The sequence below is a fragment of the Streptomyces sp. NPDC048590 genome (assembly GCF_043199535.1).
Lineage (GTDB): Bacteria > Actinomycetota > Actinomycetes > Streptomycetales > Streptomycetaceae > Streptomyces.
Genome location: NZ_JBICWC010000010.1, coordinates 283,110 through 339,547 on the forward strand (window position 1 = coordinate 283,110; position 56,438 = coordinate 339,547).

Here is a 56,438-nt window from a genome sequence, read left to right on the forward strand (position 1 = left end):
CCCGGGGAGGGCCTTCCGGAGCCGGGGACCGCACGGCCCCCTCCTCGGCCCCCGGGCTGCCCGCCGTGACCGAGTGGCGGCTGCCCAGCGACCTCGGACGGCGTTACGGCGCCGCCTCCGGCGACCGCAACCCGATCCACCTCCACCCGCTGACGGCGCGGCTGTTCGGCTTCCCCCGGCACATCGCCCACGGCATGTGGACCGTCGCCCGCTGCCTCGCCGAGGCCGGGCACGGGCCCGGCGGTACGAGCGGAATCCGTTCCGTACGCGCCGACTTCAGGGCGCCGGTCCTGCTGCCCTCCACCGTCACCTACGCGGCCGGGGGCACCGCCTTCGAGGTACGCGGGGGCGAGCGCGTCCATCTCACGGGGATCGTGACGTTCCGGAGCTGAGGGACGCCCTCAGTCCCCCCGGGACTGCCAGCCGCGTCCGTGCATGAGGTTCTCCAGGCCCGCCCACGAGAAGTTCATCAGCGTGGACGCGGCCTCCTTCGCCGAGACGCCGGGGGTGACGTTGGCCCAGCCGGCGAGCGCCTCCGCCGCACCCACCAACGCCTGTGCGAGCCCGGCCACATCCCGGTCGGGCAGCGCGGGGTCGTGGTGCGCCTCCCGTGCCGCCGCGCCGATCAGACCCGTCACGAACGCGACGATCTCCTCACGCAGGGCCCCCACCTCGCTGACGAACGGCTCCCCGTGCGAGCTCGCCTGCTGGTGGAGGACCGCCCAGCCGTCCGGATTCTCCGCCGTGTGCGTGAAGAAGGCCCGCAGCCCCGACCACAGCTGCCGGTCGGCCGGAATCCCCGGGTCCACCGCCGCCTGCACCGCTTCCACCAGGGCTTTCGACTCGCGGCGGATGCACGCGGTGAAGAGCTCCTCCTTGGAGTTCAGGTACAGGTAGACCAAGGGCTTGGAGACACCGGCCAGTTCGGCGATCTCGTCCATCGAGGCGGCCCGGTACCCGCGCTGCCCGAAGGTCCGCACGGCGGCGTCCATCATCTGCTGCTCGCGCACCGCGCGCGGCATCCGTTTGCCCTTCACTGCGCTCACGTCCGACATCCCTCCCGCCCCACCGAGCTACTCCCGGGTAAGCGTACGACCCGGTCCTGTCCCCCGCCGTACGCAAGCCCCGGCCCGGTCATGATGGCCGGGAGTCGTCCACCCCGAGGGGGACGCCCCGTACGACCCAGGGCCCCCGTACGGTCACACCCGTGGCTGATGTCTCGGCCGGTGTCCGGCGCCTACCGTCCTCGCATGACGACAAGAATCCGCCGGCGGACAGCCGTCGCCGCACTCACCGTCCTGGCCCTGCTGGGTGCCCCCGCGGTCTCCGCACAGGCCTTAGGACGCCCCGCGCCGGCACAGGCCGCCCCGCTCGAACTGCCCCGCCCGACCGGACCGTACGCCGTCGGTTCCCAGGTCCTCCACCTGACCGACCACGACCGCGCAGACCCCTGGGTTCCCGAGGCGGGCGACCGCGAGCTGATGGTGTCGGTCCACTACCCGGCCCGTTCCGGTGGTGAGGGCTCCCCCACCGCGTACATGGACACGGAGGAGGCCAGGCTGATGCTGGCCCAGCGCGGGCTGGACGGCGTCGTGCCCGCCGCGACCGTCGCCGCCACCACCACCCATGCCCGTACGGGCGCCCGTCCCGCCCCCGGCCGCTTCCCGCTGGTCCTGCTCTCCCCTGGGTTCGGGACGCCGCGCGCCACCCTGACCTCGCTCGCCGAGGACCTGGCGAGCGGCGGCTATGTCGTGGCGAGCGTCGACCACGCCTACGAGACCACCGGGACGGCCTTCCCGGGCGGGCGGATCCTCACCTGCGCGGCCTGCGACGCGGTCGAGGCGGCCCCGGACGACGCCGCGTCGGCGGCCGTGCTCCGGTCCGTCTCCGCCGGACGCGCCGAGGACCTGGGCTTCGTGCTCGACCGGCTGACCGGCCCCCGGCCCGCCTGGAGCCACTCCCGCATGATCGACGGCCGGAGGGTCGCGGCCGTCGGGCACTCCATCGGCGGGAACGCCGCGGCCTCCACGATGCTCGCCGATCCCCGCGTCGACGCCGGCGTGAACATGGACGGCACCTTCTTCGACCCGGTGCCCGCCTCCGGCCTCGGCGGCCGTCCCTTTCTCATGCTGGGCACCGACGCGGGCCACCGCCCCGGCGGTGAGGACGAGTCCTGGGACGAGGCGTGGCAGCACCTCGACGGGTGGAAGCGCTGGCTGACGGTGAAGGACTCCGGGCACTTCACCTTCACCGACACCCCGTGGCTCGCCGAGCAGTTCGGCCTTCCCGTCGACCCCGAGGCACCGCTCGCGGGTGACCGCTCGACGGAGATCACCCGCGACTACGTCGCCGCCTTCCTGGACCTGGCTCTGAAGCACAGGCGGCAGCCGCTGCTGGACGGCCCCACCGGACGGAACCCCGAAGTCGTCTTCCAGCAGCCCTGACACGGCCAGGGCCGCCGGAGGACGGCGCTCAGCGAGTCGGCAGGGCGGGGCGGCGGCACAGCAGCAGCGGTCCCTCCGCCGTGGCCGCGTAGAGCGCACCCGCCCGGCCGGCGAGACCCGTGCAGCCGACGGGTCCCGGGGCCGCCCCGTCCGTGAACGGGGCGGCAGGCCCGTCCGGGCCGACCGGAAGGCGGGTGCGCAGCCGGCCGTCGGCGGTGACCGCCCAGAGCCTGCTGTTCAGCGTGGCGAGCGTGACCGCGCCGCCCGCGTCCCCGACCGTCCGCCAGGGCGCCGAGAGGGCGAGCGCCGAGAGGTGGTGGAGGGTGTCGTCGTGCGGGGTGACGGCGAAGACTCCCGCGTCGCAGAGCGCGATCCCGGTCGTCCCCTCGGGCACGGAGGCGACCTCCACCCACTCGTCGGGACCCGCGACCGGTCCCGGCACCGGGTCCCTGCGCAGCAGCCGGCCGTCGTCGGTTGCCGCGTACAGCTCCAGCGGCAGTCCGCCCGACGACTCGCGTGCGGAGCCCAGCGCCCGCACCCCGGGGGCGGTCCCGATCACCCGCCACGGCAGGTTCTGTCCGGACGGCTCACGGCACAGCAGCCGTCCGCGCGCGTCGGCGCCGAACAGGGTGCCCTCGCAGACCGCGAGGGCGTGGACGTCGTCCGGTGCGCCCGCGACCTCCCACCCGTCGCCCGGATCCGTACCGCCCAGCCGGTCCAGCACGTTGCGGGTGATGCGGTCGGCGACCGGGTCCTCGGCGAGGACCTTGCCCCAGTTGATCGTGCCGGCGTTGAACACGGTTCCCGCGCCGAGCCGGAAGACCCCCATCGTGGCGGCGCCGCCCTGACCGTAGTCACGCCAGTGCCGCAGGTCGGCGGTGGCGAGGACGACGAAGGAGGACGGGGTGCCGTCGGTCCCGGTGGCGCGGGGCACGTCCCCCGTCCACTCCAGGGCGCAGGAGTCCGTCTCGTAGCCGAGGGCGCCCCGTGCGAACTCCTGGCCGTCGGAGAGTCCCGTACCGGCGAAGACCCAGTGGTCGGAGAAGCGGGCGGTGTAGGCGTCCTTGACCATGACGGCCATGCCCTCGCCCCAGGCACCGGCGCCCCGGCGGAAGCTCAGCCCGGTCATGGTGTTCTCGGGCCGGTCGACCGGGGAGCTGGACCACTCGACGGTGACCCGGCGCGGATCGGTCGCCGTCATCGGGTCCGTGATGGCGTCGCGGTGGCAGACCATGGTGCGCCCGTCGTCCTCGAGGCGCATCTGCCACCAGGCGGTGTTGGCGGCGAAGAAGGCGATGTTCCCGCCGCGCCGGGCGAAGGCCTCGACGCTGTCGCGCATCTCCATCGACCAGTACTCGTCGTGGCCGTTGACCACCAGCAGGCGGTAGTGGGCCAGGAGTTCGTCGCCGCCGTGGAGGTCGAGGCCCGAGCAGTAGTCGACGTCGTAACCGGCCTGGGGCAGCCAGCGGAGCAGGCCCTCCTCCCAGCGTTCCGGGGGCGGGCCGCCGCCCGGCGAGGCGAAGGAGACACGGGCCGCCCGGTCGGGCTGCTCGGAGTAGTAGAGGCCGCGGTACGGCTGCCCGGCGTGGGTGTACGCGCGCCAGGTGGAGAAGGGGATGGAGACGAGGACGCGCGAGCCGGTGCCGGGCCGGGCGGCGCGCACGACGAACCAGACCTCGTGCTCGGCCTCACCCGTGGTGGGGCGGTCCTCGCCCGGTACGTCGAAGGAGGCGCTGTAGAGGGAGCTGGGCCACTCCTCCGGCACCTCAAGGGTCCACTCAGGGCCGCTCACCCGGGCCGTGAGGCGCGTCCGCCCGCTCACGGCGTCGGTGACGACGACCCGTGCGGCGCTCTCCCCGAGACCGGTCGTCGCGAAGGACAGGGTGCCGCCCTGCACGCAGGACGTCCGGTCGGCCCAGGCCCGTACGGGCTCTCCCGCTCCGGTCATGCCCGCCCCTCCCACGTCTCGTCCAGCAGGTCCCGCAGCCCGGTCAGCAGCGGGGGCCGCCCCGACGCGCTCGCCACGACCAGCTCCTCCATCGCGTACAGGTGCGCGCGGATCGCGTCGGGCGGCAGATAGGCGGTGTCGGCGGTCAGCGACACCGCGAGCGCGTCGTCCTCCTCGGTGATGTGGAGGCAGTAGCGGCACGCCACCTTGTCCTGGGTGGCGGGGAAGCCGAACCGGGTGCGTCCGCCGAGCCGCTCCAGCTCCGCCGGTGTGGGCGCGGGACCGGCCGGGGCGGGCCGCTCGACCAGGCGCATGTCGTTGAAGCAGCAGTACGGGTGGACCTCGGTGCCGTACTCGGCGCGCAGCCGTACGCCGAGCGCATCCCATTCCACCGGGTCGTAGACCGCGGCCCGGTAGGCGCGCAGGGCCGCCCGGTAGGCGGCGGGCAGCAGGTCGGTGAAGACCGGGCCTGAGCCGTGCCCCGCTTCCGCCATGTCGAGGACGAACAGGCCGTCCTGGGACAGGGTGGAGACCAGGTCGCGGTGGGCCGGTGCGGTGCGGTTGCCGACGATCGGCATGACCGCGGCCGTACGGTGTCCCTCGCCAGCCGCCACCAGCGCGGCGGACGCGGCCAGCAACACGGTCGATCCGCTGACCCGGTGCGCCGCGGCCACCGCGCCGACCGCGCGGGCCATCGCGGCGGAGACGATCCGTCCCGTCCAGAAGCGGGGGGTCCTGGGCTCGGCCCCCGGTACGGCGAACATCGTGGGCGGCGCCGCCCTCCAGCCCGCCTCCCAGTGGGCGAGCGCGGCCGCGCCGCGCCGCCGCCCCGCCTCGCCGTGCTGCTCGCGGGCCAGGTCCAGCGGGGTCGCGGAGGGCGGGCGCCCGGCGGAGCCCCGGCGGGCCAGGAGCCGCAGGTCGCGCACGAGGACCTCGGCCCCGTGCCCGTCGGCGGCCAGGTGGCACAGGACGAGGACGGCGTGGCTGACCTGGTCGCCGACGGCCACCAGTCCGGCACGCAGCGGCCACTCCCCCGTGTAGTCGAAGCGGGTGGCCGACAGCCGCTCGAGGAGCGCCTCGGCCTCGGCGGCCGCGATCTCCGGACCGGAGGCGTGGACGACGGTGAGCGGCAGCACCCCGGAGTCCCTCAGGTCCTGGGACGGTTCACCACCCTCGGGCAGCAGAAGCCGTGTACGCAGCGCTTCATGACGTTCCATCAGCGCGCCGAGAGCCCTGGTGCACGCGGTCACCGACACCGTCCTGCCCCGGTCGGCGAGGGGCAGGACGCGGCCGATGTTGAAGTAGTGGTCGTTCGGCGCGGTACGGCGGATGGCGTGCCAGATCGCCCGTTGCCCCCAGGTGAGCGGCGCCTGCCCGGACCGTCCGCCCCGGAAGACGGCCGCCCCGGGGGCGGCGGGCAGCACGGGGGCGGCGGTGTCAGCCATCGTGACCGCCGTCCGACCCGGCCCCCTGCCCGGCCAGATGCCCGACCAGTCCGTCGAGGTCGTCCAGGAAGCGGAAGGTGCCGTCGAGGTCCAGCATGATCCCGAACTCCTCCTCCAGCGAGTCGATCAGCCGGAGGAAGGCCAGCGAGGAGACGCCGAGCGCGGTCAGCGAACCTTCCGCGCCGAGGATCTCCGCCGGTGTCACCTCCCCGTCGGTCGCGGAGGAGACCAGCTCCGCGACCCTGGACCGCAGCCCGGTCCCGGCAGCGGCGGCGGCCGTCACCGGCCCTGCTCCGCGAGGCGGGTGCGCAGCCCGAGCGGACGGATGTCCGGCCAGACGGCGTCCACATGGGCCATGCACTCCTCCTCCGAGCCGGTGAAGCCCTCCGCGCGCCACCCGGCGGGCGGGTCCGTCCTGGCCGGCCAGAGGGCGTGCTGCTCCTCGTCGTTGACGACCACCTGGTACGCCGTGGCGTCGCTCATCGCTGATCTCCCTCTGCTGCGGCCTGCCGCTGTTCGTGCTGGAGTTCGCTCACCACGGCCGAGACCTCGGCGAGCGTCGGGGTGTCGAAGAAGACGTCGAGCGGTACCTCGACGCCGAGCTGCTTGCGGATCCGGGCGGCGATCGCCGTGATCGTCAGGGAATGTCCGCCGAGGTCGAAGAGGTCCTCGTCCGGGCCGATGTCGTCGAGCCGCAGGACCTCCTGCCAGATGTCGCGTACGACCGCCGCCGCACCCCGCGGTTCGGCGGCCGCGGTGGCCGGGGCGGTGTCCGTCCTGGTCCTCGGGGGTTCCGGGAGCCGCCCCCGGTCGACCTTGCCGTTGGGGGTGAGGGGAAGCGCGGGCAGCGGGACCCAGACACCGGGGACCATCGCGGCCGGCAGCGTGCGGGCCAGCCAGGTGCGGAGCTCCTCGGAGGGCGGGGTGTCGGGCGTGCCGACCACGTACGCCACCAGCCGGTCGCCGCCCTCCCCCGGGCCGTCGTCGTCCCCGCCGTCACGGTCCAGCGCGACGACCGCCTGGGCGACCGCCGGGTGCTCGGTGAGCCGGGCCTCGATCTCGCCCAGCTCGATGCGGTGGCCCCGCAGCTTCACCTGGGTGTCCAGCCGCCCGGCGAACTCCAGCCGTCCGTCGGCGAGCCGGCGGACCAGGTCGCCGGTGCGGTACATCCGCGAGCCGGGCGGGCCCCACGGGTCGGGGACGAAGCGCTGCGCGGTCAGCCCGGGGCGGCCCCGGTAGCCGTGGGCGACACCGGCCCCGCCCAGGTGCAGCTCGCCGGGGATGCCGTCGGGTACGGGCTGTCCGTGCGCGTCGAGGACGTACGCCCGGGTCGCGGCCAGCGGACGGCCGACGGTGACCGGGTCTCCGGTGCGGAGATGGGCCAGGGTGGACCACACCGTGGTCTCGGTGGGCCCGTACACGTTCACCAGCCGGCCCACCGCGGCCGCCAGTTCACCGGCCAGCGGTGCGGGCAGCGCCTCACCTCCCGCCAGGGCAACCAGCCCCGGCCGGTGGAGGCCCGCGGCCAGCATCAGCCGCCAGCTGCTCGGGGTCGCCTGGACGTGCGTGACACCGTGCTCGTCGATCAGCTTCAGCAGGGCCGCCCCGTCGCGCTGCCGCTCCTCGGGGACGAGCACGACCCGTGCGCCCTCGGTCAGCGGCAGCAGCAGTTCCACCGTGGAGATGTCGAAGGACAGCGAGGTCAGCCCCAGCCAGCGGTCCCGCTCCCCGGCCTCCAGGTGGTCGCCCATCGTGGCCAGCAGGTTGGCGAGCGCTCCGTGCGGGATCTCGACGCCCTTGGGCCGGCCCGTGGAACCCGAGGTGTAGATGACGTACGCGGGGTCCCCGGGTGCCGGGGCGGTACCGACGGTCCTGGGGGCGACGGGCTCGGCGGCGGCCGACGGGGAGAGGACGGGCAGCCCGGCGGGGAGCCCCTCCGGGACCGGGCCCTCGACGACCAGGGCCGCGAGCCCCGCGTCCTGCCGGACGAAGGCGAGCCGGTCGGCCGGGTAGCCGGGGTCCAGCGGTACGTACGCCGCGCCGGCCGCCAGCACCCCGAGCACCGCGACCAGTTCGCCGGCCGAGCGGGACACCTGCACCCCCACCAGGTCGCCCCGGCCGAGCCCGGCGGCGGCGAGCCGGTCCGCGAACCCCTCGGCACAGGCGTGCAGTTCGCCGTAGGTCAGCTCGCTGCCGTCCGTCGCCACCACGGCCACGGCGTCGGGCGCCGCAGCGGCCCGCTCCGCGAACATGCCGACCACCGTGGCGTCCGCCGGGCAGGCGGCCGGGAGGCCGTTGCCCGTGCGCAGAGCCGACTCCAGCTCCGGTCCGGTCAGGAGCGGCAGGGCGTGGAGCGGGGTCGCGGGCGCGTCGAGCACGGCGTCGAGCAGGGTGCGGAAGTGACCGACGATCCGGGCGGGAGCATCAGGGGCGAACGCGTCGGCTCGGTACTGGAGCGAGCCGTCGAGGCCGTTTGGTCCGTCGACCAGCTGGAGGTGCGCCAGGTTGCGTACGGCGTGGGTGAAGCCGATCCAGTCGACGTCGACGCCCGGGGCCTCGGCCGTCTCCCATCCGGTGCGGCGGCGGTAGCTGACCGACAGTGGGGCGAGGGCGGTGCGCGGGGTGAGACCGCGCACCGCACGGGCCAGCGGGACCGTGCGGTGCGCGTACAGGGCGCGCAGTCCGGCACGCACCTCGCGGGCGAAGTCCGCGAAGGGCAGCTCCGGGGCGGGGGTGGTGAGCACCGGGAGCTCGTTGACGTACAGGCCGATGCGACCGGGGCTTCCCGGGGCCCGGGTGGAGAGCTCCAGGGCGGTCGCGGGGGTCTGGTTGCCGTAGCGCAGCAACAGGGTGTGCCAGAGCGCCAGCAGCAGTTCGAAGCGGGTGACCCCGAGGGATTCGGCGGTCCCGGTGAGGCGTGCGTGGAGGGCCGCGTCGAGCGTGAAGGGGACGGCAGCCCCGGGCGCGGGGGTGGTCCCGGCCACGGCCGAGGCGGGCAGGCCCGGCAGCACCGGCGCGTCCGGCTCGTACCGGCGCGCCGACCAGAACTCCTCGGCGGCGGCGAGAGCCCCGGCGTCCGGCTCGCCGCGCGTGTCGCTCTCGGGTAGGGCGTCCGGCTCCACGCCGAGCAGGCCGGCGAGCAGGACGTCCTTCGACGCGCCGTCGAAGGCCAGGTGGTGGGCCACGGTGTGCAGGACGGGAGCGGCGTCCCCCTCCGTCACCAGTGCGAACCTGACGAGGGGCCCCTCGGTGAGGTCGAAGGGCCGGGCGCTCTCCTCGGCAAGGAGTGCGTCGAGGGCGCCGGACTCGCATGCCAGCGGCCGGAGTTCGGGAGCGGGGCCCGTCGCCGGGGCGAGTACGGGGCCCTCGGGGTCCACCCGGGACGCCAGCACGGGGTGCCGGGCGACGAGAGCGGCGCAGCGGGCCGCGAGGACCTCCGGACCGGGCGGCGAGGGGAACCGGACGGTGAGCGCGAGATGGTGGGCGGCACCGGGGCGCAGCACCTGTTCGGTGACCCACATCCCGTGCTGGGCCGGGGTGAGCGCGGAGGGGAAGGGGGAGGTGGTCGTCATCGCAGTGCCTCGTCGTCCAGGAGCAGGCGCAGCTCGCGCTTGAGGATCTTGCCGCCCTCGTTGCGGGGCAGCGAGGGGCGGAACAGCAGGCGGGCGGGGAGTTCGTGGGACGCCAGCCGGTCGAGCAGGAAGGTGCGCAGGGCGGGCACGGTCAGCTCGCCGCGCGGCACGACCACGGCGGCGACGACCGACCCGAGCACGGGGTGCGGCACGCCGAACGCCGCGGCGTCGGCCACCGCCGGGTGGGCGTGCAGGGCGTTCTCCACCTGGAGGGTGGAGACCTTGTACGCACCGGACTTGACCACGTCGCGTTCCCGGTCGAGGAGGTGCAGGTACCCCTCCTCGTCCAGCCGTCCGAGGTCCCCCATCCGCACCCAGCGGCCCTGGAAGACCCCCGCCCCGCCCTCGGGGTCCCCGAGGTAGGTGCGCGGGGCGGCCGGGGTGCGCAGCCACACCTCGCCCGGTTCGCCGGGCGGCAGCGGGGTCCCTTCGGGCGTGGTGATCCGCAGCTCGCTGACGGACGCGGGGCGGCCCGGGGAGTCGGGCCGGTCGGGGTCGAAGAGCAGGGTGATCTGGGCCGGCGCGGCCTCGGTGGAGGTGTAGTAGTTGACGACCTGGGCGCCGGGGAAGGCGCGGGTGAGACCGAGGGCGACGGGCTGCGGGAGGGCGGCGGCGGTCGAGCCGACGAGGCGGACGCTGTCGGTGGAGCGACGGCGGGCCGCGTCCGAGCCGAGCAGTTCGATGGCCATCGCGGGCACGAGGAAGACGCTGCCGACGGCGTGCTCCTCGATGAGCCGGGCGAACCGTCCCGGGGTGAACTGCGGTGCGACGACGGCGGTGGCCGCGGAGTCCAGCGCGTTGACGAGCATGGTCTGCCCGGCGTTGGTGCCGACGGGGAAGGCGTGCAGGAAGTGACGGGAGTGCCGGAGCGGCCGGCGCCGTTCGTCGAGGGTGCAGCCGTGCACCAGGTTGGCGTGCGTGGCGGTGACGCCCTTGGGGGTGCCCGTGGTGCCCGAGGTGTAGAGGATCTGGGCGAGGGCCGCCGGATCCGGCTCGGGTCCCGGTCCGGGGTGCGGCGCCGCTCCCGCCTCCGTCTCCTCGGCGGTCGCCTCCCACAGCCCCTCCGGCAGTACGCCCTCGGGCATGCCGCCTTCGGGGCCGTGCAGGACGGCCGAGGCCCCGCTGTCGGCGAGGACATGGGCGGCCACGGCCGGCGCCTGCCGGTCGGAGAGCGGCACGGCGACACAGCCGGCGCGCAGCACCCCGCAGTACGCGACGGCGTACTCGGTCCAGTCGCCGCTGCCGTACCGGAGGACGACCCGTGCCCCCGGGGCGAGCCCCCGGGACCGCAGTCCGGCGGCGAGCGCCTCGGCACGCGCGTGCCAGGCGCCGAAGGTCAGGGTGCGCGGACCGCAGACCATCGCGGTGCGCTCCGGTTCGGCGGCGGCCCGGTGGCCGAGCAGGTCCGGGAGGCCGCGCGGTGCGCGCGGCCGGACCCGTGCGGGGCGGGCGGGGGCGGCGGTCATCCGGCGTCCCCCTCCCCGGCGCGGGTGCGGTCCCGGGCTCCGGCGGACGCGCCCACCAGGGCGGGTTCGCCGGACCTGGCCGCCTCGGCCTTCACCCGGCGCTCGCGCTCCTGGATGCCGACCAGGTCGTCGGGGAGCGCGTCGGGGACGTCGAGGTCGAAGCGGGCCAGCACCGGCAGCCGCAGCCCGATCGCCACCAGGACCAGCATGGCCGCGCCGAACAGCAGGTACATGAAGCCGATACCGCGCCCCGGCCCCGTACCGATGAGGGCGCCCACGGTCGAGGTCAGCGAACCGCCGTCCTCGAACATCGGGCCGAAGAACGAGGAGCCCACCGGGGCGATGATCCCGTGCCCGATCGGCAGGGTCGACCAGGCGACCAGGGTGTTCAGCGCGAAGACCCGGCCGTGGAAGCGCTGCGGCACCTTGATCTGGACGATCGTCGTGTAGACCCCGTTGACCATGGACAGGGCGCAGGACATCCCGAACGCCCCGACGCCGATGATCCACAGGTCGGCCCGGACGCCGACGAGCGCGCTGGCCAGGGCCAGCACGCCGGCCAGCCCCAGCATGCCGCGCATCCGGTTCTCCTTGGGGCCGCCCCAGAAGCCCATCGCGATCCCGCCGACGATCGCTCCCGCACCACCGGCCACGGCGACCCTGGCCACCGCCTCCAGCGAGTCGAAGGACAGCACCAGCGGGGTGACCAGCAGGAACAGCGGGGAAAGGAAGATGTTCAGGGCGGCGAACCAGAGGAGCATCGCCCGGAAGCCCTTGTTCTTCCACGAGTGGGCGAAGCCGTGCTTGATCTCCGCGACCAGGGACTCCCGGCGCGTCCAGGGCAGCGTCTTCGGGAACTTCACGAACGCCAGCACACCGATGGCGATGGTGTAGCTGGCCACGTCCAGGATGAGGATGCCCTTCAGCCCGATCCCCGCCATCAGCGCCACCGCCGCCAGCGGGACGATGAACTGGGCGACCCCGAAGGCCATCTGCACGATGCCGTTGGCGTGGCCGAGGTACTGCTTGGGCACCAGCTGCGGTACGGACGAGGCGTAGGCGAGCCGTTGGAAGGTGAGCGCCACCGACAGCACCCCGAGGAGTACGTAGATGTGCCAGGAGTGGAGGTGCCCGGAGAGCAGCAGGGCGAGCAGCGCTCCCTGCGTCGATCCGGCGACGACGTCGCTGACGAGCATCACCCGGCGCCGGTCCAGCCGGTCGACGACCGCCCCGGCCAGCGGCCCGACGAGGATGCCCGGAAGCATCCCGATCACGGCGTAGAGGGCGTACTTGCCCATCGAGCCGGTCTCCGTGTAGATCCACACCGGCAGCGCGAATTCGGTGAGCGCGGAGCCCGTGATGGAGAGCAACTGCCCGAAGGCGACGGCCAGGAAGCGGCCCATGCTGGGCGCGGGGCCGGCACCGGAAGCCTCTGCCGCCGCGGCCTCCCCGGGGCCGCCGGGCCCGTCAGCCGCTCCCCCGCTCGCCTCGTGGAACCACCACGGCCCGTCGTCGGACCGGGGCGGGAGCTCCTTCTCCGCCGTGCCGTCGAGGACGGCGGTGTGCGTACGGGTGAGGATCTCGGCCAGCTCGTTCGCGCGGTACTTCAGGAAGAAGTGCCCACCCTCGTCCAGGACCGCCAGGGCCGAACTCTCGGCGAGCATCTGCCACTCGCGGTAGCGCTCCTGGTAGAAGTCGGTCGCCGGGTCACGGTTGCCGACCACCGAGATCACCGGTGCCCGCAGCCTCGCGCCGCCCGCCTCGACCTCGGCGAGGACCTTGGTGAAGTACTCCTCGGCCGCCTTGGAGTCGGCGCGCATGTTGCCGATGATGAACTTCATCTGGGCGTCGTCGAGTTCGCCCACCTCGGCGCCCATGGAGCGCAGCCAGTTGACGTAGACCCGGTCGCCCAGCAGCGGTTCGAGGGCCGAGACGCGGCTCAGTGCGCCCAGCATCCGGCTGCGGGGCCGGGCGAAGGGGAACTGCGCCCCGATGTAGACCGCCTCCGGCACCCGGCCGGACGCTTCGAGGAGACGGGCGACGGCGACGGTCAGCGCGCTGCCGACGCCGCAGTGCCCGTAGAGGGCGATGGGGCCCTCGACCCGTTCGCGCACCTCCTCGGCGATCTTCTCGGCGAGCACCTCGAACTCCAGGTGCGCCTCGGTCACACCCACGTCGTGGCCCGGGATCGCGACGGACCACAGGTCGTACCCGTCGGGCAGCTCGTCGGCGACCGGCTGGTAGACGACGGCGCTGCCGCCGCCGTAAGGGACGCAGACGTAGGACAGCGTGCGGGTACCCGCCCCGGTGGGCCGGGTCAGCCGGTGCAGCAGCTTGCTGGGGCCGCGCTCGGAGGCGTCGAGATCGGCCAGGGCGGCGAGTTCGCGCACCGTGCGGCAGGTGAACAGGTCCATGACGCTGACCGGCTGGGCGCCCGCGTCCGGGAGCCGCTTCCGGGCACGGGCGACGACCTGGGTGGCGAGCAGCGAGTGCCCGCCGAGGTCGAAGAAGTCGTCGTCGACGCCGACCTCGGGCAGCGTCAGCACCTCCGCCCAGATCTCCGCGAGGATCCGCTCGGTCTCCGTCTCCGGTGCGGCGAGCGCGCCTCCGGTGCGGCGGGCCTGCGGCGCGGGCAGGGCGCGGCGGTCGAGCTTGCCGTTGGGCGAGAGGGGGAGCGCGTCCAGCACGACGAAGGCGGCGGGCACCATGTAGTCGGGGAGCGTCCGGCGCAGGGCGGTGCGCAGATCGGCGGGGTCCGGCTCCTCTGTGCCCTCCTCCAGGACGAGGTAGGCCACCAGGCGCTTGTCGCCCGGGTTGTCCTCGCGGACGACGACGGCGGTCGCGGCCACGGCGGGCTCGGCGCGCAGCGCCTCCTCGATCTCGCCGGGTTCGATGCGCAGCCCTCGGATCTTGACCTGCTGGTCGATCCGGCCCAGGTGCTCCAGCTGTCCGTCCGCACGCCACCGGGCCAGGTCGCCGGTGCGGTAGAGGCGCGAGCCGGGCGGGCCGAAGGGATCGGGCACGTAGCGGGCGGCGGTCAGGCCGGGTCTGCGGTGGTAGCCCAGGGACACCTGGACACCGCCGATGTGGAGCTCGCCCGGGGTGCCGAGGGGCACCGGCCGCAGGGCGTCGTCCAGGACATACAGCCGGGTGTTGTCCACGGGCGCGCCGATCGGCACGGTGGCGAGATCCCCGGCGCACTCCCAGCTCGTCACGTCGACGGCGGCCTCGGTGGGCCCGTAGAGGTTGGCGAGCGCGCAGTGCGGCAGCCGGGCGGTGAAGGCGCGCGCGGTGTGCGGGGCCAGCTCCTCGCCGCTGCACACCACCCGGCGCAGCGAGGCGCAGCGTTCGACGTCGTCCTCGGCGAGGAACACGTCGAGCATGGAGGGGACGAAGTGGGCGAGGGTGACCCCGCGCGCGGCGATCGTGTCCCGGAGGTGCGCGGCGTCCTTGTGGCCGCCTGGCTTGGCGACGACCAGCCGGGCTCCGGTGAGCAGCGGCAGGAACAGCTCCCAGACCGACACGTCGAAACCGGTGGGCGTCTTCTGGAGCACCGCGTCGGCGGCCCCCACCTCGTACGTACGGGCCATCCAGAGCAGCCGGTTGACGATCGCGCGGTGGGTGTTGGGCACCCCCTTGGGGCGTCCGGTGGAGCCCGAGGTGTAGATCATGTACGCGATGTCACCGGCGTCCGGGCCGGCCGGTTCCGCCCCTTCGCCCTCCCAGCTCTCCAGGTCGTCGAGGAGCAGCACCCCGGCCTCGCACCCCTCGGGCACCGGCAGTCGGCGCTGGGTGAGCAGCACCTCGGCCCCGCTGTCGGCGAGCATGAAGGCGAGGCGTTCGGCCGGGTACTCCGGGTCGAGCGGGGTGTAGGCGGCGCCGGTCCTGAGCACCCCGAGGAGCCCCGCGACCAGTTCCAGGGAGCGTTCGGCGCTGACCGCGACCAGGCTGCCGGGGCCGACCCCGTCACCGGCGAGGCGCCGGGCGACCCTCCCGGAGGCCCGGTCCAGCTCCGCGTAGGTCAGCGTCCCGCCCTCGAAGTCCACGGCCACGGCGTCGGGGGTCCGGGCGGCCTGCGCCGCGATGAGGGAGGGCAGGGTCGCCCCTTCGGGGACCTCGGCGGCCGTGTCGTTCCACTCGACGGTGGTCCGGCGCAGCTCCGCCGGGTCCAGTCCGTCATGGGCGGACACGGGCAGTCCGGGCCGCTCCGCGACGGCGCGCAGCAGCCGGCCGAGGTGGTCCGCGACGCGGGCGATCCCGGACTCGTCGAAGAGGTCGGTGTTGTAGTTGAAGGCGCCGCGCAGCCCTTCGGGCCACTCCATCAGGAAGAGCTCGACGTCGAACCGGGTCCCGGCCGCGTGCAGCCCGAAGGGCTCGGCCTCCAGCGGCAGTTCGACGGCCTGGGAGGCGGAGGCGTAGTTCTGGATCGCCAGGACGGCCTGGAAGACCGGCGAGCGCGAGACGTCGCGCTCGACGTTCAGCTCGGACACCAGCTGGGCGAAGGGGAGTTCCTGGTGGGCGTACGCCTCCAGACAGGTCTCCCGCGTCCGGTCGAGCAGCTCACCGAAGGTCGGATCGCCGTCCAGCCGTGCACGGAACGGCAGGACGTTGACGAACATCCCGACGAGCCCTTCGAGTTCGGGCTCCGGGCGGCCCGCCACGGGCGAGCCCACGGCGAAGTCGCGCTGGCCGGAGAACCGGGACAGTACCAGCTGGAACGCCGCCAGCAGCACCATGTGCACGGTCGCGCCGTGCTGCTTGCCGAGGTCGGTGAGCCGGTCGAGCAGCTCCCGGTCGACGTCGAATCCGTAGCCGGCGCCCTCGAAGGTCTGGCGCTCGGGCCGGGGACGCGCCGTGGGCAGCTCCAGCGGCCGGACGTCGGCCAGCTCGCGGGCCCAGTACGAGACCTCCGCGTCCAGCCGCTCACCCGTCAGCCTCTCGCGCTGCCAGAGCGCGAAGTCGCCGTACTGGACGGGGAGTTCCTTCAGCGGATCGGACTCCCCCGCCGCGTGGGCCGCGTAACCGCGCAGGATCTCGGAGAGCAGCACCTCACTGGACCAGCCGTCGCTGACGCTGTGGTGCACCACCAGCAGGAGTACGTGGTCGTCGTCGGCGAGCCGGACCAGGAGGCCGTTGATCAGGGGGCCGGTGACCAGGTCGAAGGGAAGCGCTCCCAGCTCGTCGACCAGCCGGGCGGCGTGCTCCTCGTCGTCCGCGTCGGCGGTGCGCAGCGGGAAGGGAGCGGGTTCGGCGATCTCCAGGACCGGACGGCCGTCGTCGGTGGCCGGGTACCGGGAGCGCAGCGTCTCGTGGCGGGCCAGCACGGTGTCCAGGGCGCGCTGGAGGGCCGGGCGGTCCAGGGGGCCGCGCAGTCTGCGGGCCACGGGGATGTTGTACGCGGCGGTGCCGGGCGCGAACTGCTCCATGAACCAGAGCCGTTCCTGCGCGAACGAGAGGGGCGGCACCGTGCCCTCGGGCCGGCGGGGCACCGCGCGCACGGCGGCGGAGCGGCCGCGCAGCCGCTGGGCGAGCAGGGCCCGCTTGGCGTCGGAGAGTGCGGCGGGGGATCTCCCCCCGGGTCTCGCCGCCGGACTCCCGCCGCCCTCGGGGGCGGGAGCTTCGCCCTCGGGGGCGTGAGCGTCGCTCTCGTGACGGCCGGTGCCGCCGGGGCGTATCTCGGTGCTGCTCATGCCGTCGTTGTTCCGTTTCTCTCCGCGCCGGTGGTGCCGGACCCGGCCGCGAGAAGCTGCTCGGCGTCCTCTTCGGTCAGGGCTTCGATCTCCGCGAGCAGCAGGTCCTCCACCGCGAGGGCGAACGTCTCGGCGGTGCGATGGGTGAACAGGACCCGCAGGGGGACGGCCAGTCCGGCCGCCGACCTGATCCGGGCCACGACCCGGGTGGCCAGCAGGGAGTGCCCGCCGAGATCGAAGAAGTCGTCCAGTGCGCCGACCCGGTCCAGGCCGAGCACCTCCGCCCAGGCCTCGGCGACCAGCTCCTCCGCGTCGGTGCGCGGGGCCACGTAACCGGGTCCGAGGTCGGGCCGGTGCCCGGGCGCGGGCAAGGCCCGGCGGTCCAGCTTGCCGTTCGGGGTCAGGGGCAGCGCGTCCAGGACGACCAGGGAGTTCGGCACCAGATGCGCCGGCAGCACGGCGGCCAGGGCGGCCCGCAGCTCCGCGGGCGACAGGTCCTCGCCGGCCGTCGGCACGACGTAACCGACGAGGGCGTCGTCGCGCACCACCACGGCGGCGCCGCCGACCCCGTCCAGCGCCAGCAGCGCGGTCTCCACCTCGCCCGGCTCGACGCGGAAGCCCCGCACCTTGATCTGGCCGTCGATCCGCCCGAGGAACTCCAGCTGCCCGTCGGCCCGCCACCGGACCAGGTCGCCCGTGCGGTAGCGGCGGGACCCGGGCGGGCCGTACGGGTCGGGCACGAAGGCCCGCGCCGTCGCACCGGGCCGCCCGGCGTAGCCGTACGTCACCCCGGCGCCGCCCACCAGGAGTTCGCCGGGGACGCCGTACGGCACCGGGCGCCCGTACGCGTCGCACACGGTGAGCGTGGTCCCGCCGATCGGCCCGCCGATGGGCGGGCGGGTGACGGCGTCGGCGCGGCCCAGCTCGGCGGTGGTCGCGATGACCGTGGTCTCGGTGGGCCCGTAGGAGTTGACCACCCGCACCGAGTCGCCGAAGTGTGCCCGCCAGGCGGCCACAGCACCGGGGTTGACCTGGTCGGCTCCCAGGATCAGCAGCCTGAGGGACTTCGGCCAGGTGACGGCGGACAGGTCGTCGGCCAACTGGTGCCAGTACGGCGTGGGCAGGTCGAGCACGGTCAGCCCGTCGCCGTGACCGGCGGCGAGGTGGTCCGGCAGGGTGCTCCCGGCGCCGGCCACGACCAGCCGGGCACCGGCGGTGAGCGCTGGGTAGATCTCCTCGGCGTGGGTGTCGAAGCTCAGCGAGGCGAACTGCAGGACCTCGTCCCGCGCGGTGATCCCGTAACTCCGCCGCATCCAGGTGACCCGGGCGGCCAGCGCCCGGTGCGGAACGACGACCCCCTTGGGGGTACCGGTGGAACCGGAGGTGTGGATGACGTAGGCCGCGTCGTCGGGCCCGGCCTGCCAGCCGGGATCGGGCACCGCGTCGTCCGGCCCCGCCTGCCGGCCGGGACCGGGTACCGCGCCCTCGCCGCCGCCGTACGGGGCGAGCACGGTGACCCGCTCCGGGAGCCAGGCCGCCTCGGGGTCGGACGGGTCCGCCACCACCACGCGTACCGCGGTGTCCTCGACCATGAACTCCAGCCGGGGGCGCGGGTATCCGGGATCCAGCGGCAGATAGGCGGCACCTGCCCGCCAGGCCCCCAGCATCGCCGTGACGGCCGCCGCGCCCCGGGGCAGGCGGACGCCCACGACGTCCCCGCCGCGCACCCCCGCCGCCCGCAGACGTACGGCGAGCGCGCCGGCGGCTTCCCAGAGCGCCCGGTGGGTCAGCTCGCCCGACGGATCACGTACCGCGACCCGGTCGCCGTGCGCCTCGGCGGTGCGGGCCAGCACCACCGGCAGGGCGTCCGTGTCCCCGGGCAGTGACGGCGCCCCGGTCCCCAGGGCCGCCAGCTCGGTCCGCTCGGCCCCGGTGACGAGGGGCAGCGCGGAGAGGGGGGCGTCCGGATCGGCGAGCACCCCGCACAGCAGCGTCTCGAAGTGCCGGGCGAGCCGCTCGGCCCAGGGTGCGTCGAACAGGTCGGTGCGGTAGCCGAGCACCGCGATCAGGTCGTCGCCGTCACGTCGCAGGTCGAGCATCAGCTCGAACTTGCTGGCGGCGTGCCCTCCGTCCTCCTCGGTGCATGGCAGGCCCGCGAAGGTCCGCGTCGCGCTGTCCGGACCGTCCTGGGTGTGGACGGTCAGCAGGGTCTGGAACAGGGGGCTGCCGCCGAGGCGGCGCTCGACGCCCAGTTCCTCGATGAGCCGCTCGAAGGGCACCCGGTCGTGGGCGAAGGCCGCCAGCGACGACCAGCGTACCCGGCGCAGGAGTTCGGTGAAGGAGGGATCACCGCCGAGTTCCGCGCGCAGGACGAGCGTGGTGGAGAAGTAGCCGATCATCCCCTCCAGTTCCGGCTCGCCCCGCCCTGCCGCCGGCACCCCGACGCAGAAGTCGTCCTGCCGCGACCAGCACCCCAGGAGCACCTGATAGGCGGCGAGCAGCACCATGAAGGGGGTGCACCGCTTCTGCCGGGCGAGCGCGTCCACCCGCACCCCCGCACCGGTGAGCCGCCGGGTGTGGAAGGCACCTCCCACGGCGCCCCGCCCCGGGACGGTGGGCCTCAGGTCGAGCACGGGCGCGCCGGCGAGCCGCTCACGCCAGTGGGCGAGCGACTTCTCCGCCTCGGCGCCCGGCGCGGACTCCCGCTCCCGGCGCGCGTACTCGGTGTACGGGAGGAGTGCGTCCAGCACCACCGCGCGGCCCTCGAGGTGGGCCTCGTAGCGGGCGGCCAGCTCCTCGCGCAGCAGGTTCAGCGACCAGCCGTCCGCGATCATGTGGTGCAGGACCAGGCAGAGCAGGTGCTCGTCGTCGGCCGTCCTGAAGAGGCTCACCCGGATCAGCGGCCCCCGCGCGAGGTCGAACCCCGCGTTGGTGCGCTCGGCGAGCATCGCGCCGGCCGCCGCCGGGCGGTCCCTGAGGTCGGCCGTCTCGAACGGCACCGGCGAGGGCGGTTCCACGACGGCCACGGGGGTGCCGTCGGCGTCGGGGAAGCGGGTGCGAAGAGACTCGTGCCGGGCCGCCGTGCCGTCGAACGCCGCGCGCAGGGCGGCCTCGGAGAGGTCGCCCCGCAGCCGCAGCACCAGCGGGATGTTGTACGCGGCGTCGCCCGGGTCGAGCCGGTCGAGGAACCAGAGCCGCTCCTGGCCGTGGCTCAGCGGGAAACCGTCCGCGCCCTCCGCGGTCGTCACCGTCGCGTCGGCCGTACCGATCATGTGCCCTGCTCCCCTGCGTGCCGACCCGGTGACGTCACCGCCGAGAGCAGCGGGAAGCAACATCGGACAAGTGTGCCGATGGACCGTCAACAGACTTGCGGGCAAGGGGAGTTGCCAGCGCTCCGGTCTCCCCCCACGGCTCCGGTCCCGAGCAACGCACACAGTAGGGGCGAGAGGTCGGCCGAGTCAATGGTCTGGACCACGCGTCATTGGCCTGTACCTGTGAGCGAGAACATGACATAGCGGGTGATCCGGGACGCGGCAGCGCGTGACGGCTGGCCGGAACCAGGCGCCCGGGCCGGGATACGACCGCGCCCCCGGTCCACAGGCTGTGGACCGGGGGCGCGCAAGGTGCGTGCGGCGGGTGTTACGCCGTGACCGGTACTCCTGCCTTCGGCTCGGCGTCGCGGCCGGCGTCCTGGCCGTCCGCGTCCTGCCCGAAGTCGTCGACCGGGGAGGCCGTCGCCGAGTTGTACGCGTCGTGGTCGAGGATCTTCTCGCGGGCCGAGACGATGACCGGGATCAGGGCCTGACCTGCGACGTTCGTCGCGGTCCTCATCATGTCCAGGATCGGGTCGATGGCGAGCAGCAGACCCACACCCTCCAGCGGGAGGCCCAGCGTCGACAGGGTCAGCGTCAGCATGACCGTGGCTCCGGTGAGACCGGCGGTGGCCGCCGAACCGATCACCGAGACGAAGGCGATCAGGATGTAGTCACCGATGCCCAGCTGGACGTCGAAGATCTGCGCGATGAAGATCGCCGCCAGCGCGGGGTAGATCGCGGCGCAGCCGTCCATCTTGGTGGTGGCGCCGAACGGGACGGCGAAGGAGGCGTACTCCTTCGGGACGCCGAGGCGCTCGGTGACCCGCTGGGTGACCGGCATGGTGCCGACCGAGGAACGGGAGACGAAGGCCAGCTGGATCGCGGGCCAGGCGCCCTTGAAGAACTGCAGCGGGCTGACCTTGGCGACCGTCGCCAGGAGGAGCGGGTAGACGCCGAACAGCACCAGGGCGCAGCCGATGTAGACGTCGGCGGTGAAGGTCGCGTACTTGCCGATCAGGTCCCAGCCGTAGTCGGCGATCGCGTAGCCGATGAGGCCGACGGTGCCGAGCGGGGCGAGGCGGATGACCCACCACAGCGCCTTCTGGAGGAGCTCCAGGATCGACTCGGAGAGGGTGAGGATCGGCTTGGCCTTCTCACCGAGCTGAAGGGCGGCGATACCGGCGACGGCTGCCATGAAGACGATCTGCAGCACGTTCAGCTCGGTGAACGGCGTGATGACGTCCGTCGGGATGATGCCCGTCAGGAAGTCGAGCCAGGAGCCGGCACTCTCCGGCTTGGCGCCGTCCTTCGGGGTGAGGTCGGTGCCCGAGCCCGGGTTGGTGATCAGACCGATCGCGAGGCCGATGGCCACGGCGATCAGCGAGGTGATCATGAACCAGACCAGGGTCCGGGTGGCGAGCCTGGCGGCGTTGTTCACCTTGCGCAGGTTGGTGATCGACACCAGGATCGCGAAGAAGACGAGAGGTGCGACGGCCAGCTTCAGCAGCTGGACGAAGATGTGGCCGACCTGGTCGAGCGTGGTGTAGAGCCACTCGACGTCGTAGCTGCGGGTTATCCACCCGAGCAGGACACCCAGGACCAGACCGGCGACGATCTGTATCCAGAAGGGGATGCTGGGGAGGCGGAAACCGGAACCGGACGGCTTACCGCCGGTTTCGGTCTCTGCGGGGGACGCGGAATTCGCGGACACGGACACACTCCAGAAGGGACGCACCGGGACGTACGAGGACAGACGTACGGATGTGCGGTCTGACAATGGGGACGGGGGTGCGGCGCCCGCGTCGAGGGCGGCGCCGCTGCATGATGCCGGTTCAGACGTTGCGGCAACAGACCGCGGACATACAGCGGCAGAGATCGACGTGCAGGCGCACCACGAGCGGAACGCCCGGGGCAGTGTGGGTGCGCAGAGCTGTCGTCATGCCGAATACGTTAACACTGCAACTTTGAGAACCTCAAAGGTCCGCTTCTTGATCGTTTTTGACCGGCGCGACGCCTACCGCCCCCGGACACGCCGAAACCCCGGCACGGGAGCGGCTGCTCCGGTCCGGGGTCTCTCAGGTACGCGGGTGCGGGTGTGAGGAACCTTACGGCGCGCTTACCGCGCGACGCTGTCCTCGCGGGTGCGGTTCTCCTCGAGCCTGGCCTTGGTCCGGTCGACCTTCGAGACGATCTGCTGGGACATCTCGTCGCGCTGCTTGCGCAGCAGGACGAAGCTGAGGGGTGCGGAGAGCACCAGGCCGAGCAGGAGGACCCAGACCACGTTGGAGCCGCCGACGCCCGAGGGGAGCACGCCGAAGTGCACGGCCACTCCCGAGACGAAGAAGCAGCCGACGAAAATCAGCAGGCGCATGGCGGTGTACCGGATCGCTGCGCTCGGCCTGGAAACGGACACGGCTTGCCTTCTCTCTACGTCCGACGTTCCCGGGTTCGCGCGGTCTGGATTCCGCCCGAACCGGTCTGGGTCTGTCCGACCAGTGAAGCATGACCCGAATTCGATCAGTTCGCAGGGCTCCCGGCGGCGCCCGCCGGGTCACCGACTGCGGCGCCGTCCCAGGTGACAGCCCGGGGCAGCCCCTCGGCGCTACCGGAAGAGAGGGAGCAGCATGAGGATGTCGTCGCGGTAGTCGTCCTCCGCGACCCGGATGGCGTTCGGGATCCGGCCGACCTCCTTGTACCCGCAGGAGGCGTAGAAGCGGTCGGCACCAGTACCGCCGCGGCAGGTGAGCCGGACGGCCTCGATCCCGTCGATGTCCTGGGCGGCGTCGGCGGTCGCCGCCATCAGCTCCCGGCCGTAGCCCTTGCCCTGGTGACGCGGGTGGACCATGACGGTGTAGACGCCGATCCAGTGCCGCATGAGCCGGTGGGTGTTGTGGGTGAGGAAGGCGGTGGCGGCGACCGCCCCTTCCTCGTCCCGCCCGACCACGAGACGGGTGCGGCCCTCGACCATGCCCGCGAGGTGCTTGACCAGCTCGGGCCTGACGTCGCCCTCGGTCACGGGCGGCACGAACCCGACGGCGCCGCCGGCGTTGACGACATCCACCCAGAGGGTGGTGATGCCGTCGCGCAGCGCACGGTCGAACGCCGGATCCACCTCAAACGTAAGTGCCATATGCAGAGATTAGCCATTACGCTTCGCGGCGCTCAAATCGCGTCCACCCCATGGGAAAGCCCCGGCCGGAGGGCCGGGGCTTTCCCATGGGCGGGCGGCCGGAGCGCACCCGTCGCGGACGTCCTCAGACGCGCATCGGCTGCGGGGTCTCGCGGCGCCCGGCGTCCGGCCCGGGGTACTCACGCAGGATCTCGTAGCGGGTGTTGCGCTCCACGGGCCGGAAGCCGGCGTCGCGGATGAGGTCGAGGAGGTCCTCACGGCCCAGCTTGTTCGGGGTGCCGTAGTCGTCCGCGTCGTGGGTGATCTTGTACTCGACGACCGAGCCGTCCATGTCGTCCGCGCCGTGCTGGAGGGCCAGCTGGGCGGTCTGCACGCCGTGCATCACCCAGAACACCTTGACGTGCGGGACGTTGTCGAAGAGCAGCCGGGAGACGGCGAAGGTCTTCAGCGCCTCGGCACCGGTCGCCATCGACGTACGCGCCTGGAGGGTGTTGCGGACCTTGCCGTCCTTCATGTCCACGAAGTCGTGCTGGTAGCGCAGCGGGATGAAGACCTGGAAGCCGCCGGTCTCGTCCTGCATCTCGCGCAGCCGCAGCACGTGGTCGACGCGGTGACGGGGCTCCTCGATGTGCCCGTACAGCATCGTCGCCGGGGTCTTGAGACCCTTCTCGTGCGCGAGGCGGTGGATGCGCGACCAGTCCTCCCAGTGGGTGTTGTGGTCGACGATGTGCTGGCGGACCTCCCAGTCGAAGATCTCCGCGCCGCCGCCGGTCAGCGACTCCAGACCGGCCTCGATCAGCTCGTCGAGGATCTCGGAGGCCGAGAGCCCGGAGATCGTCTCGAAGTGGTGGATCTCCGTGGCCGTGAAGGCCTTGAGCGCCACCTCGGGCAGCGCCTCCTTGAGCGCGCTGAGGGAGCGCGGGTAGTACCGCCACGGGAGGGTGGGGTGCAGCCCGTTGACGATGTGAAGCTCGGTGAGGTTCTCGCCCTGCATCGCCTTCGCGAGCCGGACGGCCTCCTCGATGCGCATCGTGTACGCGTCCTTCTCGCCCGGCTTCCGCTGGAACGAGCAGTACGCACAGGAGGCGGTGCACACGTTGGTCATGTTGAGGTGGCGGTTGACGTTGAAGTGGACGACGTCGCCGTTCTTCCTCGTACGCACCTCGTGGGCCAGCCCGCCGAGCCACGCCAGGTCGTCGGACTCGTAGAGGGCGATCCCGTCCTCGCGGGTCAGCCGCTCGCCGGCCCGGACCTTCTCCTCCAGCTCGCGCTTGAGTCCCGCGTCCACTTGGGCGCCTCCCATGTCTGTACGTAATGGATCCAGGCCACGGTACTCCCCCGCCGGTCAGGCGGGGGCACCCCCACCACCGCTCGGGGTCAGTGCTCCTCGGGGAGCTCGCCGACGCGGTTCTCCCACTTGGTGGAGAGGACGACCGTCGTACGGGTCCGCGAGACGCCCTTGGTGCCGCTGAGCCTGCGGATGGTCTTCTCCAGCCCGTCGACGTCACCGACCCGCACCTTGAGCATGTACGAGTCGTCACCGGCGATGAACCAGCAGTCCTCGATCTCGGCCAGGTCCTTCAGCCGGTGCGCGACGTCCTGGTGGTCGGCGGCGTCGGAGAGGGAGATGCCGATCAGGGCCGTGACACCGAGCCCGAGCGAGGCGGCGTCGACGGTCGCGCGGTACCCCGTGATGACACCGGCGGTTTCCAGCCGGTTGATGCGGTCGGTGACGCTGGGCCCGGAGAGCCCGACGAGCCGCCCCAGCTCCGCGTAAGAGGCCCTGCCGTTCTCCCTGAGGGCCTGGATGAGCTGCCTGTCCACCGCGTCCATATGACTGAAACCTTCCATTGTTCAGCAGTACCGCGATCTTACGTGTAGAATCCAAGGTGCAACAGGGCCAATCCCTGCAAATCTTCTCCACTGCCCAAGAAAATCTTTCGAATCTTCAGGAGTGAACGACACCGTGTACTCGATCGAGATGGCCTACGCCCGGATGCGGGAGCTGCAGGACCTGGCCAACCGCTCGCGTGCCCACCAGCCCGCCGCCGCCCTCCGCGTCGACCGCGCCCGCGCCCCGCGCCCGGACCGCAAGAAGCGCTGACACCGCGGGTTCAGCCCCGGGAGCCGCCACCGAGCTCCCCTTCCCACCGGCGGTACAGCTCGTGCGGCACGCCTGCCGCGTCGAGCACCCGCCCCGCGACGAAGTCCACGAGATCCTGGATGTGCGTCGCACCCGCGTAGAACGCCGGAGAGGCGGGCAGCACGACTGCGCCCGCCTCGTCGAGCGCGACCATCTGCTTCAGCGTCTGACCGCTGAGCGGCGTCTCCCGCACGGCGACGACCAGCTTCCGCCGCTCCTTCAGCGTCACGCTCGCGGCCCGCTGCAGCAGGTCCTTCGACAGCCCGAGTGCCACCCCGGCCACACACGCGGTCGACGCCGGGACGATCAGCATCCCCTTCGCCGGGTACGACCCCGAGGACGGCCCGGCCGCCAGGTCCCCGGCCGGCCAGTGGCGTACGTCGCCGATGTCGGGCCGGAAGGTGTCCGGCTTGCCGTCCGCGCCCCGGGCCAGCCAGCCGCGCAGGTCCTCCTGCCAGTGGGCGTCCCGGAAGGCGATCCCGGTCTCGTCCAGCAGGGTCAGCCGCGAGGCGCGGCTCACCACCAGGTCGACGCTCTCCCCGGCCGCCAGCAGTCCGCGCAGCACCGAGGCCGCGAAGGGGGTGCCCGAAGCGCCCGACACCCCGACGATCCAAGGCCTGCGCTGCTGCTGACTCATCGAAGTACCGGCTGTCACACCGCCGAGCCTATCCGGCGCCCACCCACAGGAACCGAGCCAGGGGCCTCGCGCGTTACGACGGATGAGGGAACGACCACGGACAGGGGGCGGCCATGACCGGCACACGCACCGGGGCCACCGCACGCGCGGTCACGGCCGGCGGGGTCATGCTCGCCTGGGTCGCCCTGCTCTGGCTCCTCGAAGGCATCGACACGGCGACGGGCAACTCCCTCGACACCCACGGCGTCAGCCCCCGCGAGCCGTCCGAGCTGGCGGACATCGTGCCCGCCGCGTTCCTGCACAGCGGCTGGGAGCACGTTGCCTCCAACACCGTCCCGCTGCTGGTCCTCGGCTTCATCGCCGCCCTGGGCGGGATACGCAGGTTCGCCGCCGTGGTGTTCGTGGTGATCGCGGCGTCCGGCCTGGGCGTCTGGCTCACCGCGCCGCCCCACACGGTGACGCTGGGCGCGTCCGGTGTGGTCTTCGGGCTCCTCGGCTATCTGCTGGTGCGCGGTTTCGTGGACCGCCGCCCCTGGGACGTCGTCATAGGCCTGGGCGTCGCCGTGGTCTACGGCTCCCTGCTCTGGGGTGTGCTGCCCACGGACTCCGGCGTCAGCTGGCAGGGCCACCTCTTCGGCCTGGTCGGCGGGGTGGCGGCGGCCTTCCTCCTCCGCCGCCCGCGCGCCCCGCGCGACTCCGGCTACGTCACGGTGTGAGGCCGCGCACCAGCAGGTCGAGCAGCGCGCACGCGAAGAGCGCGATGCCGATGAAGCCGTTGACGGAGAAGAACGCCCGGTTGAGCCGGGACAGGTCGTGCGGCCGCACGACCCGGTGCTCGTACACGAAGGCGGCGGCGACGATCACCATGCCGATCCAGTAGAAGATCTCCGCGTCCGTCGCGAGCCCGAACCACACCAGCAGGCCCGTGGTGATCACGTGGCAGATCCTGGCGCCCCAGAGGGCGGCCGGGATCCCGAAGCGCGCCGGGAAGGAGAGCACTCCGTGCGCACGGTCCGCCCGTACGTCCTGGCAGGCGAAGATCAGGTCGAAGCCGCCGATCCAGATGCCGACGGCCAGCCCCAGGATCACCGCGTCCCACGACCAGCTCCCGGTCACCGCCAGCCAGGCGCCGATCGGGCCGATCGCCTGCGCCAGACCGAGGATCGCGTGCGGGAAGTTCGTGAACCGCTTGCCGTACGGGTAGACCACCATCGGTACGACGGCGACCGGAGCCAGCATCAGGCAGAGGGGGTTGAGCAGGGCGGCGGCACCGAGGAAGAAGGCCAGGGCCACGAGCGCCCCGGTCCACGCGGACCGCACCGTGACCGCGCCGGTGACGAGCTCCCGGCCCTCCGTCCTCGGATTACGGGCGTCGATCTCCCGGTCGATGATCCGGTTCGCCGCCATGGCGAAGGTCCGCAGCCCGACCATCGCCACGGTCACGAGCAGCAGCGTGCCCCAGTGGATGTTCCCGTCCAGCCGGTACATCGCGGTCAGAGCCGCGATGTAGGCGAAGGGCAGGGCGAAAACCGAGTGCTCGATCATCACCAGCCGCAGGAACGCGCGGGACTTGCTGCGCGGCTGCGGGACAGCCGCGGCCGAGGCCGATGCACTCACAGGCCGTACTCCTTCCACCGGCGGTCGACCTTCGCCGCCGTCTCCGGGTCGGACTCGACCATCTCCGGCCAGCCTCCGTCCCGCGTGTACCCCTCCTCGGGCAGCTTGCGCGTCGCGTCGATGCCCGCCTTCCCACCCCAGAACTGCTGGTAGGAGGCGTGGTCGAGGTGGTCCACCGGCCCCTCGGTGATCATGAGGTCGCGGGCGTAGTCGGTGTTGCCGAGCGCCCGCCACGCGACTTCGTGCAGGTCATGGACGTCGCAGTCGGAGTCCACGACGACGATCAGCTTGGTCAGCGACATCATGTGCGCGCCCCAGATGGCGCTCATGACCTTCTGGGCGTGCTTGGGGTACTTCTTGTCGATCGAGACGATCGCGCAGTTGTGGAAGCCGCCGGCCTCGGGCAGGTGGTAGTCCACGATGTCCGGCACGATGATCTTGAGCAGGGGCAGGAAGAACCGCTCGGTGGCCCGGCCCAGCGGACCGTCCTCGGTCGGCGGGCGGCCGACGACGATGGACTGCAGCAGCGGACGCTTCCGCATCGTCACGCAGTCGATCTTCAGTGCGGGGAACGGCTCCTGCGGGGTGTAGAAGCCGGTGTGGTCGCCGAACGGGCCCTCGGGCAGCATCTCGCCCGGCTCCAGCCACCCCTCGATGACGACCTCGGCCTGGGCAGGGACCTGGAGCGGGACCGTCTTGCAGTCGACCATCTCGATCCGCTTGCCCTGGACGAAGCCGGCGAAGAGGTACTCGTCGATGTCCCCCGGCAGCGGCGCCGTGGAGGCGTAGGTGACGGCGGGCGGGGCGCCGAAGGCGATCGCGACCGGCAGCTTCTCACCGCGCCGGGCGGCGACCTGGTAGTGGTTGCGGCTGTCCTTGTGGATCTGCCAGTGCATACCGATGGTGCGCTTGTCGTGGCGCTGCAGCCGGTAGAGCCCCAGATTGCGGATGCCCGTCTCGGGGTCCTTGGTGTGGGTGAGCCCCAGGTTGAAGAAGGAGCCGCCGTCCTCGGGCCAGGTGAAGAGCGCGGGCAGCGCGTCCAGGTCCACGTCGTCGCCGGTGAGCACGACCTCCTGGACGGGGGCGCTGTCCGCCTTGACCTTCTTCGGGGGCAGGTGCGTCACCGCGCCGAGCTTGCCGAACGCCTCGCGGATCCCGACGAAGCCCTGCGGCAGCTCCGGCTTGAGGAGCCCGCCGATCTTGTCGCTGATCTCCGCGTAGGACTTCAGCCCGAGCGCCTTGAGCAGCCGCCGGTCGGTCCCGTAGACGTTCATGGCCAGGGGCATCGACGACCCCTTGACGTTCTCGAAGAGCAGGGCGGGACCGCCCGCCTTGTTCACCCGGTCGACGATCTCACCGACCTCCAGATACGGGTCGACCTCGGCCTTGATGCGCTTGAGATCGCCCTCGCGCTCCAGAGCCCGGAGCAGGGAGCGAAGATCGTCGTAAGCCATAAGCCCCAGTATCGGCCACCCGCTACCCTGGGCCCGTCACCGGGGGCGGGACCTCGCCTCCCACATCGTCTCGGGGGATCCCACATCATGCTCAGGGCCTTGATCTACCTCCTGCCTCTGGCGCTGACGATCTTCGCGTTCATCGACTGCCTGAACACCCCGGAGGACGAGGCGAAGCACCTCCCGAAGATCGCCTGGGTCTTCATCATCCTGCTCTTCTGGATCGTCGGCCCGATCGTGTGGCTGGCCGCGGGCAAGATGCGCACCCCGCCGACGGGAGGCCGCACCCCCTCCGAGTGGCACCGCGGCCACCGCACCACCTGGACGGCGCCGGACGACAACCCCGAGTTCCTCAAGTCGCTGAAGAAGGAGAACGAGAAGGACGAGTCGCTCCTCAAGGACTGGGAGGCGGATCTCCGCCGCCGCGAGGAGGAGCTCAAGCGCCGGGAGGGCAAGGAGAACGGCGCTACCGGGCCCGAGGAGGACCCGGCCCCGCCGTCCGCGTCCTGACCGCGCGCGAGCCCTCGCGTCCCGGCAGGCGTGGCCCCGGGGCGCGAACGCCCCGGGTCACCGGGAGAGCAGACGCCCCAGCCGGTCGAGCAGGGGCAGCAGAGCGGTGCGCTCCTCCGGGGTGAGCGCCTCCAGCGCACCGCGCACCACCCGCATCTCCGCGCGGATCCGGTGCGCCAGCTCGGTGCCCTCGTCCGTACGGGAGGCCACCTTGGAGCGGCGGTCGCCGGGCGCCGGGGTACGCGTCACGAGACCGCGCGCCTCCATACGGCCGACGAGACCGGTGGCGTTGGACGCGTCGCACACCAGATGCGTGGCCAGCGCGCTCATGGGCATGGGTTCATTGAGGGCGATCAGCGCGCGGGCCTGAGAGGTGCTGAGACCGTGACGCGCCGCGACCGCGGTGAGGTCGTCGTGGTGGCCGCGTACGACGACGGCGAGGGGCTCCAGGAGTTCGTCCGGAGCAGGGACGGCGCGGGGTGCCGGTTCCTTCGTCATGGTCGGTCATCCTTCGATCGGTGCGCGTGGTCCGTCAGGCCGGAGCACTGTCCGCCACGCACCCGCAATCGTTTGACATGCTCAACTTTGACCCGTTACATGGGGTATTGCTTGAGCATATCAAGCTTCATGTTCCATGTGTCTCGCGTCTCGTAGGGAGCACCCCCATGCCTTCCGTACTCTTCGTCCTCACCGGTGCCGACCACTGGACCCTGAACGACGGCACCACCCACCCCACCGGCTTCTGGGCCGAGGAACTCGCCGCACCGCACCGCGTCTTCAGCCAGGCCGGCTTCGACATCTCCGTCGCCACCCCGGGCGGCGTCACACCCACCGTGGACGAGGCGAGCCTCGCCGCCGAGGCCAACGGAGGCCAGGAGCAGGCCGACGCCATCGCGTCCTACCTCGCCTCCATCGACGAGACGCTCAAGATCCCGGCCCGCCTCGAGGACACCGTGGCCACCTCCTACGACGTCGTCTTCTACCCCGGCGGCCACGGCCCCATGGAGGACCTGGCGGTCAGCGAGGTCTCCGGCCGGCTGCTCACCACCGCCCTGGACTCCGGCACCCACGTCGCCGTCCTGTGCCACGCCCCCGCCGCCCTGCTGCCGGCCCGCCGCGAGGACGGCAGCTGGCCCTTCGCCGGCTACCGCATGACCGGCTTCAGCAACGCCGAGGAGACCCAGGCCGGTCTCGCGTCGAAGGCTCCCTGGCTGCTGGAGGACCGCCTCGTCGCCCTCGGCGCCGACTACGCGGCCGCCGACCCGTGGTCCACCCACACCGTGCACGACCGCAACCTGCACACCGGCCAGAACCCCGCCTCCTCCGAGCAGCTGGCCCGCGAGATCGTGGCCGCCCTGTGAGCGCCACCGGCACAGCGGTGGAATCCGCGGCGGACGTCGTCACCCGCCTCCGCGGGGCCTTCCGCACCGGGCACACCAGGGAACTCTCCTGGCGCACCACCCAGCTGACCCGGCTGCGGGCGCTGCTCACCGAGCGGGGCGACGAGCTCGCCGAGGCGCTCCGCGCCGACCTCGGCAAGAGCCGGAAGGAGTCGTACCGGACCGAGATCGACTTCACGGTCCGCGAGATCGACCACACCCTGGAGCGCCTGGCGGGGTGGCTGGAGCCCGAACCGGCCCCCGTACCCGCCGCCCTGGCCGGGGCCACCGCCCACACCGTGCAGGACCCGCTCGGCGTCGTCCTCGTCATCGCGCCGTGGAACTACCCCGTGCAGCTGCTCCTCGCCCCGGTGGCCGGCGCGCTCGCCGCGGGCAACACCGTGGTCGCGAAGCCCAGCGAGCTGGCACCGGCCACATCCGCGGCCTTGGCCCGGCTGGTGCCCGAGTACCTCGACACCGACACGGTGACCGTGGTGGAGGGCGGCGTCCCCGAGACCACCGCACTGCTCGCCGAGCGCTTCGACCACATCTTCTACACGGGCAACGGCACCGTCGGCCGGGTGGTGATGGCCGCGGCGGCGAAGCACCTCACCCCGGTCACGCTCGAACTGGGCGGCAAGTCGCCCGTCTTCGTCGACCGGGACACCGACCTCAAGACGGTGGCCGCCCGCCTCGCCGCCGGGAAGTTCCTGAACGCCGGCCAGACGTGCGTCGCACCCGACTACGTCCTCACGGACCCCGCGACGGCGCCGGCCCTGACCGAGGCCCTCGCGGCGGCGGTCGAGTCCCTCTTCGGCCCGGACCCCGCGACCCACCCCGAGTACGGGCGGATCGTGAACGAACGCCACTTCGACCGGCTGGTGGGCCTCCTCGGCTCCGGTCGCACGGTCACCGGCGGGGGCCACGACCGGGCCACGAAGTACATCGCCCCGACCGTGCTGGCCGAGGTGGCACCGGACTCCCCCGTGATGGGCGAGGAGATCTTCGGCCCCGTCCTGCCGGTCCTCACCGTGGACGGGCTCGACGAGGCGATCGCGTTCATCAACGACCGCGACAAGCCGCTGGCCCTGTACGCCTTCACCCAGGACCCCTCGGTGCGCGCCCGTCTGCTGGCCGAGACCTCGTCGGGCGGGGTCGGTGTCGGCCTGCCGCTGGCCCATCTGACCGTGTCGGACCTGCCGTTCGGCGGAGTCGGCGAGAGCGGCATGGGCAACTACCACGGCCGGTACTCCCTGGAGACCTTCAGCCACCGCAAGGCCGTCCTGGACACCCCGCTCGGCTGACGAGCCCAGCCCGTACACGCCACGAGGGCGCGACCGCACATCCGTGCGGTCGCGCCCTCGTGGCGTGTACGGGCGTCAGACCCCGGCGTAGGAGTGCTTGCCGGTGACGAAGATGTTGACGCCGTAGTAGTTGAAGAGCCAGCACCCGAAGGCGATCAGCGCCAGGTAGGCGGCCTTGCGGCCCTTCCAGCCGGCGGTGGCGCGGGCGTGCAGGTAGCAGGCGTACGCGACCCAGGTGATGAAGGACCAGACCTCCTTGGGGTCCCAGCCCCAGTAGCGGCCCCAGGCGTCGCCCGCCCAGATGGCGCCCGCGATGATCGTGAACGTCCACAGCGGGAAGACGGCCGCGTTGATGCGGTACGAGAAGGTGTCCAGGGTCTTCGCGGCCGGGAGCCGGTCCAGGACGGAGCTCGCGAACTTCCCCGGCGTGCCCCCGGAGGCCAGCTTGTTCTCGTAGCTGTCACGGAAGAGGTAGAGCAGCGTGCCGACGGCTCCGAGGTAGAAGACCGCGCCGCAGATGATGGCGGTGGAGACGTGGATCCACAGCCAGTAGGAGTGCAGGGCCGGGACCAGCTGGTCGCTGTCGGTGTACAGCGTCGTGGTCGCGATGCCCAGGTCCAGCAGGACGGTCGTGACGAGCAGCAGACCGATCCAGCGGACGTTCTTCCTCAGGGCCAGCAGGATCAGGTACGCGCCGACGGCCACCGTGGAGAAGGTGATCGAGAACTCGTACATGTTGCCCCAGGGGGCCCGCTGCACCGACATGGCCCGTGCGACGACCCCGCCCGCCTGGACGGCGAAGGACACGACGGTCAGGGCGACCGCGATCCGTCCCCAGAGGTCGCCCTTGAAGGTGCCGCCCGCGGCCCCGGGACCGTCGGGCACGTCGCGCGTACCGGCGGCGGAGCGGGTGACGATCGTGGGCCGCTCCAGCACGGCGGTGCTGCCGCCCTTCTGCGCGACCACCTTCACCGGGGAACCGGCGGACGCCTGACCGGTCAGCGCGGCGGCCGTACGGCCGACCTTGCTGCGGCTGCCGAAGACCCACTCCGCGATGTGCGCGAAGAAGGCCAGGGTGTAGACGGCCATCGACGAATAGATCAGCACATTGCTGGTGTGTGCCAGATTCTCGTTGGTTGCGGCGGCGAGATTCACTTCTCAGCCCCTTCGGCAGGTGCTTCGGCAGGGTGTCCGGGCTCGGTCTCGGGCGCGGGGTCGGGCGAGGGTTCGGGGGCGGTCGGCGCGACGGTGTGGAGCGCGACCGCGAGGTCGGCCAGTTCCTCCGGCAGCTTCGCGGACTCGCTGCGGCCGAGGCCCGCCATCTCCACGACGGTGACGCCGTCGCTGCCGCGTACGGCCCGCACCCACATGCGGCGGCGCTGGATGAACAGCGATCCGGCGAGGCCGGCGATGGCGGCGATCGCACCGCCGAGGGCCCAGCCGGCGGCCGGCTGGCGGGAGATCTGGAAGCTCGCCCACTCCTCGACGCTGACGAAGGTGATCGAGCCGGCGCCGTCGGGGAGCTTCATGGTCTCGCCGGGGCGCAGCCGCTTCTTCAGCTTGTCGCCGTTGCTGTCCTTGAATTCCTTCATCTTGGACGTGTCGAGCTGGTAGACGTTCTGCGGCAGCCCGGAGTCGACGCCGAGGCTGCCGTAGTAGCCGTTCAGCGCCAGGACCGGGTAGTCGGCGCCGGGGTACTGCGAGAACATCGTGCCCTTGCCGTCACCGGCGAACGTCGGGACGAAGAAGGCCTGGAAGCCCAGCTGCTCCTTCTTCCCGTTCGCGTCCTTGTAGCCGTCCATCACCTTGATCGCGCCGGTCGAGGTGACGTTGTTGTCGATCGGCAGCAGCGGCACCGCGGTCCGGTAGACCTCCTTGCCCCGGCCGTCCTTGACGGAGATGACCGGCGCGTAGCCGTGCGCGTTGAGGTAGACCTTCGTGCCGTCGACGACGAGCGGCTTGTTGACCTCGATGACCTTCTTCTTCGGCGCGCCGTCGGCGCCCTCGGAGTAGGTGACCCGCGCCTCGTACGTCCGGGGCGTGCCGCGCTGCGGTCCGTTGCGCTCGTAGGTGCCGACGAAGTCGTCCAGGTCGAAGCTGAACGGCGCGAGGTCGTCGTTGTCGAAGAGCGAGCCGGACTTGAAGTCGTCGTACTGGGTGATGGTGTTGGCGAAGCCGTCGCCCTCGACGACGAGCTTGCCGCCCTCGGACTTGAAGAGCTGACCGCCGGCGAAGGCCACCAGCATGACGATCAGGGCGATGTGGAACAGCAGGTTCCCCATCTCCCGCAGATAGCCCTTCTCGGCGGCGACCGCCTCACCCACCGTGTGGGAGCGGAAGCGCCGCTTGCGCAGGAGGGAGAGCGCGGCCTCGCGCACCTCCTCCGGCGCCGCGTCGGTGCGCCAGGTGGTGTACGCGGGCAGCCGGGTCAGCGTCCTGGGAGCGCCCGGCGGGCGGCCGCGCAGCTGGCCGATGAACTGGCCGGTGCGCGGGACGATGCAGCCGATCAGCGAGACGAACAGCAGGATGTAGATCGCGGAGAACCACACCGAGCTGTAGACGTCGAAGAACTGGAGCTTCTCGTAGATCGGGGAGACCGTGGTGTGGGCGTCCTTGAAGGTCTGCACCTTCAGTTCGTCGACGCTGTTCTGCGGGATCAGCGAGCCCGGGATGGCGCCCAGCGACAGCAGGAAGAGCAGGATCAGAGCGACCCGCATCGAGGTCAGCTGCCGCCAGAACCAGCGGGCCCAGCCGATGACGCCCATGGCGGGTACGGCGGACGCCACCTCCTCGCGCGGGGCGGTGGAGAGCTGCTCCCCGGCCTCACCGAGGTCGCGCTCGTCCGTGGTGTGCGTGTTGCTCATCGACTCAGATCCCTACAGTGAAGCCGTTGGACCAGACCTGCATCTCCTGGATGAGCGCGTCCCAGGCGCCCGTCAGCAGGAGCAGCCCGGTCACGATCATCATCCCGCCGCCGATCCGCATGACCCACGCGTAGTGGCGCTTGACCCAGCCGAACGCGCCGAGTGCGCGGCGGAAGGCGACCGCCGCCAGGACGAAGGGGACGCCGAGCCCGAGACAGTACGCCACCGACAGGACCGCGCCGCGGCCCGCGGTGGCCTGGTCGAAGGCGAGCGCGTTGACGGAGGCGAGGGTGGGGCCGAGGCACGGGGTCCAGCCGATCCCGAAGAGCGCGCCGAGCAAGGGAGCCCCGGTCAGCCCGGTCACCGGCCGCTTGTGGATGCGGAATTCGCGCTGGGTCATCCAGGGCATGAGCCCCATGAAGAAGATCCCCATGAGGATCATCAGCACGCCGAGGACCTTGGAGAGCACCCCGCTGTAGTCCTGGAGCGTCTGGCCGAAGAAGCCGAAGAGCGCGCCGCCGGAGACGAACACGACGGTGAAGCCGAGGACGAACAGCGAGGCGCCCGCCACCGTCCTGCCCCGCCGGGCGTCGGCGAGGTCGGTGCCGCTGACCCCGGTGACGTAGCTGAGGTAGCCCGGCACCAGTGGCAGGACGCACGGCGAGAAGAAGGACACGAGTCCGCCGAGCAGCGCGATCGGCAGCGCCACGAGCAGGGCGCCACTGGTCACGGTGTCGTTGTACCCGGTCGCGGCTAGCTGGAGCACGGGGTCACTTCTCCGCTACCAGCGGCTTGATCATGTCGCGCAGCCGGTCCGCGTCGAGCGCCGCGAGGGAACGCGCCGCGAGCTTCCCGTTCCGGTCTATGACCACGGTCGACGGGATGGCCTGCGGGTTCAGGGTGCCCTTCGGGAAGCGGAGGAGGAGCTTGCCGGTCGGGTCGTAGAGGCTCGGGTAGGTGACCCCGAAGTCCTCCTCGAAGTTGATGGCGAGGGTCTTCTGGGTGTCGCGGGTGTTCACACCGACGAACTGGACCCCGTCACCCTTCGTCTCCTGGGCGACCTTCTCGAAGTGCTTGGCCTCGGCCCGGCACGGGCCGCACCACGATCCCCAGAAGTTGAGGACGACGATCTTGCCCTTGTAGTCGGACACGTCGAGCTTCTCGCCGTGCAGGGTCGTCCCGTCGAGCTCCGGCGCGTCGGCCCGGTCGCCCTTGGCGACGGTGGAGATCCCGCCGCTCCCGGTCACGAAGTTCGTGTTGCCGCCGCCGCCCGCCTTGGGGCCCTCGCCGCTGCACGCGGACAGGGTCAGCGCGCCGGCCGCCACTGTGGCGGCCAGCAGGGCGAAGCGGCGTCGGGGTGCGCGGCCATAGCTCATGTGAAAAGTTTCGCATGGCAGTTCAGGGGATCTTGGCCACCCCCCTCGGTGCCCGTAAAGCCCCTTGTCAGGTCTGTTTAAAGAAGGCGTTCCAGCCACCCTCGGGGGACTGTCCCACCTGGAGCGTACGCAGCTTGGCGAGCACCGCCGGATCCTGTACGTCGAGCCAGTCGACGAACTGCCGGAAGGAGACGAGGCGCACATCCGGCTTGCCCGCGATGTGTTTGATCACATCCTCGACGGCGTCCATGTAGATACCGCCGTTCCACTCCTCGAAGTGGTTTCCGACGTAGAAGGGCGCTCGATTCGTCTCGTAGGCACGCTCGAATCCGGCGATGTACGCCTGGGTGGCCTGGGTACGCCATCCCGGATAGCGCGACGGCATCCCGTTGGTCGAATTCTTCGACTGGTTGGCGAGGATGTTGTAGTCCATGGAGAGGACTTCGAAGGAGTGGCCGGGGAACGGAATTCCCTGGAGCGGGAGGTCCCATACGCCCTGGCGCTTCTCGGGCCACATCTGGCTGCCGCCGGGCGAACTCGCGTCGTAGCGCCAGCCGAGCTGCCTCGCCGTGGGCAGCAGATTGTCCTGGCCGAGAAGGCAGGGGGTGCGGCCTCCGACGAGTTCCTTCCGGTAGTCGAAGGGCAGCGGTTCCACGTCGTCCCAGCCGCTGTTGGTCCGCCATTCGGTGACGAACGAGACCGCCTGCTCGATCTCGCTCCGCCATTGCTCCGGGGTCCAGTTGCCCACCGATCCCGAACCACCGCAGAAATGCCCGTTGAAATGGGTCCCGATCTCGTGCCCGTCCAGCCACGCCTGACGCACGTACTTCAGCGTCTGCCTGACGTGGTCGTCGTTGAGATAGCCGATGTCCGAGGCGCCGCGCGGGTTGTTGGGCGGGCGGTACAGGGACTTCTTCGCCTCGGGCAGCACATAGAGCCCGGAGAGGAAGAAGGTCATCCCCGCGTCGTGCTCCTCGGCGAGTTCGAGAAAGCGCGGGAAGAGTCCGTTGCCGACCTCACCCGCCCCGTCCCAGGAAAAGATCACGAACTGCGGAGGGGTCTGGCCGGGCTCAAGACGGACCGGCGCCGCCGGCTGATTGGGCTGCTTTCCGGTGTCGGCCGTGGAACCGTCGCCGATCAGTCTGACCTGTTTCTTAGGTGCCTCCCCGCCATTCCCGTGCGGCCCTTTGGCACCGGGGGAACCCTTCGGCGGAGCCGGCCGACCGCTCTCCGGAGAACCGGAAGAGCCGCATCCGGACATCGACAGTGCGGCTGCGGCTCCGATACCTGCCCCGAGCAGGCCCCTACGGTTGATTTCACGCATGGCGTCCCCATCTGCGGTCGTATTACCTCAATGCCATACAAACTGGTGATGGCTTAGATGAGGAATCCAACACGGGGGTTCCACTGATAATCATAAAAATGATTACGTGAACAGACCCTTACATCTGCTGCACATGGCCTACAGAGCGGCGGGTCGCACCTCTCTCCTGCCCGAGGCCTGCTATGCGCGGTCCCGCAATGCCCGGTGGATCGACGCGCGGCGCACCACAGGGCGGAGGAGAACCGTCCGCGTACCGGATGCCTGCGGATGCTCCGGCAAAGCGGCATGGGTCGGCGGCTCCCCCGGACGAAGTCCGAGGGAGTGCCACAGCGTTCGTGAAGGGCCCGCGATGCCCGGCGGATCCGGGCGTGGTGTCCGCCCGCCGGGCCCCGCGGAGCTGCCCTCAGGCTCCGAAGGCCTTGGACTTGCCCTTGACCGGCTTCGCCCCCGCGAGGAGGTGCGCCGGGACGAGGTCCCGGGCCGGCTCGGTGTACCCGACGGACACGATCTCGTCCCCCTGGTACGTGAAGGTCGTCAGCGAGGCCAGGGTGCACTGCCGCTTGCGCGGGTCGTGCCACAGCCTGCGCCGCTCCACGAAGCTCCGCACGATCCAGATCGGGAGCTGGTGGCTCACGCAGACCGCCTCGTGCCCGCGGGCGGCGTCCCGGGCCGCGTCCAGGGCGCCCATCATCCGTACGACCTGCTCGATGTACGGCTCACCCCAGGACGGCTTGAAGGGGTTGGTGAGGTGCTTCCAGTTCTCCGGCTTGCGCAGCGCGCCGTCACCGACGCCGAAGGTCTTGCCCTCGAAGACGTTGGCGGCCTCGATCAGACGCCCGTCCGTCGCCAGCTCCACGCCGTGCAAGGTGGCGATCGGGGTGGCCGTCTCCTGGGCCCGCTCCAGGGGCGAGGCCACGACATGGGTGATGTCGCGCTTCTCCAGGTGTTCGGCGACCCGGTCGGCCATCCGGCGGCCGAGGTCGGACAGGCTGTAGCCGGCCCGGCGCCCGTAGAGCACGCCCTCCGGGTTGTGCACCTCGCCGTGGCGCATCAGATGGACGACGGTGATGTCCTTGCCGCTGGACTCGCTCATGCCGTGGCCTCCGAGGCGGCGCGGGCGGCGGCAGGCAGCGCGGCGGCGACCCGCTCCAGCGCCTGCGCGTCGTGGGCGGTGGAGACGAACCAGGACTCGAAGGCGGACGGCGGCAGGTACACGCCCTGCTCCAGCATCGAGTGGAAGAACGCGGTGAAGCGGAACGCCTCCTGCGTCTTCGCGCCTTCGTAGTCACGGACGGGCTGGTCGGTGAAGAAGACGGAGAACATGTTGCTCGCCGCCGACACCGTGTGCGCGACGCCCTCCTTGGTGAAGGCGTCCGAGACGAGCGAACGGAGCTCCGCGGAGACCGCGTCGACCTTCGCGTACGCCGCGTCGTCGAGCAGCCGCAGCTGGGCGAGGCCGGCCGCGGTGGCCACCGGGTTCCCGGAGAGGGTGCCCGCCTGGTAGACGGGGCCGGCGGGGGCCAGGTGCGCCATCACGTCGGCGCGGCCGCCGAACGCCGCGGCGGGGAAGCCGCCGCCCATGACCTTGCCGAAGGTCATCAGGTCGGGCCGGACGCCGTCGATGCCGTACCAGCCGGCCTTCGACGTGCGGAAGCCCGTCATCACCTCGTCGGAGATGTACAGCGCGCCGTTGGCCGCGCAGATCTCCTTCAGCCCGGCGTTGAAGCCGTCCAGCGGCGGCACCACGCCCATGTTGCCCGGCGATGCCTCGGTGATCACACAGGCGATCTCCCCCGGCTGCGCGGCGAACGCGGCGCGCACGGCGTCCAGGTCGTTGTACGGGAGCACGATCGTGTCGCCCGCCTGCGCCCCGGTCACGCCGGGCGTGTCGGGCAGGCCGAAGGTGGCGACCCCGGAGCCGGCCGCGGCCAGCAGCGCGTCGACGTGTCCGTGGTAGCAGCCTGCGAACTTCACGACCTTGGCGCGCCCGGTGAACCCGCGGGCGAGCCTGATCGCGGACATGGTCGCCTCGGTGCCGGACGACACCAGCCGGACCTGCTCGACGGGCTCGATCCGGGCGACGATCTCCTCGGCGAGCGCCACTTCGCCCTCACCGGGCGTACCGAACGACGTACCACGCGCCACGGCGTCCTGGACGGCGGCGGTGACCTCGGGGTGCGAATGGCCGAGGATCATCGGCCCCCACGAACACACGAGGTCGACGTACTCACGGCCGTCGGCGTCGGTGAGGTACGGACCCGTACCGGACACCATGAACCGGGGCGTACCGCCCACGGCACGGAAGGCACGCACGGGAGAGTTCACGCCGCCGGGCGTCACGAGGGACGCCCGGTCGAAAAGCGTCTGCGAAACTGGTGCTTCGTATGAATACGCCACTTTGGTCCTGATCTGCGATTCGAGGTTCGGGGGGCCTGACCGGCGATTTCGGCCACCGGTGAGCAGGGAGCGCGCTCTCCCCGTATGAGGCTCGTACAACGAAAGGGCGTCAGTCTCCTCGCGTCTGCGAAACTGGGGCGTCATAGGGAAAGCTCACCCATGCCATGGTGTCAGAGGCGTCGACGGTCTTGCGGACAGGTGTTTCACCGCACGCCCGTGGGGGAGGTCACTGACGATGATCGGGTTGCGCGGCGGGGCTGTGTCTCCTAAGAAGTAGTCGGGTGGATGAGATATGCATCGCGGTGGCGGAGTGGGCGAAGGGACCGACGACCTGGGGCCCGAGCCTGCCCGGCGAGGGCGGCACCGGCGCGAGGCCGAGCGCGTACGGGACGTGTCGGCGGGTGGCGCCGAGGATTCCGGGAGCAGGAGCAGTGGAAGGGTGGGGGTGACCTACAAGTACTTCGGTGCGCCTGACGGGGCCACCGCCGCGCGTGTGCCCATCTCCATGCGCCCCGAGGAACTGGGCGGCGACGAGCTGGGCATGGGCGGCATGTTCAGCAAGATCAAGCCCGAGACGGTGGCGGCCATGGTCCTCACCGGCATACAGGGCATACCCCTGAACAAGGTCCCCCCGCTGGAACTGGTCGTGCTCCACCCCGACTACGCGGTGGTCAAGCTGCCCATGACGGTCGTGGACCCCCTGCGGGACGTCGGCGAGGAGTCGGTCGGCGCGGCGGCCTTCATCTGGTCCACGGTCCCCGACCGCGGCGGCCCGCGCGACGCCTTCAACGTCTACCAACTGCTCCACGAGTGGCAGGACTTCTCCCACCGGCTGCACGACGCCGGCCATCAGGCGTACTGCCTGGTGTGGCCCTGAGCGCCTCCCCCGCAGCCTGACGGGGCGCGGGCGGGGGAGCGCCTGTTCACCCGCGCGCGGCCGTGTAGGAAAATACGGCCATGACGGCGGATGAACTGCGTGTGGTCGTGGAGACCGCGGACGAAGGTGTCGTTCTGATCCGTGTCCGGGGCAGCCTGGACGGGTGGTCGGGCCCCTCCGAGCTGGTCGAGGCGCTCGAAGGCGCCGCCCGGAGCGGCGGACGACTGACCGTGGCCGACCTGTCCCGACTGGAGTTCGCCGACTCCACCGGGCTGCACGTGCTGCTGAACGCCCAGCGCCGGCACACCGAGGCCGGGGTACGGCTGGTCCTGGCCGGCCCTCTCGACACCGGGCTGAGCAGGCTCTTCGAGGTCTCGGGCACGATCGGCGCCTTCACCTTCGCCGACACGGTGGACGCGGCGCTCTCATGCTGACCGGTCACGGGCCGCGCCCCGTGCCGCCCGCCCCCGGCGGGCCTTCGGCGAGTGTGAGCGGGCGGCATCAGGGCAGGCGCAAAGAGCAATGAACGGGGAGCGAGAAGTGCTGCGGGACGGTACGACTCCGGTCCATGGGACGGAGGAGGCCGCGGCCCCGGCTGCCCCGGAGGAGTCCGGAGGCGCGGGCCGCGACACAGCCGTACCGCTGAACGCCGCCGACGCGCGTGACGTCGTCACCCGGCTCCTGGAGGAGGAGTTCTGCGGCCTCGGCGGGGAGGGCCCGGCGGATGTGGTGGTGGCCGACGCCCTGCTGGTGACCTCGGAACTGGTGACCAACGCCGTCAGGCACGGCGGAGGGCTCACCGGGTTCGAGGCGCGGATCACGGACGACGGCCTGCTCCTCACGGTCGCCGATGCCAGTCCACGTGCGCCGGTCACCGCGGAACGCGATCCCGGCACCATGCCCATCGGCGGTTACGGCTGGCTGCTGGTGCGCCGGCTGGCCAAGCACGTCACCGTCAGGCACCTCCCGGGCGGCAAGCACATCGTCGCCCTGGTCGCGCTCGCCTGAGAAGCCTCCCCCGTCGGCCCGAACGGATCCGGCCGGAAGCCCCGGGCGAAGAGGCGTGATCGATTGGCATAATTCGCGCATGGTCCGCGAGCCCCTCGACAACTCCGCACCCGCCGGTCGGCCCGTGGTGGCGGCCGAGTGGGAGATCAACGGACACTGGGTCGTCCGCGCGCAGGGCGACATCGACTGCGACACCGTCGACCCGCTCTTCATCGCCCTGTGGCAGGCCGTGGCGGGACACCGGGTCGTCGTGCTCGACGCGTCGGCGGTGACCTTCGCGGACTCCTCGTTCCTGGGCCTGCTCATATCGGTGCACCAGCGGGCGGAACTGCGCGTCGTCGCACCGGGCGCGGCCGTCACGCGGCTGCTGCGGACCGCGGGCGTCGACCAGGTGATGCATGTCTTCCCGACCCTCGACGCGGCGCTCGGCGCCCCGCCCGGCGCCACCTGACCCCGGCTCTCCCCGCCCGCCCGATGTGTGAGTGCCTGTCAGCCGGAGGGGGCCGACGGCGGGAAGGACCGGTACGGCTCGTCTCCCGGCCGCGGCCCGTCCTCGGGCAGTCCGGCCGGTCCGCGCGCTCCCCCGGCCGCGACACCGAAGAGGTGCCCGGTCCCGGTGACGTAGAGGATCCGGCTCAGGAAAGGCGGAGGGTCGTCCAGGCTGAGCCTGATCCCCCGGGCGGAGGTGCCGCGGTGGAGCATCAGGAGGCTGGAGACACCCATCGAGTCGCACACCCTCAGCCCCGCACACTCCAGGACGACCTCGCACAGGGCCGGGTCGGCCTCCAGGCACTCCTGGAAGCGCTCCACCAACTGGTCACTGGTGTCGTAGTCCAAGTCACCCGCCACGCACAGGCGTACGGCGCCGGGCGAGGCCTCGACGTTCAGGGTGAGGGGCGGACTGGGGCGTTCGGTCATCCTGTGCTCCGGAGTAGCGGTCCACCGGCCTCCAGGACGCCGCGCGCCCCGGCCAGCAGTCTGGTGGTGCGGGGGAAGTCCTTGAGCTCCGTCCCCAGCACGTCGAGCACCGGCATCAGGGAGGCGGCCGGGACCCGACGGGCCTCCAGGATGGCCGCCGTCCAGCCCATGAAGCCGGTGAAGAGATCGTCGTCGTCCGTGTAGAGGGCCACGCCCAGGTACTCGACGATGTGGGCGATGTCCTGCGCCGTGTGCTCGCGTTGCTGCTCGGTGTAGGAGGCGGCCGCGGGGAAGCGGTCCTCCAGCTGGGCCATCACCTCGCGCACGAGACCGGGCCTGCCGCGTACGACGAGGGTGTACTCCTGGTCGCCGAGGTGCGGCAGGTCGTCGATCTGCTGCCTGCCCGCCGCGGGGACCGGCGCCGGGATGCCGTCCGCCAGCCGGACCGCCGCCGCCCGTGCGTCCGGGGCCCAGGCGTCCGCGCCCAGCAGGCGTGCGTACCGCCCGTCCGGCCCGAAGGCGGCCCCGCCCACCAGCACGGGTACGCCGACGGCCTGGCAGGCGGTGATCGCCGCGTGCGCGGTGGGCAGCCGGGTGGGGATCGAGGACGACAGCGCGACGGCGTCGGCGCCGAAGCTGTGCAGATGCCCGATCAGGTGCGGCGTGGGGACCTGCGCCCCGAGGAAGTCGACCTGCCATCCGCGCAGGGTGAGCACCTCGGCCAGCAGACGGGCCGGCAGCGCATGCCATTCCTGGTCCACGCAGGCCACCGTGACCCGGCCCAGCCGCGGCGTGTCCCGCGCCCGTGGATGGTGGGCGAGGGCGGCGATGACCCTTTCGGCGATGGCGCTGGCCGCGTGCTCCTGCGCCACGGAGAGCCGGTTGGCCGCCCACTCCGTGCCGACCCGCGCCTGTACGGGCGCGATGACGTCGAGCAGGACCGCCTCGGGGTCGGTCCCTTCGTCGACGGCGTCGAGGACCAGCCGGGCCGCGGCGTGTTCGTCCCGGCCGGTCACCGCTTCCCACAACCGGTCCTGGAGTCCGCGCGTCCGAGGCTCGGCAAGAGTGTTCGTACTCATGCGGTGTACCTGCCCCGGGTGTGGCCGTCCACCGCACTCAGATGGGTGGTCTGCGGGGCGGTGATGGCGACGAGCGCCATGTCGTCGTGGCGTCCGTCGTGGAGCCACTCGGACGCGAGCATCTGCACCCGCTCGACGACCGCGGCGCCGGGCATCCCCACGCACTCCGCCATGGCCCGCACCAGCCGCTCCTCGCCGAAGAGCTCGTCGCCGAGCGGACCGCCGCGGGCCTCGGTGACCCCGTCGGTGTAGAGCAGGCAGGTCTCGCCGGGCATGAGGTCCGTCTCCACGGTGCGGGCCTCGATGTGGGGCAGCGCCCCGACCAGCGTCCCGTGGGTCTCGATCTCCTCGACCCGGCCGTCGTTGCGGATCACCAGCGGGGCGGGGTGCCCGGCGGAGGTGAGGCTCAGGCGCACACGGTGCTCCTCGCGGCGTACCGAGGCCAGCACCAGGGTGGCGAAGCGCGTGTGGTGGGAGTTGAGGAGCGCACTGTTGAGGAGCCGCAGCATGCGGGGGTGGTCGTCGGACATCGGCGTCAGTGCCTGGAGGGTGTTGCGGATCTTGCCGGTGAGGACGGCCGCGTCCAGGCCCTTTCCGCACACGTCCCCGAGGACGGCGAGAGACACGTCGTCGGGGGTGCTGCCGGGGTGCACGTCGTAGAAGTCGCCACCGACGCGCTCACGTGCGGCGGCCGGCTGGTAGCCGCCCGCGAACTCGACCCCGTTGACCCGCTCCAGCCTGGGCGGCAGCAGATCCCTCATCAGGGTCCGGGTTATGTCGCTCTGCTCGGCGTACAGCCGAGCGGCCGACAGGGCGGCCCCTGCCCGTGCGGCGAAGAGCCGGGCGAAGACCTCCTCGTTCTCGTTGAAGCCTGCGGAACCGGCTCCGCGCAGCAGGACGAGGACGCCCGCCGGGACACCGTGCCCCGGCAGGGGTGTGATGGCGGCCGACCCGACCGGGCCGGCGAAGTCGTCCGGCAGCAGCCAGTCGGGCAGGGAGGCAGGGTCGATCCAACGCGAGGGGACGGGCGGGAAGCCCTGCAGCGCCTCGCTGAGCCCGGGTACGAGACCGGGGTCCTCCGTCACCGTGCGGCGGACCGCCGCCCCGCCGTCGACGGCGAACGCCAGCGGCAGCTTCCGTCCCGAGGCGGGCAGGATCACGACCGCGGCGTCGGCGAGGTGCCGGGACGCCAGCTGGGCGGTGACGCGCATGCAGCGGTCGGTGTTGAGCGAGGCGAGCAGGACGTTCGACGCCTCCGCCAGGAAGGTGGTGCGCTCCCGCTCCCGGGTGAGTTCCTCCTCGACGAGCTGCCGTCCGGAGTCGTCGAACAGCCACCACGCCACGTTCCCGGCACCGTTCGGGACCGGGCGCGCCTCGAAGGGCAGTCCGCCGATCTCGCCCCGGTACGCCGGGCGGTCCGCCACCGCTGCCTGGACGGCGAGCGGAAGGGCCGGCTCCTGCGTGACGTCGGTACGGGCCGGGTCCTCGTGGACGATCTCCTCGTGCGCGAACTCCTGGTGGGCGCGTGCCAGCCAGGCCGGCGCCGCGTCCGCCAGCGGGAGCCCGTGCGCGGCTCCGGTCAGGAGTGTCGCCGCGGCCGGGTTGCGGTCCACGACCGCACCACTCCGGTCGACGACGATCACGGGGTACGGGGCCTGTCCCCACAGGTCGTGCTCGGGACGTTCCTGAGTTCTCGTGGCGATCTGATCCTTCGGAGGAGCCATGAGGGGGGACCCGCCTGCGGCGAGTCGCACCACCTTCCAACTGGACGAAAATTGCTTTCCCTTCGGCAACCATTGCCCAGTCGGGGAGCGTCTGGCAAGCCGCCCTCCGCTTGCCGGCCCGGGCGCGGAACCCCTCGGAGGGCCTCCCACCGGGGCTTTCGGCCCGGGGGACGGGCGACAGGGCCCGGGTCAACCGCCTGCGGCGAGCCGTCCGCTGAGGGCTCCGTGGAGGTCGGCGCTCGGTTCGTCGAGACCGACGATCTCCACCCGCTTCCCACGCTGTTCGTACTTGGTGGTGACGGCGTCCAGGGTCGCCACCGACGAGGCGTCCCAGATGCGCGCGGCTGTGAGGTCGATCACCACCTCCTCCGGATCGCCGGTGTAGTCGAACCTGCCGACGAGGTCGTTGGACGAGGCGAAGAAGAGTTCACCGAAGACGGAGTAGACGACCCTGCCGCCGTCCGGGTCCGTGACGGACGTGACGTCCGCGAGGCGTGCGACGCGCCGGGCGAAGATCACCATGGCCGTGATCGAACCGACGACGACACCGATGGCGAGGTTCGAGGTGGCGACGACACAGATGACCGTGATCACCATCACGGTGGTCTCGCCCCACGGCAGCCGCTTCAGGGTTCCCGGGGCGATGGAGTGCCAGTCGAAGGTGGCGAAGCACACCATGACCATGACCGCGACGAGGGCCGCCATCGGGATCTGCGAGACCAGCGGACCGAACACGATGCAGAGCACCATGAGGAAGACACCGGCGAGGAACGTGGACAGCCGGGTGCGGGCCCCCGACACCTTCACGTTGATCATGGTCTGGCCGATCATGGCGCAGCCGCCCATGCCGCCGAGGAAACCGGTCACGATGTTGGCGATGCCCTGACCGATGGACTCGCGGGTCTTGCTGGAGTGGGTGTCGGTGATCTCGTCGACCAGCTTGGCCGTCATCAGCGACTCCATGAGCCCGACCAGTGCCATGGCGAGCGCGTACGGGGCGATGGTCGTCAGGGTGTCCAGGGTGAAGGGGACGTCCGGCAGGCCGGGAACCGGGAGGGAGGAGGGCAGTTCGCCCTTGTCCCCGACGGTCGGCACGGCGATGCCGGCGGCGACGGTGATCGCGGTGAGGATGACGATGGAGACCAGCGGGGCGGGAACCGCCCTGGTGATCCTCGGGAAGAACACCATGAGGACCAGACCGCCGACGACCAGCGGATACACGGCCCAGGGGACGTCGCTCATCTCCGGGACCTGCCCCAGGAAGATCAGGATCGCCAGCGCGTTGACGAAGCCGACCATCACGCTGCGGGGTACGAACCGCATCAGCTTGGCGACCCCCAGCGCGCCGAGCACGATCTGGAAGACGCCTCCGAGGATGACGCACGCGATCAGGTAGCCGAACCCGTGCTCCCGGTTGAGCGGGGCGATGACCAGGGCGACCGCGCCGGTCGCCGCGGAGATCATCGCCGGCCTGCCGCCGACCACGGAGATGACGACGGCCATGGTGAACGCGGCGAAGAGACCGACGGCGGGATCCACCCCGGCGATGATCGAGAAGGAGATCGCCTCGGGGATCAGCGCCAGGCCCACGACGAGACCCGCCAGGACCTCCGTCCGGAGGACCTTCGGGGTCAGCCAGGACGGCCGGAACCCGCTTCCCCGGCCGGCCGGGGACAGTAGGGAAGAGGACAAGGGAGACGCGACCTGTCGTTACTCGGGCCCGCCCGGCGGACCGGGACGTGCGGGGAGCGCGGATGCCGGGCGGCGTTCCGCGGATCGTCCGCGCCGATCGCGGACGGAAGCATGAGGGCGGGGAGCACGTGCACCCGGGACTGCCACAGGTGGGCGCGGGTGGGGCTGCGCCGCAGCCGCCGCGCACGGGGTCCGCCGACCGCCGTCGCCTGGGGGCTTCGTCGACCTTGGGCGCACTGGCGACAAACGACTCTACCCTAACGTTAGGGTAGAGATGAAAGAGCGCCGTCCGGCTCCGGTCACGGCGAAGGTCGAGAGGCACAGGGACACCGTGAGCGGCGAGCACATGCAGATCGGAGAGGTCGCGGCACGGACCGAGCTGTCGCTGCGCACCATCCGGCACTACGAGGACGCGGGGCTGGTCGTCCCCTCCGCCCGCTCCCGGGGCGGCTTCCGGTTGTACACCGAGGCGGATGTGGCCCGGCTGATGGTCATCCGCAGGATGAAGCCGCTCGGCTTCACGCTGGACGAGATGCGGGACCTCCTCGACGCCGTCGACCGCATCGACGGCGAGGCGGAGTTGACGACCGACGAACGCGACGCCCTCCTGCAGCGGATCCGGGGGTACGAGCTGACGGCGTCGGAGCAGGTCGAGAAGGTGCGCGTACAACTGGCGCGGGCCGAGGAGTTCGCCCTGACCCTGCGCACCCGCCTGGAACGCGAGGGCGTGCCCGGGGTTTGAGGACGGGCCTCCAGGGGCGCGGGCGCTTGCGCGTACCCGCTGTCCTGGCGGGTGGCGGTTCGGGGGCGGACGTGTCCGCCGGCCCGGTGGGTGACGGTTCGAGGTGGGACGTGTCCGCCGGCCCTGCGGGTGGCGGTTCAGTGCGGAACACGTCCGCTGCCCCTGCGGGTGGCAGTTCGGCCGCAGGACATGCCCGCCGGCCCTGCGGCCGGGCAGTTCGGGGCGGGACATGTCCGCTGCTTCCGGGGGCGGGCGCGACCGCGGACCCGCTGTACGGGGAGTGTGCCGTCGCGCGGCGCGACCGCGGAACCCGGCTGGCGAGGACCGGTACGGGGGGCGTCCTTCGGCCATTCATTGGCCGAAGAATGATCTTCAGCCGTACCGCCGGGGCTGCCGATGCAAGGAGCAAGACCCCTGAGGAGGCCCCCGCGTGCACGACCTGCTGCTGACCCTGACCGTTCCGGCCGTGGTCGTCGCGAGCGGGTTGTACACCGCCTGCGACTGCCGGCGCGGGCGCCGGAACCCCCTGCCGTACACACGGGCGGCGGCCCGTAGCTCGGCGCGCGAGGCGGTGCGCCAGGCCGAGGGTGTCGTCAGCAGGGCGTACGCCGCCGTCGGCTGTCTCTACGCCGCCCCCGGCCCTCGCCGCGCGCCGGAGACCTCCGCGACCGTCAGCGGCCGAGCGGCAACAGGCCCGGATCACGGCCCGTCTCTGCCAGCACCCGCTCGAAGGCCGTAGCCCCGGGCGGTGCGGGGAACGCCTCGCCGAACACCTTGGCCTCCCTGGCCTGCGGTGCGAGCGCGGCGAGTTCCGGCTCCAGCTGGGCCGCGAGGGCCGGGTCGGGGACGTAGTCCTGACCGGTCGCCTTCGCAAGGTCCCAGACGTGGACCATCAGGTCCCCCAGGACCATGAAGCCCACCGTGCGGGCGGGCAGGCCCATGCCCCCGCTGACACCGTCCTCCGCCCCCGGCTCCGCCCATGCCTTCACCAGCCGCGTCGTCGCCTCGTCGAAGCGGCCACGCCAGTCGCCGGTGACGACGTCATCCGTACGGCTGAAGTCCGGGGTGCCCTTCGCCGCCAGGACCGTGAAGTTGTCCACCACGAGGAAGAGGTGGTTGAGCAGGGCCCGGACGTCGTACTCGGTGCACGGCGTACGGCCCGTCAACTGATCGTCCTCGATGGCCTTCACGACGGGGACCGCCTGCGCGGCGGCTTCCTCGAGCAGTTCACTGATCGTCTTCATGACTCCCACCATCCCCCTTCGCCGCTGCGGCGTATTGAAGAAACGCGACAGCGCCGACGCCGCCCGGCGCGCCACTACGATCCGGCCATGGCCGGACATGGAGCGGGGCCGGGACCCGGGGCCGGGGACGGCCTCGGCGCGGAGGATCCCCCGGAGAACGGTGGGAGCGGCGCGCCCGGGGAGAGCGGCGGAGTACCGGGGCCCGGGAGTCGGACGCGGGGCATCGTCGATGCCGGCGGCCTCTTCGAGCGCGTGGATTTCCGGCTCCGCGAACCCGCTCCCGCGCTGCGGGCGTACCTGGAGCACTACTGGCTGATCGACTGGGACCTCTCACAGCCGTACACCTCCCACGTGGTGCCGCACCCGAACGTCCATCTGGTCTTCCAGCGAACGGAGCCGGAGGCCGGGGCGGAGCCCGCCGAAGTCGCCGAGGTGCACGGCATCGTGCAGGGGCTGTTCACCCGGCGGCTGGAGGGCAGGGGGCGGGTCTGCGGGGTGAAGTTCCGGGCGGGCGCCTTCCGGCCGTTCGCACCGGACCGGCCGGTGTCGCACTGGACCGGCAGGTGGCTGCCCGCCGACGAGGTGCTGGCCACTCCCGCACAGGGGGTGAAGCCGTCCTCCGCGGCGCGCGGGATCCTCGGCCCGGACGACGAGGACGCGCGGATCGCGGCCCTGGACGCCTACCTCCTCCCCCTCGTCCCGCCACCGGATCCCCAGGCCCGGCTGGCGACGGAGCTCGCCGAACTCGCGCGCACGGACCGTTCGCTGCGGCGGGTCGACGACCTCGCTCGCGCCGGAGACATGTCCGTCCGGTCGCTGCAGCGGCTGTTCTCCGGCCAGGTGGGCGTCGGGCCCAAATGGGTCATCCTCCGCCACCGCATCCACGAGGCGCTGCAGCGGGCCGGTACGGATCCGGAGACCGACTGGGCCGCCCTCGCGGCGGATCTCGGTTACAGCGACCAGGCACACCTGGTCCGGGACTTCACCTCCACCGTCGGTGTCCCTCCGGCGGCCTACGCCGAGCGATGACACCCGGAGCGACGACGCGCCACACGACACCCGACCCGCGACAGCTGTTCGCCGTCTGCACCGGCCCCAGTCGGAAAGCTCTCGCGGCCGCGCGCGGCGCGATGGCATCCTGACCGGGTGAACGGACCCGAGATCACCTTCGAAGTAGCCCCGGAGCTGCGGCTCTTCGTCGCCCACGAGCGTCGTCAGGGCCGCACGGCGGTGACCACGGACGGGTCGTCGACCCTCGGGCACGTCGTGGAGTCGCTCGGCGTCCCGCTCACCGAGGCGGGGCAACTCCTCGTGGACGGAGCCGCCGTGCCCGCGTCCCACATCCCCGGGCCGGGAGAGTTCGTCCACGTCGGTGCGGTGCGACGGCCGCAGCAGGTGCCGGGCGCGCCGCTGCGATTCCTGCTCGATGTCCATCTGGGCACACTCGCCCGCCGGTTGCGCCTTCTCGGCGTGGACGCCGCCTACGAGAGCGAGGACATCGGCGACCCCGCGCTCGCCGCTCTCTCCGCACGGCAGAAGCGCGTCATGCTCTCCCGCGACCGGGGGCTGCTCCGGCGCCGGGAGATCTGGGCGGGGGCCTACATCTACAGCGACAAGCCCGACGAGCAGCTCCGCGACGTCCTCGGCCGCTTCGCCCCCGCGCTCGCACCGTGGACCCGCTGCACCGCCTGCAACGGCGAACTCACCGCAGCGGACAAGGACTCCGTGAGCAGCCGCCTGGAGCAGGGCACGCAGGCGGGCTACGACGTCTTCGCGCAGTGCACGGCCTGCGGCCGGGTCTACTGGCGGGGCGCCCATCACGCCCGGCTGGAAGCCATCGTGACGGACGCCTTGCGGGAGTTCGGCGGGACGGACGGACAGGCACCGGCCGGCTGAGGCGTCGGGGCCGCCTGCCGGGCACCCCTGCCCCCAGATCCCGCCCGGTCCCAGGTCCCGCGCGGACCCAGATCCAGCCCGGACCCAGATCCCGCGCGGACCCAGATCCAGCCCGGACCCAGATCCCGCGCGGACCCGGCCCTCGGGTCTCAGGGCCGGGCGTCCGTCAGATAGCGCTGGACGGTGGGGGCGAGCCAGGCGACAACCTCGTCCCTGGACATGTCGACGGCGGGCTCGATCCGCAGGACGTAGCGCGCCAGCGCCATGCCCAGGATCTGCGAGGAGACCAGGGCCGCCCGGCGGGGCGCGTCCGCGGGGTCGGGGCAGACGCCTGCGGCTATCGGGCCCAGTTGCTCGGCGAAGACGGCCCGCATCCGCTCGGCCCCCGCCTCGTTGGTGACACCGACCCTGAGCAGGCCGGTCAGTACGTCGTCCTGCTCCCAGCGGTCCAGGAAGTGCCCCACCAGTACCGCTCCGATGTGCTTGCCCGGAAGGGCGCCCAGGCCGGGCAGCCGCAGGTCGATCGCGGACGCGGCGGCGAACAGCCCCTCCTTGGAGCCGAAGTAGCGCATGACCATGGACGGATCGATGCTCGCGTCACGGGCGATGGCCCGGATGGTGGCGCGCTCGTAGCCGTCGGCCGCGAACCGCTCCCGCGCGGCGTCGAGGATCGCGGCCTTCGTGGCATCCGAGCGGCGGGGCGAGGAGGGGGCGCGCACTGTCATGCCAACAACTGTAGGCCAACAACCGTTGACAAGCCACATCCGCGCGCCCTACCGTTGCCAACAAGCGTTGACCAACAACCGTTGGCATGAGCCGTTGGAGGCCGCCATGACCGGCACGACCAGCACAGGATCCAGCCGCACCGACACCGTCGACGTCGCGATCGTGGGCGCGGGCCCCACCGGGATGCTCCTGGCCGGCGACCTCGCCGCTCAGGGCCTCTCGGTCACCCTCGTCGAGCGCCGCCCCCCGACCACTGGCAACCTCACCCGGGCGTTCGCCGTACACGCGCGCACCCTGGAGCTGCTCGACACCCGAGGCCTCGCCGACCCCCTGATCTCGACCGGGACCCAGCTCGGCCGACTGCGCCTCTTCGGCCGGCTCTCGCTCGACCTGACCCGACTGCGGAGCCGCTTCCCCTTCCTTCTCATCACCCCGCAGTACGAGGTGGAGCGCCTGCTGAAGGAGCGTGCGCTCAAGGCAGGCGCCCGCATCCTGTACGGCACGGAGCTGACCGACCTGAGACAGTCCACCACCGACGACACGGTCACCGCTGGGCTGCGCGGCACCGACGGTGAACGCACCACCCTCCGGGCCCGCTTCCTCGTGGGAGCGGACGGGGTGCGCAGCTCGGTCCGCACGGAGCTCGGGCTGCCCTTCCCAGGCGAATCCGTGATCAGATCCATCGTCCTCGCCGACGTCCGCCTCACCGAGGCGCCTTCCGGGATCCTGACGGTCAACGGCGCGGGTGACGCCTTCGCCTTCATCGCCCCCTACGGCGACGGGTGGTACCGCGTCATGGGCTGGAACCGCACCCACCAGGCCGAGGACAGCGACCCCGTGGAGCTGGACGAGCTGCGCGAGATCGCCCGCACGGCGCTCGGCACCGACTACGGCATGCACGACGCCCGGTGGATCTCCCGCTTCCACAGCGACGAACGCCAGGTACCCGCCTACCGTGTCGGCCGGGTGTTCCTCGCGGGAGACGCCGCCCACGTCCACTCCCCGGCGGGCGGCCAGGGAATGAACACCGGCCTCCAGGACGCGGCGAACCTCTCCTGGAAGCTCGCCGCCGTGCTGCGCGGCAGCTCCGGAGACCCCGAGGCGCTGCTCGACAGCTACCACGCGGAGCGGCACCCGGTCGGCGCGCAGGTGCTGCGCGCCAGCGGCGCCATCATCCGTCTGGCCATGGCCAGGACACCGCTGCAGCGATTCACCCGCTGGGTTGTCACCCACGCCCTCTCGCTCGTGCGGCCCGCCTCGGACAAGGCCATCGGGCGCATCTCCGGCGTGGGGATCTCCTACGGCGCCCCGAAGGGAAGCCACCGACTCGCCGGGACCCGGGCGCCCGACCTGCGCCTCGCGGAGGGCCGTCTGCAGGAGCTCCTGCGCGAGGGCGCCTACGTCCTGGTCACCCCGCCGGACGCCCCCGCCCCCGGCGGGCCCGCCCCCCTCGTCCACGCCCACTGGGACGGCGACCGCACGACCACGCTGCTCATACGCCCTGACGGATACATCGCCTGGGCGAGCGAGCGGCCCGACCCCGAGGGCCTCCGGAAGGCCCTGAGCCTCTGACCGCCCACCCGGCGCTCCTGCCGACCGCGCGACACCGGCCCGCTCGGGCCCGCTCGGGCCAGCTCGGGCCCGCGGGGCCCCCGCCCCGGTACGGGCCGGGCATGACAGGGTTGGCCTCATGCTCGTCGCCCGGTCAGCCGCCCTCTTCGTCGTCGCCGCGCTGTTCGAGATCGGGGGCGCCTGGCTGGTCTGGCAAGGAGTGCGCGAGCATCGCGGCTGGATCTGGATCGGGGCGGGGGTCATCGCCCTCGGCGCGTACGGCTTCGTGGCCACGCTCCAGCCGGACGGAGACTTCGGCCGCATCCTCGCCGCGTACGGCGGCGTGTTCGTGGCCGGCTCGATCGTGTGGGGCATGGTCGCCGACGGCTACCGTCCGGACCGCTGGGACGTGGCCGGCGCCCTGGTCTGCCTGGCAGGCATGGCACTGATCATGTACGCCCCCCGCAACCACTGACCCCCAGCTTCCGCACCCCGCCTATCCTGGGCCCCGTACCGATCAGCTGTCCGAGGAGTTCGCATGGCCGCCACCCCCATCGCCGTCATCACCGGCGCCAGCAGCGGCATCGGCGCCGCGACCGCCAGGCAGCTCGCCACAGCCGGATACCGCGTGGTACTCACCGCGCGCCGCAAGGACCGCATCGAGGCACTGGCGGCGGAGATCACCGAGGCGGGCCACCAGGCGACGGCCTACGCGCTGGACGTCACCGACCGTGCCGCGGTCGACGAGTTCGCGACCGCGTTCCGCTCCCTGGCCGTCCTGGTGAACAACGCGGGCGGCGCCCTCGGAGCCGACCCCGTGGCGACCGGCGACCCCGCCGACTGGCGCCAGATGTACGAGACCAACGTCATCGGCACGCTCAACATCACCCAGGCCCTGCTGCCGGCCCTCACTGCGAGCGGCGACGGCACGGTCGTGATCCTCTCCTCGACGGCCGGCCTCTCCACGTACGAGGGCGGGGGAGGCTACGTGGCCGCGAAGCACGGCGAGCACGTCCTGGCCGAGACCCTGCGCCTGGAGATCGTCGGCACCCCGGTCCGCGTGATCGAGGTCGCCCCCGGCATGGTCAAGACCGAGGAGTTCGCCACCACCCGTTTCCGCGGCGACACCGAGAAGGCCGCCAAGGTCTACGCCGGCGTGGACGCCCCGCTCACCGCCGACGACGTCGCCGACACCATCACCTGGGCCGTCACCCGCCCCAGCCACGTCAACATCGACCTCCTGGTCGTCCGCCCCCGCGCCCAGGCGTCCAACTCCAAGGTGCACCGCACCGGCTGAGTCGGCGTACCCGCACAAGCCGTCGACTCGTACGGGTGATCGCGGCGCATCCCGCGATCTACAACGTCCTCTACACAAAAGAGGCTGCCATCGAGCTGGCCGGGCATCTTTACTACCCGGGCTGCCTCAGCCTCGCACGCAAGCAGACAGCAGCTGAGAACCTGCGCTCCTGGGAGCGCCCGGCAGCCATGCGTCTGCGACCGGTGAGTCGCCGCTGGAAGCCGTGGGAGGACCACATCCTGCTGGATCTCGGTGATGCCTCTGCCGCAGCCGTCGAACTGAGCCGGAGCGAGGCCAGTTGCTCGGTCCGTCTCTGGCGGTTGAAGACCGGCCAGGTCGAGCTCCCCCCAGCTGCTCCACCCAACCAGTAGGCGCCGACCGAGCGGGTTGGAGGCACCATGTGCCCTGGTCGCCTCCAGCCCGCCTCAGCCCTTCACGCAGATGATCTGCTTGATCTTGGCGACTACCTCCACCAAGTCCCGCTGCTGCTCCATGACCTGCTCGATCGGCTTGTACGCAGCCGGGATCTCGTCCAGGACACCCGAGTCCTTCCGGCACTCCACGCCCCGTGTCTGCTCCTCCAGATCGCGCGTCGTGAAGCGGCGTTTCGCCGCGTTCCGGCTCATCCTTCGACCAGCACCGTGAGACGCCGAGTTGAACGCCTTCTCGTTGCCGAGGCCCTTCACGATGTAGGAGCTCGTCCCCATGGAGCCGGGGATGATGCCGTACTCGCCGCTACCCGCGCGGATCGCGCCCTTGCGGGTGATGAGCAGGTCCATGCCCTCGTACCGCTCTTCCGCAACGTAGTTGTGATGGCAGGAGATCTCGCTTCCGAAGACCGGCTGCGCCCTCTTGAACTCCTTACGGACCACCTCCTTGAAGAGGGCCATCATGATCGCGCGGTTGTACTTGGCGTACTCCTGAGCCCAGTGGAGGTCGTTGCGGTACTCGGCCATCTGCGGGGTGTCCGAGATGAAGACCGCCAGGTCCCGATCGACCAGCCCCTGGTTGTGCGCCAGCCTCTGGGCAATGCCGATGTGATGCTCGGCCAGCTCCTTGCCGATGTTCCGCGAGCCTGAGTGCAGCATCAGCCAGACCGCCCCAGTCTCATCAAGGCAAAATTCGATCATGTGGTTGCCCGAGCCGAGCGTTCCCATCTGCTTAGTGGCGCGCTCCTGACGGAATTTGACCGCTTCGGCGACACCGTCGAAACGCGACCAGAAGTCGTCCCAGCCCTGGGTCGGGAAGCCGTGGAGCCTGCCCGGATCGACGGTCTCACCATGCATCCCCCGGCCGACCGGGATCGCCTGCTCGATCTTCGACCGGAGCCGCGAGAGGTCTCCCGGCAGGTCGTTGGCCGTCAGCGACGACTTCACCGCCGACATCCCGCAGCCGATGTCCACTCCCACCGCCGCCGGACAGACCGCCCCGTGCATCGCGATCACCGAGCCGACGGTCGCGCCCTTGCCGTAGTGGACGTCGGGCATGACGGCGAGGCCCTTGATCCACGGAAGCGTGGAGACGTTCCGCAGCTGCTGCATGGCGCCGTCCTCGACCGACGCCGGATCCGCCCACATCCGGATGGGGACCTTCGCACCCGGCACCTCTAC

The 56,438-nt window shown here is 71.9% G+C and carries 50 protein-coding genes (2 of these 50 cut by a window edge); 18 read left to right on the forward strand and 32 right to left on the reverse strand.

Translation table 11 applies throughout. The features are described 5' to 3' along the window. Positions 1 to 392, forward strand: partial view of a MaoC/PaaZ C-terminal domain-containing protein gene (locus tag ACGFNN_RS28010; protein WP_393559967.1) — the 3' portion only. Its footprint begins 463 nt before the window's first position; only the last 392 of its 855 coding nucleotides appear in the window; its start codon lies beyond the left edge, outside the window; its stop codon occupies positions 390 to 392. Between the two features lie 9 nt (positions 393 to 401). On the opposite strand, the gene ACGFNN_RS28015 is transcribed toward ACGFNN_RS28010, so the two are convergent. Continuing rightward, positions 402 to 1,022, reverse strand: coding sequence for a TetR/AcrR family transcriptional regulator (locus ACGFNN_RS28015; RefSeq protein WP_362540811.1), 621 nt, complete (start codon positions 1,020 to 1,022; stop codon positions 402 to 404). Positions 1,023 to 1,250: 228 nt separating this feature from the next. Between ACGFNN_RS28015 and ACGFNN_RS28020 the strand changes: the two genes are divergently transcribed. Then, entirely contained in the window at positions 1,251 to 2,444 is a 1,194-nt protein-coding gene (locus tag ACGFNN_RS28020) for an alpha/beta hydrolase family protein (RefSeq protein ID WP_393559969.1), read from the forward strand. A gap of 28 nt (positions 2,445 to 2,472) precedes the next feature. Here ACGFNN_RS28020 and ACGFNN_RS28025 read toward each other — a convergent pair whose 3' ends face one another. From ACGFNN_RS28025 to ACGFNN_RS28085, 13 genes are all read right to left on the reverse strand, one after another. After that, a complete protein-coding gene (locus ACGFNN_RS28025; RefSeq protein ID WP_393559971.1) occupies positions 2,473 to 4,392 on the reverse strand; it encodes a N,N-dimethylformamidase beta subunit family domain-containing protein in 1,920 nt (639 codons plus the stop codon). Next, positions 4,389 to 5,837: a condensation domain-containing protein gene (locus tag ACGFNN_RS28030; protein WP_393559972.1), complete on the reverse strand. Its 1,449-nt coding sequence runs from the start codon at positions 5,835 to 5,837 to the stop codon at positions 4,389 to 4,391. The genes ACGFNN_RS28025 and ACGFNN_RS28030 overlap by 4 nt, the downstream gene beginning before the upstream one ends. Beyond that, positions 5,830 to 6,120, reverse strand: coding sequence for an acyl carrier protein (locus tag ACGFNN_RS28035; protein WP_393559974.1), 291 nt, complete (start codon positions 6,118 to 6,120; stop codon positions 5,830 to 5,832). Before ACGFNN_RS28035 ends, ACGFNN_RS28030 begins: the two co-directional genes overlap by 8 nt. Further along, the gene (locus ACGFNN_RS28040) at positions 6,117 to 6,320 is read right to left on the reverse strand and encodes an MbtH family NRPS accessory protein (protein ID WP_362663859.1); all 204 of its coding nucleotides are present in this window, start codon (positions 6,318 to 6,320) and stop codon (positions 6,117 to 6,119) included. The genes ACGFNN_RS28035 and ACGFNN_RS28040 overlap by 4 nt, the downstream gene beginning before the upstream one ends. Then, positions 6,317 to 9,409 carry an amino acid adenylation domain-containing protein gene (locus ACGFNN_RS28045; RefSeq protein WP_393559977.1) on the reverse strand — a complete coding sequence of 1,031 codons (3,093 nt, stop codon included), beginning with the start codon at positions 9,407 to 9,409 and terminating at the stop codon, positions 6,317 to 6,319. The genes ACGFNN_RS28040 and ACGFNN_RS28045 overlap by 4 nt, the downstream gene beginning before the upstream one ends. Then, positions 9,406 to 10,935, reverse strand: coding sequence for a class I adenylate-forming enzyme family protein (locus tag ACGFNN_RS28050; protein WP_393559979.1), 1,530 nt, complete (start codon positions 10,933 to 10,935; stop codon positions 9,406 to 9,408). The genes ACGFNN_RS28045 and ACGFNN_RS28050 overlap by 4 nt, the downstream gene beginning before the upstream one ends. Beyond that, positions 10,932 to 16,625 (reverse strand): amino acid adenylation domain-containing protein, encoded by a 5,694-nt coding sequence (locus tag ACGFNN_RS28055; protein WP_393559981.1) that lies wholly within the window; start codon positions 16,623 to 16,625, stop codon positions 10,932 to 10,934. The genes ACGFNN_RS28050 and ACGFNN_RS28055 overlap by 4 nt, the downstream gene beginning before the upstream one ends. Continuing rightward, positions 16,622 to 19,897 (reverse strand): amino acid adenylation domain-containing protein, encoded by a 3,276-nt coding sequence (locus ACGFNN_RS28060; protein WP_393560130.1) that lies wholly within the window; start codon positions 19,895 to 19,897, stop codon positions 16,622 to 16,624. Before ACGFNN_RS28060 ends, ACGFNN_RS28055 begins: the two co-directional genes overlap by 4 nt. A 367-nt stretch (positions 19,898 to 20,264) precedes the next feature. Then, positions 20,265 to 21,650 (reverse strand): dicarboxylate/amino acid:cation symporter, encoded by a 1,386-nt coding sequence (locus ACGFNN_RS28065; RefSeq protein ID WP_393559983.1) that lies wholly within the window; start codon positions 21,648 to 21,650, stop codon positions 20,265 to 20,267. A 405-nt stretch (positions 21,651 to 22,055) separates the two neighbouring features. Further along, complete coding sequence (locus ACGFNN_RS28070) at positions 22,056 to 22,352, reverse strand: DUF4229 domain-containing protein (protein WP_393559985.1); 297 nt, start codon at positions 22,350 to 22,352, stop codon at positions 22,056 to 22,058. 189 nt (positions 22,353 to 22,541) lie between these two features. Next, positions 22,542 to 23,069: a GNAT family N-acetyltransferase gene (locus tag ACGFNN_RS28075; RefSeq protein WP_393559987.1), complete on the reverse strand. Its 528-nt coding sequence runs from the start codon at positions 23,067 to 23,069 to the stop codon at positions 22,542 to 22,544. 124 nt (positions 23,070 to 23,193) lie between these two features. Further along, positions 23,194 to 24,357, reverse strand: a complete 1,164-nt coding sequence (mqnE, locus tag ACGFNN_RS28080; RefSeq protein ID WP_031098411.1) for an aminofutalosine synthase MqnE — start codon at positions 24,355 to 24,357, stop codon at positions 23,194 to 23,196. Positions 24,358 to 24,446: 89 nt separating this feature from the next. Then, complete coding sequence (locus ACGFNN_RS28085) at positions 24,447 to 24,902, reverse strand: Lrp/AsnC family transcriptional regulator (RefSeq protein WP_362540098.1); 456 nt, start codon at positions 24,900 to 24,902, stop codon at positions 24,447 to 24,449. Between the two features lie 121 nt (positions 24,903 to 25,023). On the opposite strand from ACGFNN_RS28085, the gene ACGFNN_RS28090 reads away from it, so the two are divergent. After that, on the forward strand, positions 25,024 to 25,173 hold the full coding sequence (locus tag ACGFNN_RS28090; RefSeq protein ID WP_362540858.1) for a hypothetical protein: 150 nt from the start codon (positions 25,024 to 25,026) through the stop codon (positions 25,171 to 25,173). Between the two features lie 10 nt (positions 25,174 to 25,183). Here ACGFNN_RS28090 and ACGFNN_RS28095 read toward each other — a convergent pair whose 3' ends face one another. Next, positions 25,184 to 25,849, reverse strand: coding sequence for a UbiX family flavin prenyltransferase (locus tag ACGFNN_RS28095; RefSeq protein ID WP_362540807.1), 666 nt, complete (start codon positions 25,847 to 25,849; stop codon positions 25,184 to 25,186). Between the two features lie 113 nt (positions 25,850 to 25,962). Between ACGFNN_RS28095 and ACGFNN_RS28100 the strand changes: the two genes are divergently transcribed. Beyond that, positions 25,963 to 26,565, forward strand: coding sequence for a rhomboid family intramembrane serine protease (locus ACGFNN_RS28100; RefSeq protein ID WP_393559989.1), 603 nt, complete (start codon positions 25,963 to 25,965; stop codon positions 26,563 to 26,565). On the opposite strand, the gene mqnP is transcribed toward ACGFNN_RS28100, so the two are convergent. Both mqnP and ACGFNN_RS28110 read right to left on the reverse strand, forming a co-directional pair. Then, complete coding sequence (gene mqnP / locus ACGFNN_RS28105; protein WP_393559991.1) at positions 26,555 to 27,466, reverse strand: menaquinone biosynthesis prenyltransferase MqnP; 912 nt, start codon at positions 27,464 to 27,466, stop codon at positions 26,555 to 26,557. The genes ACGFNN_RS28100 and mqnP overlap by 11 nt on opposite strands. Then, the gene (locus ACGFNN_RS28110) at positions 27,463 to 28,920 is read right to left on the reverse strand and encodes a menaquinone biosynthesis decarboxylase (protein WP_365520368.1); all 1,458 of its coding nucleotides are present in this window, start codon (positions 28,918 to 28,920) and stop codon (positions 27,463 to 27,465) included. Before ACGFNN_RS28110 ends, mqnP begins: the two co-directional genes overlap by 4 nt. Positions 28,921 to 29,007: 87 nt before the next feature. Between ACGFNN_RS28110 and ACGFNN_RS28115 the strand changes: the two genes are divergently transcribed. Then, complete coding sequence (locus tag ACGFNN_RS28115) at positions 29,008 to 29,430, forward strand: PLD nuclease N-terminal domain-containing protein (protein WP_362540086.1); 423 nt, start codon at positions 29,008 to 29,010, stop codon at positions 29,428 to 29,430. A 57-nt stretch (positions 29,431 to 29,487) separates the two neighbouring features. Here the strand turns inward: ACGFNN_RS28115 and ACGFNN_RS28120 are convergent, their stop codons facing one another. Then, a complete protein-coding gene (locus ACGFNN_RS28120; RefSeq protein WP_365520372.1) occupies positions 29,488 to 29,928 on the reverse strand; it encodes a MarR family transcriptional regulator in 441 nt (146 codons plus the stop codon). Positions 29,929 to 30,095: 167 nt separating this feature from the next. Between ACGFNN_RS28120 and ACGFNN_RS28125 the strand changes: the two genes are divergently transcribed. Then, positions 30,096 to 30,791: a type 1 glutamine amidotransferase domain-containing protein gene (locus ACGFNN_RS28125; RefSeq protein ID WP_393559993.1), complete on the forward strand. Its 696-nt coding sequence runs from the start codon at positions 30,096 to 30,098 to the stop codon at positions 30,789 to 30,791. Next, positions 30,788 to 32,113, forward strand: a complete 1,326-nt coding sequence (locus ACGFNN_RS28130) for an aldehyde dehydrogenase family protein (protein ID WP_393559995.1) — start codon at positions 30,788 to 30,790, stop codon at positions 32,111 to 32,113. Before ACGFNN_RS28125 ends, ACGFNN_RS28130 begins: the two co-directional genes overlap by 4 nt. 75 nt (positions 32,114 to 32,188) lie before the next feature. Here the strand turns inward: ACGFNN_RS28130 and ccsB are convergent, their stop codons facing one another. The 7 genes from ccsB to hemL all read right to left on the reverse strand — a co-directional run bounded on the left by ccsB (position 32,189) and on the right by hemL (position 40,074). Beyond that, positions 32,189 to 33,268: a c-type cytochrome biogenesis protein CcsB gene (ccsB, locus tag ACGFNN_RS28135; protein WP_393559997.1), complete on the reverse strand. Its 1,080-nt coding sequence runs from the start codon at positions 33,266 to 33,268 to the stop codon at positions 32,189 to 32,191. Then, positions 33,265 to 34,977, reverse strand: a complete 1,713-nt coding sequence (locus tag ACGFNN_RS28140; RefSeq protein ID WP_393559999.1) for a cytochrome c biogenesis protein ResB — start codon at positions 34,975 to 34,977, stop codon at positions 33,265 to 33,267. Before ACGFNN_RS28140 ends, ccsB begins: the two co-directional genes overlap by 4 nt. Before the next feature lie 4 nt (positions 34,978 to 34,981). Next, complete coding sequence (locus ACGFNN_RS28145) at positions 34,982 to 35,743, reverse strand: cytochrome c biogenesis protein CcdA (RefSeq protein ID WP_362553215.1); 762 nt, start codon at positions 35,741 to 35,743, stop codon at positions 34,982 to 34,984. A gap of 4 nt (positions 35,744 to 35,747) precedes the next feature. Next, positions 35,748 to 36,353, reverse strand: coding sequence for a TlpA family protein disulfide reductase (locus ACGFNN_RS28150; protein WP_393560001.1), 606 nt, complete (start codon positions 36,351 to 36,353; stop codon positions 35,748 to 35,750). A 67-nt stretch (positions 36,354 to 36,420) separates the two neighbouring features. Next, positions 36,421 to 37,677 carry a hypothetical protein gene (locus ACGFNN_RS28155; protein WP_393560003.1) on the reverse strand — a complete coding sequence of 419 codons (1,257 nt, stop codon included), beginning with the start codon at positions 37,675 to 37,677 and terminating at the stop codon, positions 36,421 to 36,423. Positions 37,678 to 38,080: 403 nt separating this feature from the next. Then, a complete protein-coding gene (locus ACGFNN_RS28160; RefSeq protein WP_393560005.1) occupies positions 38,081 to 38,770 on the reverse strand; it encodes a histidine phosphatase family protein in 690 nt (229 codons plus the stop codon). Next, entirely contained in the window at positions 38,767 to 40,074 is a 1,308-nt protein-coding gene (gene hemL / locus ACGFNN_RS28165; RefSeq protein ID WP_393560007.1) for a glutamate-1-semialdehyde 2,1-aminomutase, read from the reverse strand. The genes ACGFNN_RS28160 and hemL overlap by 4 nt, the downstream gene beginning before the upstream one ends. Positions 40,075 to 40,366: 292 nt before the next feature. Here hemL and ACGFNN_RS28170 point away from each other — a divergent pair, with 292 nt between their 5' ends. The 4 genes from ACGFNN_RS28170 to ACGFNN_RS28185 all read left to right on the forward strand — a co-directional run bounded on the left by ACGFNN_RS28170 (position 40,367) and on the right by ACGFNN_RS28185 (position 42,410). Beyond that, positions 40,367 to 40,951: a hypothetical protein gene (locus tag ACGFNN_RS28170; protein WP_393560009.1), complete on the forward strand. Its 585-nt coding sequence runs from the start codon at positions 40,367 to 40,369 to the stop codon at positions 40,949 to 40,951. 80 nt (positions 40,952 to 41,031) lie between these two features. Next, entirely contained in the window at positions 41,032 to 41,385 is a 354-nt protein-coding gene (locus ACGFNN_RS28175) for an STAS domain-containing protein (protein WP_393560011.1), read from the forward strand. 88 nt (positions 41,386 to 41,473) lie between these two features. Continuing rightward, a complete protein-coding gene (locus ACGFNN_RS28180; RefSeq protein ID WP_365091099.1) occupies positions 41,474 to 41,959 on the forward strand; it encodes an ATP-binding protein in 486 nt (161 codons plus the stop codon). Between the two features lie 79 nt (positions 41,960 to 42,038). After that, entirely contained in the window at positions 42,039 to 42,410 is a 372-nt protein-coding gene (locus ACGFNN_RS28185; protein WP_393560013.1) for an STAS domain-containing protein, read from the forward strand. A gap of 38 nt (positions 42,411 to 42,448) precedes the next feature. Here ACGFNN_RS28185 and ACGFNN_RS28190 read toward each other — a convergent pair whose 3' ends face one another. From ACGFNN_RS28190 to ACGFNN_RS28205, 4 genes are all read right to left on the reverse strand, one after another. Next, the gene (locus ACGFNN_RS28190; RefSeq protein ID WP_393560015.1) at positions 42,449 to 42,877 is read right to left on the reverse strand and encodes an STAS domain-containing protein; all 429 of its coding nucleotides are present in this window, start codon (positions 42,875 to 42,877) and stop codon (positions 42,449 to 42,451) included. Next, entirely contained in the window at positions 42,874 to 43,956 is a 1,083-nt protein-coding gene (locus ACGFNN_RS28195; RefSeq protein WP_393560017.1) for a B12-binding domain-containing protein, read from the reverse strand. The genes ACGFNN_RS28190 and ACGFNN_RS28195 overlap by 4 nt, the downstream gene beginning before the upstream one ends. Continuing rightward, complete coding sequence (locus ACGFNN_RS28200; protein ID WP_393560019.1) at positions 43,953 to 45,680, reverse strand: PP2C family protein-serine/threonine phosphatase; 1,728 nt, start codon at positions 45,678 to 45,680, stop codon at positions 43,953 to 43,955. The genes ACGFNN_RS28195 and ACGFNN_RS28200 overlap by 4 nt, the downstream gene beginning before the upstream one ends. 189 nt (positions 45,681 to 45,869) lie before the next feature. Further along, positions 45,870 to 47,372 carry a SulP family inorganic anion transporter gene (locus tag ACGFNN_RS28205; RefSeq protein WP_393560021.1) on the reverse strand — a complete coding sequence of 501 codons (1,503 nt, stop codon included), beginning with the start codon at positions 47,370 to 47,372 and terminating at the stop codon, positions 45,870 to 45,872. Between the two features lie 331 nt (positions 47,373 to 47,703). Between ACGFNN_RS28205 and ACGFNN_RS28210 the strand changes: the two genes are divergently transcribed. Beyond that, positions 47,704 to 48,114, forward strand: a complete 411-nt coding sequence (locus ACGFNN_RS28210; RefSeq protein WP_393560132.1) for a MerR family transcriptional regulator — start codon at positions 47,704 to 47,706, stop codon at positions 48,112 to 48,114. Between the two features lie 671 nt (positions 48,115 to 48,785). On the opposite strand, the gene ACGFNN_RS28215 is transcribed toward ACGFNN_RS28210, so the two are convergent. Beyond that, complete coding sequence (locus tag ACGFNN_RS28215) at positions 48,786 to 49,358, reverse strand: TIGR03086 family metal-binding protein (protein WP_393560023.1); 573 nt, start codon at positions 49,356 to 49,358, stop codon at positions 48,786 to 48,788. A gap of 87 nt (positions 49,359 to 49,445) precedes the next feature. Here ACGFNN_RS28215 and ACGFNN_RS28220 point away from each other — a divergent pair, with 87 nt between their 5' ends. Continuing rightward, positions 49,446 to 50,387: a DUF6597 domain-containing transcriptional factor gene (locus ACGFNN_RS28220; protein ID WP_393560025.1), complete on the forward strand. Its 942-nt coding sequence runs from the start codon at positions 49,446 to 49,448 to the stop codon at positions 50,385 to 50,387. A gap of 117 nt (positions 50,388 to 50,504) precedes the next feature. Then, positions 50,505 to 51,254, forward strand: a complete 750-nt coding sequence (locus ACGFNN_RS28225) for a Mut7-C RNAse domain-containing protein (RefSeq protein WP_393560027.1) — start codon at positions 50,505 to 50,507, stop codon at positions 51,252 to 51,254. A gap of 149 nt (positions 51,255 to 51,403) precedes the next feature. Here ACGFNN_RS28225 and ACGFNN_RS28230 read toward each other — a convergent pair whose 3' ends face one another. After that, a complete protein-coding gene (locus tag ACGFNN_RS28230; RefSeq protein WP_393560029.1) occupies positions 51,404 to 51,979 on the reverse strand; it encodes a TetR family transcriptional regulator in 576 nt (191 codons plus the stop codon). A gap of 106 nt (positions 51,980 to 52,085) precedes the next feature. Between ACGFNN_RS28230 and ACGFNN_RS28235 the strand changes: the two genes are divergently transcribed. The 4 genes from ACGFNN_RS28235 to ACGFNN_RS28250 all read left to right on the forward strand — a co-directional run bounded on the left by ACGFNN_RS28235 (position 52,086) and on the right by ACGFNN_RS28250 (position 55,199). Beyond that, positions 52,086 to 53,552: an FAD-dependent oxidoreductase gene (locus ACGFNN_RS28235; protein ID WP_393560031.1), complete on the forward strand. Its 1,467-nt coding sequence runs from the start codon at positions 52,086 to 52,088 to the stop codon at positions 53,550 to 53,552. Between the two features lie 118 nt (positions 53,553 to 53,670). Next, the gene (locus ACGFNN_RS28240; protein ID WP_393560033.1) at positions 53,671 to 54,006 is read left to right on the forward strand and encodes a YnfA family protein; all 336 of its coding nucleotides are present in this window, start codon (positions 53,671 to 53,673) and stop codon (positions 54,004 to 54,006) included. 63 nt (positions 54,007 to 54,069) lie between these two features. After that, positions 54,070 to 54,828, forward strand: a complete 759-nt coding sequence (locus tag ACGFNN_RS28245) for an SDR family NAD(P)-dependent oxidoreductase (protein WP_393560035.1) — start codon at positions 54,070 to 54,072, stop codon at positions 54,826 to 54,828. Positions 54,829 to 54,863: 35 nt separating this feature from the next. After that, the gene (locus ACGFNN_RS28250) at positions 54,864 to 55,199 is read left to right on the forward strand and encodes a hypothetical protein (RefSeq protein WP_393560037.1); all 336 of its coding nucleotides are present in this window, start codon (positions 54,864 to 54,866) and stop codon (positions 55,197 to 55,199) included. 54 nt (positions 55,200 to 55,253) lie between these two features. Here the strand turns inward: ACGFNN_RS28250 and ACGFNN_RS28255 are convergent, their stop codons facing one another. Then, positions 55,254 to 56,438 carry the 3' portion of an RtcB family protein gene (locus ACGFNN_RS28255; RefSeq protein WP_393560039.1) on the reverse strand. 9 nt of this gene lie beyond the right edge of the window, so the window shows 1,185 of its 1,194 coding nt (coding positions 10-1,194); its start codon lies beyond the right edge, outside the window; it ends in the stop codon at positions 55,254 to 55,256.

Excerpts from the sequence above, each read along its gene's own strand:
- ACGFNN_RS28060 (WP_393560130.1), bottom strand. The coding sequence starts at position 19,897 with ATGATCGGTACGGCCGACGCGACGGTGACGACCGCGGAGGGCGCGGAC.
- ACGFNN_RS28085 (WP_362540098.1), bottom strand. The coding sequence starts at position 24,902 with ATGGACGCGGTGGACAGGCAGCTCATCCAGGCCCTCAGGGAGAACGGC.
- ACGFNN_RS28030 (WP_393559972.1), bottom strand. The coding sequence starts at position 5,837 with ATGGCTGACACCGCCGCCCCCGTGCTGCCCGCCGCCCCCGGGGCGGCC.
- ACGFNN_RS28155 (WP_393560003.1), bottom strand. The coding sequence starts at position 37,677 with ATGCGTGAAATCAACCGTAGGGGCCTGCTCGGGGCAGGTATCGGAGCC.
- ACGFNN_RS28240 (WP_393560033.1), top strand. The coding sequence starts at position 53,671 with ATGCTCGTCGCCCGGTCAGCCGCCCTCTTCGTCGTCGCCGCGCTGTTC.
- ACGFNN_RS28170 (WP_393560009.1), top strand. The coding sequence starts at position 40,367 with ATGCATCGCGGTGGCGGAGTGGGCGAAGGGACCGACGACCTGGGGCCC.
- ACGFNN_RS28200 (WP_393560019.1), bottom strand. The coding sequence starts at position 45,680 with ATGGCTCCTCCGAAGGATCAGATCGCCACGAGAACTCAGGAACGTCCC.
- ACGFNN_RS28050 (WP_393559979.1), bottom strand. The coding sequence starts at position 10,935 with ATGACCGCCGCCCCCGCCCGCCCCGCACGGGTCCGGCCGCGCGCACCG.
- ACGFNN_RS28115 (WP_362540086.1), top strand. The coding sequence starts at position 29,008 with ATGCTCAGGGCCTTGATCTACCTCCTGCCTCTGGCGCTGACGATCTTC.
- ACGFNN_RS28100 (WP_393559989.1), top strand. The coding sequence starts at position 25,963 with ATGACCGGCACACGCACCGGGGCCACCGCACGCGCGGTCACGGCCGGC.
- ACGFNN_RS28110 (WP_365520368.1), bottom strand. The coding sequence starts at position 28,920 with ATGGCTTACGACGATCTTCGCTCCCTGCTCCGGGCTCTGGAGCGCGAG.
- ACGFNN_RS28235 (WP_393560031.1), top strand. The coding sequence starts at position 52,086 with ATGACCGGCACGACCAGCACAGGATCCAGCCGCACCGACACCGTCGAC.
- ACGFNN_RS28140 (WP_393559999.1), bottom strand. The coding sequence starts at position 34,977 with ATGAGCAACACGCACACCACGGACGAGCGCGACCTCGGTGAGGCCGGG.
- ACGFNN_RS28120 (WP_365520372.1), bottom strand. The coding sequence starts at position 29,928 with ATGACGAAGGAACCGGCACCCCGCGCCGTCCCTGCTCCGGACGAACTC.
- ACGFNN_RS28215 (WP_393560023.1), bottom strand. The coding sequence starts at position 49,358 with ATGAAGACGATCAGTGAACTGCTCGAGGAAGCCGCCGCGCAGGCGGTC.
- ACGFNN_RS28175 (WP_393560011.1), top strand. The coding sequence starts at position 41,032 with ATGACGGCGGATGAACTGCGTGTGGTCGTGGAGACCGCGGACGAAGGT.
- ACGFNN_RS28190 (WP_393560015.1), bottom strand. The coding sequence starts at position 42,877 with ATGACCGAACGCCCCAGTCCGCCCCTCACCCTGAACGTCGAGGCCTCG.
- ACGFNN_RS28245 (WP_393560035.1), top strand. The coding sequence starts at position 54,070 with ATGGCCGCCACCCCCATCGCCGTCATCACCGGCGCCAGCAGCGGCATC.
- ACGFNN_RS28150 (WP_393560001.1), bottom strand. The coding sequence starts at position 36,353 with ATGAGCTATGGCCGCGCACCCCGACGCCGCTTCGCCCTGCTGGCCGCC.
- ACGFNN_RS28075 (WP_393559987.1), bottom strand. The coding sequence starts at position 23,069 with ATGGCACTTACGTTTGAGGTGGATCCGGCGTTCGACCGTGCGCTGCGC.
- ACGFNN_RS28020 (WP_393559969.1), top strand. The coding sequence starts at position 1,251 with ATGACGACAAGAATCCGCCGGCGGACAGCCGTCGCCGCACTCACCGTC.
- ACGFNN_RS28025 (WP_393559971.1), bottom strand. The coding sequence starts at position 4,392 with ATGACCGGAGCGGGAGAGCCCGTACGGGCCTGGGCCGACCGGACGTCC.
- ACGFNN_RS28220 (WP_393560025.1), top strand. The coding sequence starts at position 49,446 with ATGGCCGGACATGGAGCGGGGCCGGGACCCGGGGCCGGGGACGGCCTC.
- ACGFNN_RS28195 (WP_393560017.1), bottom strand. The coding sequence starts at position 43,956 with ATGAGTACGAACACTCTTGCCGAGCCTCGGACGCGCGGACTCCAGGAC.
- ACGFNN_RS28125 (WP_393559993.1), top strand. The coding sequence starts at position 30,096 with ATGCCTTCCGTACTCTTCGTCCTCACCGGTGCCGACCACTGGACCCTG.
- ACGFNN_RS28095 (WP_362540807.1), bottom strand. The coding sequence starts at position 25,849 with ATGAGTCAGCAGCAGCGCAGGCCTTGGATCGTCGGGGTGTCGGGCGCT.
- ACGFNN_RS28040 (WP_362663859.1), bottom strand. The coding sequence starts at position 6,320 with ATGAGCGACGCCACGGCGTACCAGGTGGTCGTCAACGACGAGGAGCAG.
- ACGFNN_RS28055 (WP_393559981.1), bottom strand. The coding sequence starts at position 16,625 with ATGAGCAGCACCGAGATACGCCCCGGCGGCACCGGCCGTCACGAGAGC.
- ACGFNN_RS28230 (WP_393560029.1), bottom strand. The coding sequence starts at position 51,979 with ATGACAGTGCGCGCCCCCTCCTCGCCCCGCCGCTCGGATGCCACGAAG.
- ACGFNN_RS28160 (WP_393560005.1), bottom strand. The coding sequence starts at position 38,770 with ATGAGCGAGTCCAGCGGCAAGGACATCACCGTCGTCCATCTGATGCGC.
- ACGFNN_RS28185 (WP_393560013.1), top strand. The coding sequence starts at position 42,039 with ATGGTCCGCGAGCCCCTCGACAACTCCGCACCCGCCGGTCGGCCCGTG.
- ACGFNN_RS28015 (WP_362540811.1), bottom strand. The coding sequence starts at position 1,022 with ATGCCGCGCGCGGTGCGCGAGCAGCAGATGATGGACGCCGCCGTGCGG.
- ACGFNN_RS28180 (WP_365091099.1), top strand. The coding sequence starts at position 41,474 with ATGAACGGGGAGCGAGAAGTGCTGCGGGACGGTACGACTCCGGTCCAT.
- ACGFNN_RS28045 (WP_393559977.1), bottom strand. The coding sequence starts at position 9,409 with ATGACGACCACCTCCCCCTTCCCCTCCGCGCTCACCCCGGCCCAGCAC.